The organism is Planctomycetota bacterium (assembly GCA_035574235.1).
GTDB lineage: Bacteria > Planctomycetota > MHYJ01 > MHYJ01 > JACPRB01 > DATLZA01.
This window is the reverse complement of record DATLZA010000111.1, coordinates 1-50069: the sequence shown is the minus strand read 5'-3', so window position 1 is coordinate 50069 and position 50069 is coordinate 1. Positions and strand designations below refer to the sequence as shown.

General features: G+C 69.8%; 49 protein-coding genes. 29 read left to right on the top strand and 20 right to left on the bottom strand.

The features are described from left to right. Window positions 1-372: 372 nt before the first annotated feature. From VNO22_10125 to VNO22_10110, 4 genes are all read right to left on the bottom strand, one after another. Window positions 373-942 carry a c-type cytochrome gene (locus VNO22_10125; protein HXG61724.1) on the bottom strand — a complete coding sequence of 190 codons (570 nt, stop codon included), beginning with the start codon at window positions 940-942 and terminating at the stop codon, window positions 373-375. Between the two features lie 153 nt (window positions 943-1095). Then, window positions 1096-2445 carry a sigma-54 dependent transcriptional regulator gene (locus VNO22_10120; GenBank protein ID HXG61723.1) on the bottom strand — a complete coding sequence of 450 codons (1350 nt, stop codon included), beginning with the start codon at window positions 2443-2445 and terminating at the stop codon, window positions 1096-1098. Then, complete coding sequence (locus VNO22_10115; GenBank protein HXG61722.1) at window positions 2442-4706, bottom strand: PAS domain S-box protein; 2265 nt, start codon at window positions 4704-4706, stop codon at window positions 2442-2444. The genes VNO22_10120 and VNO22_10115 overlap by 4 nt, the downstream gene beginning before the upstream one ends. 149 nt (window positions 4707-4855) lie before the next feature. Continuing rightward, the gene (locus VNO22_10110) at window positions 4856-6166 is read right to left on the bottom strand and encodes a DUF1501 domain-containing protein (GenBank protein ID HXG61721.1); all 1311 of its coding nucleotides are present in this window, start codon (window positions 6164-6166) and stop codon (window positions 4856-4858) included. A 162-nt stretch (window positions 6167-6328) separates the two neighbouring features. Between VNO22_10110 and VNO22_10105 the strand changes: the two genes are divergently transcribed. The 13 genes from VNO22_10105 to VNO22_10045 all read left to right on the top strand — a co-directional run bounded on the left by VNO22_10105 (window position 6329) and on the right by VNO22_10045 (window position 19035). Next, the gene (locus VNO22_10105; protein HXG61720.1) at window positions 6329-7087 is read left to right on the top strand and encodes a TerC family protein; all 759 of its coding nucleotides are present in this window, start codon (window positions 6329-6331) and stop codon (window positions 7085-7087) included. A gap of 154 nt (window positions 7088-7241) precedes the next feature. Further along, window positions 7242-7892 (top strand): cytochrome c3 family protein, encoded by a 651-nt coding sequence (locus VNO22_10100; protein HXG61719.1) that lies wholly within the window; start codon window positions 7242-7244, stop codon window positions 7890-7892. Beyond that, window positions 7889-10771: a 4Fe-4S dicluster domain-containing protein gene (locus VNO22_10095; protein HXG61718.1), complete on the top strand. Its 2883-nt coding sequence runs from the start codon at window positions 7889-7891 to the stop codon at window positions 10769-10771. The genes VNO22_10100 and VNO22_10095 overlap by 4 nt, the downstream gene beginning before the upstream one ends. Further along, window positions 10768-12120 carry an NrfD/PsrC family molybdoenzyme membrane anchor subunit gene (gene nrfD / locus VNO22_10090; protein ID HXG61717.1) on the top strand — a complete coding sequence of 451 codons (1353 nt, stop codon included), beginning with the start codon at window positions 10768-10770 and terminating at the stop codon, window positions 12118-12120. The genes VNO22_10095 and nrfD overlap by 4 nt, the downstream gene beginning before the upstream one ends. Then, the gene (locus tag VNO22_10085) at window positions 12117-12656 is read left to right on the top strand and encodes a DUF3341 domain-containing protein (protein ID HXG61716.1); all 540 of its coding nucleotides are present in this window, start codon (window positions 12117-12119) and stop codon (window positions 12654-12656) included. Before nrfD ends, VNO22_10085 begins: the two co-directional genes overlap by 4 nt. Next, complete coding sequence (locus VNO22_10080; GenBank protein HXG61715.1) at window positions 12657-13220, top strand: cytochrome c; 564 nt, start codon at window positions 12657-12659, stop codon at window positions 13218-13220. Further along, a complete protein-coding gene (locus VNO22_10075) occupies window positions 13217-14407 on the top strand; it encodes a hypothetical protein (GenBank protein ID HXG61714.1) in 1191 nt (396 codons plus the stop codon). Before VNO22_10080 ends, VNO22_10075 begins: the two co-directional genes overlap by 4 nt. Continuing rightward, window positions 14400-14762: a hypothetical protein gene (locus VNO22_10070; GenBank protein ID HXG61713.1), complete on the top strand. Its 363-nt coding sequence runs from the start codon at window positions 14400-14402 to the stop codon at window positions 14760-14762. Before VNO22_10075 ends, VNO22_10070 begins: the two co-directional genes overlap by 8 nt. Beyond that, window positions 14759-15502 (top strand): SCO family protein, encoded by a 744-nt coding sequence (locus tag VNO22_10065; protein HXG61712.1) that lies wholly within the window; start codon window positions 14759-14761, stop codon window positions 15500-15502. The genes VNO22_10070 and VNO22_10065 overlap by 4 nt, the downstream gene beginning before the upstream one ends. Then, window positions 15499-16437 (top strand): cytochrome c oxidase subunit II, encoded by a 939-nt coding sequence (gene coxB / locus VNO22_10060; protein ID HXG61711.1) that lies wholly within the window; start codon window positions 15499-15501, stop codon window positions 16435-16437. Before VNO22_10065 ends, coxB begins: the two co-directional genes overlap by 4 nt. 9 nt (window positions 16438-16446) lie before the next feature. Beyond that, window positions 16447-18048, top strand: coding sequence for a cytochrome c oxidase subunit I (gene ctaD, locus VNO22_10055; protein HXG61710.1), 1602 nt, complete (start codon window positions 16447-16449; stop codon window positions 18046-18048). 1 nt (window position 18049) lies between these two features. After that, window positions 18050-18700, top strand: a complete 651-nt coding sequence (locus VNO22_10050; GenBank protein HXG61709.1) for a cytochrome c oxidase subunit 3 family protein — start codon at window positions 18050-18052, stop codon at window positions 18698-18700. Next, window positions 18697-19035 (top strand): cytochrome C oxidase subunit IV family protein, encoded by a 339-nt coding sequence (locus tag VNO22_10045; protein HXG61708.1) that lies wholly within the window; start codon window positions 18697-18699, stop codon window positions 19033-19035. Before VNO22_10050 ends, VNO22_10045 begins: the two co-directional genes overlap by 4 nt. A gap of 16 nt (window positions 19036-19051) precedes the next feature. On the opposite strand, the gene VNO22_10040 is transcribed toward VNO22_10045, so the two are convergent. Further along, window positions 19052-21121 carry a hypothetical protein gene (locus VNO22_10040; protein HXG61707.1) on the bottom strand — a complete coding sequence of 690 codons (2070 nt, stop codon included), beginning with the start codon at window positions 21119-21121 and terminating at the stop codon, window positions 19052-19054. 104 nt (window positions 21122-21225) lie between these two features. On the opposite strand from VNO22_10040, the gene VNO22_10035 reads away from it, so the two are divergent. Both VNO22_10035 and VNO22_10030 read left to right on the top strand, forming a co-directional pair. Next, window positions 21226-22692: a sulfatase gene (locus VNO22_10035; protein HXG61706.1), complete on the top strand. Its 1467-nt coding sequence runs from the start codon at window positions 21226-21228 to the stop codon at window positions 22690-22692. Continuing rightward, the gene (locus VNO22_10030; GenBank protein HXG61705.1) at window positions 22689-23783 is read left to right on the top strand and encodes a cellulase family glycosylhydrolase; all 1095 of its coding nucleotides are present in this window, start codon (window positions 22689-22691) and stop codon (window positions 23781-23783) included. Before VNO22_10035 ends, VNO22_10030 begins: the two co-directional genes overlap by 4 nt. A 1-nt stretch (window position 23784) precedes the next feature. On the opposite strand, the gene VNO22_10025 is transcribed toward VNO22_10030, so the two are convergent. Then, window positions 23785-25104, bottom strand: coding sequence for an amidohydrolase (locus tag VNO22_10025; GenBank protein ID HXG61704.1), 1320 nt, complete (start codon window positions 25102-25104; stop codon window positions 23785-23787). 313 nt (window positions 25105-25417) lie between these two features. Here VNO22_10025 and VNO22_10020 point away from each other — a divergent pair, with 313 nt between their 5' ends. The 3 genes from VNO22_10020 (at window position 25418) to VNO22_10010 (ending at window position 28329) form a co-directional block, all read left to right on the top strand. Beyond that, the gene (locus VNO22_10020) at window positions 25418-27382 is read left to right on the top strand and encodes an ATP-binding protein (GenBank protein ID HXG61703.1); all 1965 of its coding nucleotides are present in this window, start codon (window positions 25418-25420) and stop codon (window positions 27380-27382) included. A 174-nt stretch (window positions 27383-27556) separates the two neighbouring features. After that, window positions 27557-27880: a hypothetical protein gene (locus VNO22_10015; protein HXG61702.1), complete on the top strand. Its 324-nt coding sequence runs from the start codon at window positions 27557-27559 to the stop codon at window positions 27878-27880. Beyond that, entirely contained in the window at window positions 27877-28329 is a 453-nt protein-coding gene (locus tag VNO22_10010) for a YetF domain-containing protein (protein ID HXG61701.1), read from the top strand. Before VNO22_10015 ends, VNO22_10010 begins: the two co-directional genes overlap by 4 nt. A 6-nt stretch (window positions 28330-28335) precedes the next feature. On the opposite strand, the gene VNO22_10005 is transcribed toward VNO22_10010, so the two are convergent. The 7 genes from VNO22_10005 to VNO22_09975 all read right to left on the bottom strand — a co-directional run bounded on the left by VNO22_10005 (window position 28336) and on the right by VNO22_09975 (window position 33541). Beyond that, window positions 28336-28983 carry a hypothetical protein gene (locus VNO22_10005; protein HXG61700.1) on the bottom strand — a complete coding sequence of 216 codons (648 nt, stop codon included), beginning with the start codon at window positions 28981-28983 and terminating at the stop codon, window positions 28336-28338. A 100-nt stretch (window positions 28984-29083) separates the two neighbouring features. Further along, window positions 29084-29395: an RNA-binding protein gene (locus VNO22_10000; GenBank protein ID HXG61699.1), complete on the bottom strand. Its 312-nt coding sequence runs from the start codon at window positions 29393-29395 to the stop codon at window positions 29084-29086. Window positions 29396-29552: 157 nt separating this feature from the next. Next, window positions 29553-30326 carry a nucleotidyltransferase gene (locus VNO22_09995; GenBank protein ID HXG61698.1) on the bottom strand — a complete coding sequence of 258 codons (774 nt, stop codon included), beginning with the start codon at window positions 30324-30326 and terminating at the stop codon, window positions 29553-29555. Continuing rightward, window positions 30316-31077, bottom strand: coding sequence for a metallophosphoesterase (locus VNO22_09990; GenBank protein ID HXG61697.1), 762 nt, complete (start codon window positions 31075-31077; stop codon window positions 30316-30318). The genes VNO22_09995 and VNO22_09990 overlap by 11 nt, the downstream gene beginning before the upstream one ends. A 57-nt stretch (window positions 31078-31134) precedes the next feature. Beyond that, entirely contained in the window at window positions 31135-31674 is a 540-nt protein-coding gene (locus VNO22_09985) for a 2'-5' RNA ligase family protein (protein ID HXG61696.1), read from the bottom strand. Further along, complete coding sequence (locus tag VNO22_09980; GenBank protein HXG61695.1) at window positions 31671-32915, bottom strand: CAP domain-containing protein; 1245 nt, start codon at window positions 32913-32915, stop codon at window positions 31671-31673. The genes VNO22_09985 and VNO22_09980 overlap by 4 nt, the downstream gene beginning before the upstream one ends. 44 nt (window positions 32916-32959) lie before the next feature. Further along, on the bottom strand, window positions 32960-33541 hold the full coding sequence (locus tag VNO22_09975) for a CAP domain-containing protein (GenBank protein HXG61694.1): 582 nt from the start codon (window positions 33539-33541) through the stop codon (window positions 32960-32962). A gap of 153 nt (window positions 33542-33694) precedes the next feature. On the opposite strand from VNO22_09975, the gene VNO22_09970 reads away from it, so the two are divergent. The 4 genes from VNO22_09970 (at window position 33695) to VNO22_09955 (ending at window position 37760) form a co-directional block, all read left to right on the top strand. Next, window positions 33695-34870 (top strand): sialidase, encoded by a 1176-nt coding sequence (locus tag VNO22_09970; GenBank protein ID HXG61693.1) that lies wholly within the window; start codon window positions 33695-33697, stop codon window positions 34868-34870. Continuing rightward, on the top strand, window positions 34867-36282 hold the full coding sequence (locus VNO22_09965; protein ID HXG61692.1) for a hypothetical protein: 1416 nt from the start codon (window positions 34867-34869) through the stop codon (window positions 36280-36282). Before VNO22_09970 ends, VNO22_09965 begins: the two co-directional genes overlap by 4 nt. Before the next feature lie 182 nt (window positions 36283-36464). Next, complete coding sequence (locus tag VNO22_09960) at window positions 36465-37331, top strand: site-2 protease family protein (protein HXG61691.1); 867 nt, start codon at window positions 36465-36467, stop codon at window positions 37329-37331. Between the two features lie 36 nt (window positions 37332-37367). Beyond that, window positions 37368-37760, top strand: coding sequence for a response regulator (locus VNO22_09955; protein ID HXG61690.1), 393 nt, complete (start codon window positions 37368-37370; stop codon window positions 37758-37760). Between the two features lie 12 nt (window positions 37761-37772). On the opposite strand, the gene VNO22_09950 is transcribed toward VNO22_09955, so the two are convergent. Continuing rightward, a complete protein-coding gene (locus tag VNO22_09950; protein ID HXG61689.1) occupies window positions 37773-38171 on the bottom strand; it encodes a hypothetical protein in 399 nt (132 codons plus the stop codon). 79 nt (window positions 38172-38250) lie between these two features. Between VNO22_09950 and VNO22_09945 the strand changes: the two genes are divergently transcribed. From VNO22_09945 to VNO22_09925, 5 genes are all read left to right on the top strand, one after another. Beyond that, window positions 38251-39246: a tetratricopeptide repeat protein gene (locus tag VNO22_09945; GenBank protein ID HXG61688.1), complete on the top strand. Its 996-nt coding sequence runs from the start codon at window positions 38251-38253 to the stop codon at window positions 39244-39246. Window positions 39247-39308: 62 nt separating this feature from the next. Next, window positions 39309-39812, top strand: a complete 504-nt coding sequence (locus tag VNO22_09940) for a MarR family transcriptional regulator (GenBank protein ID HXG61687.1) — start codon at window positions 39309-39311, stop codon at window positions 39810-39812. After that, entirely contained in the window at window positions 39760-41691 is a 1932-nt protein-coding gene (locus VNO22_09935) for a chloride channel protein (GenBank protein ID HXG61686.1), read from the top strand. The genes VNO22_09940 and VNO22_09935 overlap by 53 nt, the downstream gene beginning before the upstream one ends. A gap of 83 nt (window positions 41692-41774) precedes the next feature. Beyond that, window positions 41775-43187 carry a hypothetical protein gene (locus tag VNO22_09930; protein HXG61685.1) on the top strand — a complete coding sequence of 471 codons (1413 nt, stop codon included), beginning with the start codon at window positions 41775-41777 and terminating at the stop codon, window positions 43185-43187. 57 nt (window positions 43188-43244) lie between these two features. Further along, complete coding sequence (locus VNO22_09925) at window positions 43245-44021, top strand: hypothetical protein (GenBank protein ID HXG61684.1); 777 nt, start codon at window positions 43245-43247, stop codon at window positions 44019-44021. Here the strand turns inward: VNO22_09925 and VNO22_09920 are convergent. The 6 genes from VNO22_09920 to VNO22_09895 all read right to left on the bottom strand — a co-directional run bounded on the left by VNO22_09920 (window position 44015) and on the right by VNO22_09895 (window position 48382). Continuing rightward, window positions 44015-44635 carry a hypothetical protein gene (locus tag VNO22_09920; GenBank protein HXG61683.1) on the bottom strand — a complete coding sequence of 207 codons (621 nt, stop codon included), beginning with the start codon at window positions 44633-44635 and terminating at the stop codon, window positions 44015-44017. The two genes, VNO22_09925 and VNO22_09920, sit on opposite strands and share 7 nt — an antisense overlap. A 46-nt stretch (window positions 44636-44681) precedes the next feature. Then, on the bottom strand, window positions 44682-45089 hold the full coding sequence (locus tag VNO22_09915; protein HXG61682.1) for a hypothetical protein: 408 nt from the start codon (window positions 45087-45089) through the stop codon (window positions 44682-44684). A gap of 260 nt (window positions 45090-45349) precedes the next feature. Further along, window positions 45350-45616 (bottom strand): hypothetical protein, encoded by a 267-nt coding sequence (locus VNO22_09910; protein ID HXG61681.1) that lies wholly within the window; start codon window positions 45614-45616, stop codon window positions 45350-45352. A 152-nt stretch (window positions 45617-45768) separates the two neighbouring features. Beyond that, the gene (locus tag VNO22_09905; protein ID HXG61680.1) at window positions 45769-46578 is read right to left on the bottom strand and encodes a hypothetical protein; all 810 of its coding nucleotides are present in this window, start codon (window positions 46576-46578) and stop codon (window positions 45769-45771) included. A gap of 43 nt (window positions 46579-46621) precedes the next feature. Beyond that, window positions 46622-46777, bottom strand: a complete 156-nt coding sequence (locus tag VNO22_09900; protein HXG61679.1) for a hypothetical protein — start codon at window positions 46775-46777, stop codon at window positions 46622-46624. 21 nt (window positions 46778-46798) lie between these two features. Then, window positions 46799-48382 (bottom strand): FHA domain-containing protein, encoded by a 1584-nt coding sequence (locus VNO22_09895; GenBank protein ID HXG61678.1) that lies wholly within the window; start codon window positions 48380-48382, stop codon window positions 46799-46801. A gap of 316 nt (window positions 48383-48698) precedes the next feature. Between VNO22_09895 and VNO22_09890 the strand changes: the two genes are divergently transcribed. Further along, on the top strand, window positions 48699-49766 hold the full coding sequence (locus tag VNO22_09890) for a mannose-1-phosphate guanylyltransferase (protein HXG61677.1): 1068 nt from the start codon (window positions 48699-48701) through the stop codon (window positions 49764-49766). Beyond that, window positions 49766-50069 (top strand): Holliday junction resolvase RuvX (ruvX, locus tag VNO22_09885; GenBank protein ID HXG61676.1); only part of this gene is annotated, 304 nt, incomplete at its 3' end. The genes VNO22_09890 and ruvX, both read left to right, overlap by 1 nt.

Below are 50069 nucleotides of genomic sequence, written 5' to 3'. Positions count from 1 at the left end.
GGGTTCGGGAAGATGGGCGCCCGCCGCTTCGGCGTGGCGCTTCGCCTGCGCCTTCCAGGCGGCCAGTCCGGCCGCGACGCCGCCGACCGCCGCCAGGACAAGGAACGAACCGATTGCTCGACGAAGATGCGCGTTCATGCCCATCCCTCTTGCCCTTCGAGGGAACGGCTAGAGCAAAGCCCATGCCACATCCGACCCCATCGCGGGCGGCCGGGGCGGCGTCCCGATTCCGGAACGCTTCGAGGTCGAGGATTCGGGTTTTGGCATGCCGGCACTTCGGAGCCCAGGGCGGCGTCGGACGCCGATCAGAAGAGGGAGAAGCCCCCGGGAGGGTGTTCCCGGGGGCTCCTGCGGGGTGTAGGGTATGGGGATCTATTCGTCTTTCTTCGTCGGAGGAGGCTGATAGTCCGGCACGTGGTTGACCACCGGCGGGATGCTTCGAAGGTAGGCGAAGACGGCCTTGAGATCCTCGTCGGTCAGGTGGCGGTAGGCATCCCACGGCATCGGCGGCATGATGGGACGGGACTGTCCCCAATGTTTTCCTTCCCGGAGGGCGCGAAGGAACATGTCCTCGGTCCACAATCCAAGTCCGGTGTTGACGTCGGGAGTGAGATTGGCCGCATAGGAGACGCCCCAGGGGCCGGCGAAGGCGGTTCCCGTGGCGTCCATGACCATGAACCACGGCGGCGGGACCGCGGGCGGGGCGCTCAGACGGACCGTTTCGGGGTGGCCGGAGAGATAGCGGGAGAGATCCTTCTCGGGCCCGGCGGATCCCATCTTGAACGGCGTGTGACAATCGGAACAGCCGATGGTCTCGACCAGGTACTTTCCTCGAGCGATGCGGTCTTCGGGGCGGGCGGGAGTCGGCGCCGCCGCTTCCGACTTTCCGCACCCCGCCAGCGAGGCCGCGGCCAGCAACGCCGTCGCCGCCTTCAGGGTCATTGGGGGCTCTCCTTTCCGGAACGCGCGGGGCGTTCCGCGGAAGGAGGGAGCAACCGCCGTGCCATCGAAGCGCCGCCTGCACGCCTCCCCGGGGCGGACCGAAATCGGGACGGAATCGCGGCGCGCGTTCCGAAGGCGGGAAGGCGCCGGGTTCTACTCGGAGGCTCCCAGTTTGCGGTAAAGGGACGTGGTTCCCAGGCCCAGGAGGCGCGCGGCCTTGCGCTTGTTTCCCCCGCACTGCTCGATGACGCGCAGGATATGGGCGCGTTCGAACGCGCGGGTCGCCTGCCGGAGGTCGACGGGCAGTTCGGGGTCCCGGGGGACGGCGCCGCGGATCGGCTCGGGAAGATCCGCGGGGACGATCTCCTCGCCGGAGGCGAAGATCACGGCGCGCTCGACGACGTTGGACAGCTCGCGGATGTTTCCGGGCCAGTCGTGTCCCGCCAGCCGCCGCAGCGCCTCGCGGGAGATTCCTCGGACCGGGCGTCCCAGTTCGCGGGCGTATTTCTCGAGGAAATGGTTCGCCAGGAGGGGGATATCCTCCCGGCGTTCGCGAAGCGGCGGCACGCGGATGTCGACCACCGCGAGGCGGAAGTAGAGATCTTCGCGGAAGCGTCCCGCGCGGATTTCGGCGCGGAGGTCGCGGTTCGTGGCCACCACGAAGCGGGCCTGGACGGGGACGCGGCGGGTGGAGCCGACGGGCTGGATCTCGCGGCTTTCGAGGGCCCGCAGGAGCTTGGCCTGCAGAGGGAGCGGCATTTCTCCCAGCTCGTCGAGAAAGACCGTCCCGTCGCCGGCCGTCTTGAGGAGTCCCTCCTTGGCTTCCACGGCGCCGGTGAAGGCGCCCCGCACGTGGCCGAAAAGCTCGCTTTCCAGAAGCGCTTCGGGGATGGCGGCGCAGTTGATGGGGACGAACGGCGCGCGGGCGCGCCCGCTGCGCTCGTGAAGAGCGCGCGCGACGAGGTCCTTGCCGGTGCCGCTCTCTCCGGAGATGAGCACGCTGCTCGGAAGCGGCGCGACCCGATCCACCGTCTCGAGCACCTTCTTCATGGCGGGGCTTTCTCCGACCATCCGGATCGCGGTCGCCCCCGCCGCGGCTTCGACGAGCCGCCGGAGATTCCGGTTTTCCAGGACGAGCGCGCGGTGTTCGGCCAGGCGGCGGATCCTGGCCAGGAGCTCCTCCAGGCGGAAGGGCTTCAGGAGGTAATCCACGGCGCCGTGCCGCAGGGCGTCGATGGCCGTTCCGAGATCCGCGTGGGCGGTCATGAGGAGCACCATCGTTTCGGGGCTCACCTGCGCCAGGCGCTTGAGGAGCTCGATTCCGTCGAGGCCCGGCATGCGGATGTCGCTGACGCAGAGGTCGAACGAGGTTTCCATCGCCGCCTCGGCGGCGGCCCGCCCGTCGGCCACCGCGCGCGTCTCGAAGCCGGCCTCCTGAAGGGCTTCCTCGAGCTCCGCGCGGATGGCCGCTTCGTCGTCCGCCACGAGCACGCGCAGCTTCATCGGCCCTCCCGGGCGGGAAGTTCGAAGACGAAGCGCGCGCCGCCGGCTTCGGCCGGTTCGAAGCGAAGGCGGCCGCCGTGCTCCACGACGATCCGGTCGCTCACCGAGAGTCCCAGCCCCGTGCCGCGACCGGCGTCCTTGGTGGTGAAGAAGGGCTGAAAGAGGCGGTGTCGCAGCGCCTCGGGGATTCCCGGCCCGGTATCCTCGAAGGCCACGCGGACGCGGGGGCCGTCCGCGCCGTCCTCGCGGCGCGTCGAAACGCGCAGGCGGCGCGGCCGTTCCGGGGGATTGGCGATCATGGCGTCCAGGGCGTTGAACGCGAGGTTCAGGAATACCTGCGTCAGCTGATCCTCCACGGCGGTGACGGCGGGAGCGTCCGGAGCCAGATCGAAGACGAACTCGACCTCCCGGGACCGCCGGTCGTAGCGGACCACTTCCAGGGCGCGGCGGATCGCGGCGTTGAGATCGCAGGTCGCGGCCTGCGCGTTCTGCGGGCGGGCGAGATCGCTCATCTGGCGCACGATCCGCGAAAGGCGGTCGATGTGCTCTCCGATGAGGGCGAGTTTGCGCCGGCCGTAGTCGTCGGAGAGGCGTTTGTCGAGGCTCTGGGCGGCCATGGAGAGCGCTTGCAGGGGGTTTCCGATTTCGTGGGCCACACCCGCGGCCAGAAGACCGATGGCGGCCATCTTGTCCTGGTGACGGAGCCGCTCCTGGAGGCGCTTTTCGTCCGTGACGTCGTTGATCGTGGCGCAGACGAGGTTGCGGCCGGCGGCGGGAAGCCGGGCGAGGTGAATTCTGCAGTAGATCTCCTGGCCCGCGGCGTTCCGATGAACCCATTCGAAGACCGGGGCCTCGCCGCGGAGGGCCCGTTCCATGTAGTCCCGGGCGGCCCGGCTCGAAGGGCGGCCGTCCGGCTGGAACGGGGGGGAGCAGTCCTCCGGCCCCATCGCCAGGAGCTGATCGCGGGACATTCCGAAAAGCGCCAGCGCGCGGGGGTTCACCTCCACGAACTTCCCCGTGTCGGCGTCGCCCACGACGATGGCCTGGGGGGCGTGTTCGACGAGGGCCCGGTAACGCTCCTCGCTCTCCCGCAAGGCTTCTTCCGCCCGCCGCAGCTCCGTCACGTCCTGTCCGGTGCCGGCCATCCGGACGATCTCTCCGCGGTCGTTTCGGAAGACTTCGCCTCGGCCCCGAATGCGTCGGAGCTGTCCGTCCTTCAGGAGGATCCGATGCTCGAACTCGAAGGGCAGTCCCGTCCGGAAGGCTTCCTCCACGACGCGCGCGGCCCTCGGGCGATCGTCCGGGTGAAGGAGCGACAAGTAGCCCTCGTACGACGGGCGGAACTCGGACGGGTCGATGTCGAAGAGCCGGTACATTTCCTCCGACCAGAGAATCCGGTCGCGCGCGACGTCCCACTCCCAGCTTCCCAGGCGGCCGATGCGCTGGGCTTCCGCCAGGCGGGCCTCGCTTTCCTTCAGAAGCCGCTCGGCCTCGCGGCGCTCGGTGACGTCGTGGAACTCGACCAGGAGGTGGGGGACGCAGCACTCCTCGCTCCCCACGCGGGTGACGTTCAGCAGCGCCCAGGCGGGGCGGCCGTCCTTGCGGATCAGGCGGGTTTCCCGGGAGGCCGACGGGCGGCCCGATGTCAGCAGACCGGTGACCAGGCGGAAAATCGCTTCGCGCTCCTCGGGATGAATCAGGGCCTCGACGGGCGAGGCGAGGACCTCCTCTTCCGAAAGCCCGACCATGCGGCACAGGGAGGGATTCACGCGGAGAAAGCGTCCGTCCGATCCGATGAGGGCCTTTCCGGCGGCCGCATGTTCGAAGGCGCTCCGGAAGAGCTCCTCGTTTCGGCGAAGCTCGTCCTCCATGCGGCGCCGCTCGGTGACGTCCTGGCCGGTCACGAGCGTGGTGATCTTCCCGTCCAGCGTGAGGAGGTCCACGGAGTAATCGATCCAGACGTCGCGGCCGTCGGCATGGCGGAGGCGCTCAACGAACCGGCGGGGCTGGGGAACTCCCGCCTGCCGCGCGCGCCCGCGCTCCCGGGCCGCTTCCTGATCGGCCGGCGAGACGGCCTCCCAGAAGTTCCGTCCCACGAAGTATCCGGGCGGATACCCCAGCATGGCGCACCCGGCGGGATTGACGTAGACGAGCTTGTCGCCCTGGATGAGGGCGATCAGAACCGGAAGCGTTTCCGCCAGCGCGAGAAAGGCTTCCTGCTGACGGAGCGTCGGGGACAGGGCGTCGGTTTCGTAGGGCATCGGCCGATTCCTGGGCCGCAAAAGCCGGACCAATCATATCAGAGGGGTTGTCCTCAGGCGAGGAGGGCGCACGACGAGGCGCAGGCGTTCCGTTTCCGGCACGTTGGGTCCGCCATGGGTTTCGTCCGTGGAACGGTGGAGGCGGCCGATCAGAGCAGTTCCCGGATGAAGCGGCAGCGCTCCAGGAGGGGAATCGGCCGGCCGAGGGCGTCCTCCACCGTGGCGCCCGGATCGATGCCCATGTGGCGATAGATCATCGCCAGGACATCCTGGGGCCCGTAGGCGTCGGAGGCGGGAGACGCTCCGTCGCGCGTAGTGGCCCCGACGATCTGGCCGACCTTGAGGCCCCCTCCGGAGAAGACGACGCTGTAGGCCCCGGGCCAATGGTCCCGGCCGCCATCGGCGTTCATGCGCGGGGTGCGTCCGAATTCCCCGGTCACCACGATCAAGATGTCGCGATCGAGCCCGCGTTCGTAGACGTCGGCGACGAGCGCCGCGAGGGCGCGATCCACGGGGGGCATGCGGTCGCGCATGCCGCGGACAAGGTCGGCGTGGTGGTCCCACCCGGGGTCGCGGACCGTGACGAACGGGACTCCGGCCTCCGCGAGGCGGCGGGCCAGAAGAAGGCACTGGCCGAAGTGAGTCCGTCCGTAGCGTTCGCGCACGGCGCGGTCTTCCGCATGGATGTTGAAGGCCTGTTCGGCGCGTCCGGTGGCCAGGATCTCGAAGGCCTGCTCGGCGAACCGGTCCATGCCTTCGGCCACCCCTCGAGGATCGTCGAGGAGGCGGCCCTCCTCCAGGCGGCGCCGCAGCGCCAGGCGTTCTTCGAGCCGACGGCGATCGAGCGACTTGGACAGGACCAGGGCGGGGACACGGAACCCGTCGCTTTCCGGATATCCGCCGGTCTCGAAGGGAGCGTACGCCGCGCCCAGGAAATGCGGGCCGGCGAACCGGTCGGCGCGCGGGACGGCGACATACGCCGGGAGTCCGCGGACGCCGGATCCGCGGAACCGGGCCACGAAGGATCCGACCGCGGGGGCCTCGGGCGCGGCCTCGTCGTCCCCCGCGGCCCGGCGCAGCGGGACGCCGGTCTGGATGATGTGGTCGCCGCCGGCGTGCTGCGTCTGGTCGTGGGCGACGGAGCGCACGACGGCGAGGCGGTGGGCGACGCGCGCCTGCTCGGGAAGGAGCTCCCCGAAGCGGACGCCGGGCAGGCTCGTGCGCACGGTGCCCAGGGGGCCGCGGATTTCGATCGGAGCGTCGGGCTTGGGGTCGTACGTCTCCAGATGCGAAGGCCCTCCGGCCAGGTGGACGAAGAGGACCGACGCCCGGGGATTGGCCCCCCGCGCGCGCGCCCGGAGAAGTTTCGGCGCCGCGAGACTTCCCAGGCCCCAGGCGCTCACCGTCAGAAACGTGCGCCGGGAAGGACGCCCCTTGCAAGGGGAAACGAAATCGGTCATCGGCGTTCTCATAGGCTTCAGTTCCCGCAGGATAAAGCCCGGGAGGCGCATTTTGTGGCCGGGAAATCGACGGGATCGCCCGCGGGGGAAGGGAGACCGAGCCGATGTTCAGGAAGCCGGACAGGGGGATGAGCTATACTCGGCGCGCAGGAGGGACACAGCATGGATGAACTTTTGACGGCCGACGCGCTGGTGGCGCTTCTCACGCTCTCCGTGATGGAAATCGTGCTCGGAATCGACAACGTCGTTTTCATCTCGATACTTGCAGGACGGCTGCCGGCCGATCAGCAGGCGAAGGTCCGCCGGTTCGGCCTGGGGCTGGCGCTCGTGGCGAGACTGGCGCTCCTCTTCGCGATTTCCTGGGTGATGAAACTGGACAAAACGGTGCTTTTCACGATTCCGCTGCCGGCCCATGCCGTCACGGGAAAGGATCTCGTCCTTCTGCTCGGGGGTCTCTTTCTCATCGCCAAGTCCACGCATGAGATTTACGAGAAACTCGAGGGGGCGCACGGGGGAAGGGAGGGCGACGGAAGGCGCGCCTCCATCGGGGCCCTCCTGGCCCAGATCGTGGCGCTCGACATCGTGTTCTCGCTCGACTCGGTCATTACCGCGGTCGGGATGGCGCGCCAGATCCCGGTCATGGTGGCCGCGATGCTCATCGCCGTGGTCGTGATGCTCGTTTTCGCCGGAACGATCAGCGGTTTCGTCAACCGCCATCCCAGCGTCAAGATCCTGGCGCTCAGCTTTCTTCTTCTCATCGGGGTGATGCTGACGGCCGACGGCCTGGGGCAGCACGTTCCCAAGGGGTACATCTACTTCGCGATGGCCTTCTCGCTCATGGTCGAGCTGCTCAACATGCGGTTTCGGAAGAGGCAGCAGCCCGTCCACCTGCACCCCGCGTACGAGGAAGGGAAGGCCTGAGCGGACGTCCGCGATTCGCCGGTTCGCCGCCGCGCCGCCCGCGTCGAGCCTCCGGCTCGATTCCGCAAGGGGGCCGGCGGCGCTCATAACGTTTCCCTCCGCCGGGGCTCAGCCGTTTCGACGGCGACCGGATCGGCCCGCCGGAGGGAACCTCATGGCCCAGGTTTTTCACCCCGCCCTGAACCCGGTCGCCAAGGCGAGCGTGTTCGGAGCGCTCCTGATGGTGGCCGCGGCGTTCGGGGCGGGCGCGTTTCTGTACAACGCGCCGTATTCCACGGGCGTCTACGTCGCGCGCGAGCAACCCGTCCAGTTCAGCCATGCTCACCACGTGGGCGGCCTGGGGATCGACTGCCGGTATTGCCACCCGGGCGTCGAGGAAGGCCCTTTCGCCGGCATGCCTTCGACCCGCACGTGCATGAACTGCCACGCGCAGGTCTGGGCCGAAAGCCCCTTCCTGGCTCCCGTGCGGGAGAGCTTCGCGACGGGGCGGCCCATCGCCTGGAACCGCGTGCACGATCTTCCGGACTTCGCCTACTTCGACCACTCGATTCACGTCCGCCAGGGAATCGGCTGTTCGACCTGCCACGGACGGGTGGACGAGATGCCGCTGATCTGGAAGACCGAGTCTCTGTTCATGAAATGGTGCCTCGACTGCCACGAACGTCCCGAACGGTACGTGCGCCCGCGGGAAGCCGTGTTCGACATGGACTGGGAGCCGCCCGAGGATCAGGAGGCCCGCGGCCGGGCGCTGGTTCGTGAGTACGGAATCCGCAAGCCCCGGGATTGCTCGGTCTGTCACCGATGAGCGACGATCCGCGCGGTCCGGTGTTCTGGAGGACGTTCGACGAGCGGGCCGGGCGGCCCGAGGGGCGGGAGTTCATTCCGGACCCCGAGGGCGGCCCGCGCCGGCGGGAGTTCCTCGCCTTCCTGGGGGCGTCGTTCGCCCTGGCCGGGACGGCGGGGTGCGGGAAGCCCCCTTCGGAACCGATCCTTCCGTACGTCCACCCGCCCGAGGCGTTCCTTCCGGGGAAGCCTCTCTTTTTCGCCACGGCGCTGACGCTTCACGGGCGCGCCCTCGGCGTTCTGGTGGAAAGCCACCTGGGGCGTCCCACCAAAGTCGAAGGCAATCCGGACCATCCGGCCAGCCTCGGCGCCACGGACGCGTTCGCCCAGGCGTCGCTTCTGTCCCTGTACGACCCGGAGCGCTCCCAGGCGGCGCTCCGGCGGGGCCAGATCGGCACCTGGTCGGCGTTTCTGGAGGAGGCGGGGGCGGCCCTGGAGGCCCAGCGCGCCCGCGGGGGGCGGGGGCTGCGCCTTCTGAGCGAGCAGACGACGTCTCCCACGCTGGCGGCCGAAATCGAGGAGCTGCGGCGCGAATTTCCCGAAGCCCGCTGGTATGCCTACGAACCCGCGGAGGATGAAGCGGCCCGGCAGGGCCTGCGGCTCGCCTTCGGCCAGGAGGTCGCGCCGGTCTATGACTTTCTTCGGGCGGACGTGGTCGTCTCGCTCGACGCGGACTTCCTGACGGGGGGCGCCCATCCCGTCCGGTACGCCCGCGACTTCATGGCCCGCCGGCACGCTCCCGAAAGATTCAACCGGCTGTACGTCCTCGAAAGCACCCCGACCGGCACGGGGGCGGCGGCCGATCACCGCTTTCCGCTGCGGGCGCGCGACATCGCCGGCTTCGCCGCGGCGCTGGCGGCGCAGCTGGGCCCGGCCGAGGGGGACGGCGACGCCGCCTCGAACGAGGTGCGCGCGATCGCCCGGGACCTGCGCCGCCGGGCGGGGGCGTGCGTTCTCCTGGCCGGTCCTTCGCAGCCGCCGGAGGTACACGCGCTCGTTCACCTCCTCAACGTCCGGCTGGGGAATCGGGGACGCACGGTGAACTACATCGAGGCGCCCGAGCGGCCTTTCGACCGGGGTCCCGAAGCGCTGGGGAGGCTCGTCGAGGAAATGCGCGCGGGACGCGTGGAGGTGCTCGTCCTTCTCGGAGGAAATCCCGTCTACAACGCTCCCGCGGACCTCGACTTCGCCGAAGCCCTGAGGCGCGTTCCGTTCAGCGTCCGTCTGGGAGTTTACGAGGACGAGACCTCGGCTCATTGTCTCTGGCACCTTCCGGAGGCGCATCCGCTGGAGACGTGGGGCGACGCGCGGGCGTTCGACGGCACCGCGACGATCCAGCAGCCGCTGATTTCGCCTCTCACCGGCGGCCGTTCGGCGCTCGAGGTGGTGGCGGCCCTTCGGGCGCGGCCGGCTCCGTCCGGTTACGACCGGGTCCGGGCCGCATGGCGCGCGCGGTGGGGGCCGGACGCGTTCGAGGAACGCTGGCGCGCCGCGCTCGAGAAGGGCGTGGTGCCGGGAACGGCGGCCGCGCCGCGCGACGTCCGTCCGAGGGAGGATTTCGTCCCCGGCGTCGCGGCGCGGAGCGGCTCCGGGCTCGAGGTCGTCTTCCGTCCCGATCCGTCGGTGTGGGACGGGCGGTTCGCCGCGAACGCCTGGCTTCAGGAGCTTCCGAAGCCGATTTCCAAGCTTACCTGGGAGAACCCCGCCGTCGTCGGGCCGGCCACGGCGTGGCGGTTCGGGCTTTCTTCGGGGGACGTCGTGGAGCTTCGCCGGGGAGGGCGCGCCGTGACGGGTCCGGTGTGGGTCCAGCCGGGCCATCCCGAGGGGACGGTGACGCTTCATCTGGGATTCGGGCGGCGCCGGGCGGGACGCGTCGGCACGGGCCGGGGGTTCAGCGCCTATGTCCTCCGGACGTCCGAGGCCCCGTGGGTGGGGGCGGACCTCGAGCTCCGCAGGACGGGCGCCCGCGTTGCCCCGGCGACGACGCAGGGCCACCACCTTCTTCACGGGCGGCCGATCGTGCGGCGCGCGACCCTCGAGGAGTTCCGGCGGAATCCGGACTTCGCGCGGGAAGCCGCGCCGGCTCCGGGACCGGAGGAATCCCTGTATCCGGAGTTCCAAAGCGAGCCCTACGCGTGGGGGATGGCGATCAATCTCAGCGCCTGCACGGGCTGCAACGCCTGCGTGGTCGCCTGCCAGGCGGAAAACAACGTTCCCGCGGTGGGGCCGGAGGAGGTCCGGCGCAGCCGGGAGATGCACTGGCTCCGCATCGACCTCTACTACGAAGGGTCGCCCGAGAACCCGCGGATGCACTTCCAGCCGATGCTCTGCCAGCACTGCGAGAAGGCCCCCTGCGAGGTCGTCTGCCCCGTGGCGGCCACGAGCCACAGCGGGGAAGGGCTCAACGAGATGACCTACAACCGGTGCATCGGGACGCGCTACTGCTCCAACAACTGCCCCTACAAGGTGCGCCGCTTCAACTTCTTTCAGTACGCGGACACGCGCACGCCGGTCCTCCAGCTCCTCTGGAATCCCGACGTCACCGTCCGGAGCCGCGGGGTTATGGAGAAGTGCACCTATTGCGTCCAGCGGATCAACCGGGCGCGAATCGAGGCCCGCAAGGAGGGCCGCCGGATCCGCGACGGCGAGGTGGTCACGGCCTGCCAGGCCGCCTGTCCCACGCGGGCGATCGTCTTCGGCGACGCGGGCGATCCGGAGACGGAAGTGTCCCGGCGGAAGCGGTCGCCGCTGAACTACGGGGTCCTGGCGGAACTCAACACCCGGCCGCGCACGACGTACCTGGCGCGGCTCGTGAATCCCAATCCGGAGCTTTCGCCGTGACCCCGCGACCGCCCGTCGTCCGGCCCGGCCACACGTACGCGTCCGTCACGGAGAAGATCAGCGCCGTCGTCCTTTCGGGCCGGATGCCGCGGAGCTGGACGGCGGGGGCGGCGGCGGGGCTGGCGCTTGTGCTGCTGTTCTTCTACGCGGTGGGCCTGCTCTTTTCGGCGGGGATCGGCATCTGGGGCGTGAACGTCCCGGTCTCCTGGGGCTTCGCGATCGTCAATTTCGTCTGGTGGATCGGAATCGGCCACGCGGGAACGCTGATCTCGGCGATTCTGCTTCTGATGCGCCAGTCCTGGAGGACGTCGATCAACCGGTTTGCGGAGGCCATGACGCTCTTCGCGGTCGCCTGCGCGGCGGTGTATCCCCTGCTGCATCTGGGGCGGCCGAAGTTCTGGTACTGGCTGTTCCCGTATCCCAACACGATGGGCCTGTGGCCGCAGTTTCGGAGTCCCCTCGTCTGGGACGTCTTCGCGGTTTTCACCTACGGGCTGACGTCGCTCCTTTTCTGGTACATGGGCCTGATCCCGGACCTGGCGACGATGCGCGACCGGGCGCGGGGGCGGTTCGCGCGCGCGGTCTACGGCTTCCTGGCCATGGGCTGGCGCGGCGCGGCCCGGCACTGGCTGCGGTACGAAACGGCGTACGTCCTCCTGGCCGGGCTGGCGACGCCTCTGGTGGTCTCGGTCCATACGGTCGTGAGCTTCGATTTCGCGATTTCGATCCTCCCGGGCTGGCACAGCACGGTCTTCCCGCCCTATTTCGTGGCCGGCGCGATCTTCTCGGGCTTCGCGATGGTCGTGACGCTCGCCGTGCCGCTGCGGAAGGCGTACGGGCTGGAGGATTTCATCACGGAATGTCACCTCGACAACATGGGCAAGGTGATGCTGGCGACGGGACTCGTCGTGGCCTACGGCTATCTCATGGAAACCTTCTTCAGCTGGTACGGCGGGAGCCGGTACGAGGCGGCCATGATGGCCGACCGGCTCGGGGGCGCGTACGCCCCCGCGTACTGGGGGACGCTCGCGTGCAACGTGCTGGCGACTCAGGCGCTCTGGTTTCGGGCCGTGCGGCGCCGGCCGCTGCCTCTCTTCGGTGCGGCCCTCGTCATCAACGTGGGAATGTGGCTGGAGCGCTATGTCATCGTGGTCCAGAGCCTCCACCGCGATTACCTCCCCTCGGCGTGGCACATGTATTACCCCACCGTGTGGGACTGGGCCACGTTCGCGGGAACGATCGGCCTCTTCCTGACGCTCTTTCACCTCTTCGTGCGGCTGCTGCCGTCCATTTCCATGTTCGAGCTGCGGGCGCTCGTGCCGCCCGCGCCCGGGGAGGCGCGCGGATGACGGGGCGGGGAGGGCTCTTCGGCGTGCTCGCCGAGTTCGAGCGGAAGGAGGACCTTCTCGCGGCGGCGCGGAAGGTCCACGCGGAGGGCTACCGGAAGGTGGAGGCGTACGCGCCGTTCCCCGTGGAGGGGCTCGCGGAAGCGCTGGGCATGGATCGGACGCGGCTTCCGTGGGTCGTTCTGGCCGGGGGGCTCACGGGCGCCGCGGGGGGCTTCTTCATGCAGGTGTTCGCCTCCGCCGTCGATGACCCGCTCAACATCGGCGGGCGTCCGACGGCGAGCTGGCCGGCCTTCGTCGTCATCGCTTTTGAGCTTGCGATTCTCTTCGGGGGCCTGTCCGCCCTCCTGGGCATGCTGGCCCTCAACGGCCTGCCCCAGCCGTATCACCCCGTCTTCAACGTCCCCCGCTTTGCGCTGGCCAGCCAGGACCGGTTCTTTCTGTCCGTGGAAGCGGACGATCCCCGCTTCGATCCCGACCGGACCCGGACGCTCCTGGCGGAGCTGCGCCCGGTCGGGATCTACGACGTGGAGCGATAAATGGTCGCGCGCCGCCTTGGCGTCGTCGCCTTCGCCTTTCTGGTCGCCTGCGAGCAGGCGATGACGGACGAGGGCCGGCTCAAGCCGCTCGGGCGGAACGCCTTCTTCGAATACGGTCAGTCGGCTCGACCGCGGCCGGCCGGGACGGTGGCCCGGGGCGAGCGTTCGGGAGACGCCCTCCTGGAGACCGGGCGGCTCGGCGGGGAGCTTTCGCCGGTCTTCCCGTTTCCGGTGGACCGCGCGGCGCTTGAGCGCGGCCGCGCGCGGTACGGCGTCTTCTGCGCGCCGTGTCACGACGCGGTGGGAACGGGGGCGGGGATGATCGTCCAGCGGGGCTTCCGGGCGCCTCCTTCCTTTCATACCGACCGCCTCCGGCGGGCGCCGCCCGGACATTTCTTCGAGGTGATCACGCGCGGCGTGGGGGCGATGCCCGCGTACGACGACCTGATCGCGCCGCGGCGGCGGTGGGAAATCGTGGCGTATGTGCGGGCGCTCCAGCTCAGCCAGGGCGCCCGGCGGGAGGACGTGCCGCCGGATGTTCTAAGGAGGCTCGAGGCGCCGTGACCGAGACGCGCCGGGATCCCGGAAACGCGATGGACCGCCTGATCCGCGGGGCGGCGGCGGCCGGCCTGGCCGGCGCGGCGGCTTGCGGGGCCGCGGCCGTGACGGTTCCGGAGGCGTTCTTTCCGGCGTACCTCGTGGCGCTTCTTTTCTGGACGGGGATCTCGGCGGGGTCGCTGGCGGTCCTGATGCTGCACCTTCTTGTGGGCGGGACGTGGGGTCTGCTCGTGCGGCGCCCCCAGGAAGCGGCCGCGGGGGCGCTGCCGATCCTGGCGCTTTTTTTCCTTCCGCTCCTCGGGGGCCTGGAGACGCTCTATCCCTGGAGCCGGCCGGAGGTGGTCGGCGGGGACGAACTGGTCCGCCATCGGACCCCGTATCTCAACGCGCCTTTCTTCGTCGCCCGCGCGGGGACGTACTTCGGGGTCTGGGCCGTCCTGGCGATCGCCCTCCGCCGGGGATCCCTGGCCCTGGACCGGACGCCCGATCCCGCGGCGGCGCGCCGCCTGCGGTTCCTGAGCGGGCCCGGCCTGATCGCCTATGGGTTGGCGGTCACGTTCATGGCGGTCGATTGGGTCATGTCCCTCGAGGCGCACTGGTTCTCGACGATTTTCGGAATGATCTTCATGGCGGGGCAGGGACTGTCGGGCCTCTGCGCGGGCGTCCTGGCGGCGGCGCTCCTGGCCCGCCGCGAACCGATGGCCGGGGCGCTGACGCCGGGGCGCCTGAACGACCTGGGGAATCTGGTCCTGACGTTCGTCCTGCTCTGGGCGTACACGTCGTTCGCGCAATACCTCATCATCTGGTCGGGCAACCTGCCGGAGGAAATCGACTGGTACCTCCACCGCTCCGCCCCGGGCTGGCGGGCGTTCGCGGCGGTCCTGGCGACGGTGCACTTTGCGGCGCCCTTTTTCCTGCTCCTCTCGAAGCGGGTGAAGCGGAGCCGCCGGGCGATGATGATTCTGGCCGGGGGGCTTCTGGGGGCGCGCCTCGGCGACCTTTTCTGGCAGGTGATTCCGAGCGCCGGAGCGGCCGGCCCGCACCTGGCATGGACGCTTCCGGCGGCTCTCGTCGGGATCGGCGGATTCTGGCTGGCGGCGGCGACGGCGCTGCTTCGCCGGGCGCCGCTCCTGCCCGTTCACGCGCCGGGAACCGAACGGCTTTTCGCTTCCGAGGAGGGCGCCCATGGATGAGCGCCGGGGTCACGAACGGCGCGATTTTCCCGTCCGCGGGGTTGTCCTCTTTGCGGCGTTTCTGGTCCTGAGCGCGGCCGTGATCCACGTCGCTCTCGGGGGGCTTTACGCCGGTCTCCTGGAACGCCGCGGGCCCCGGCCGCCGTCGCGGGGGGAACGGCCCGCGCCTCCGCCGCCCCGCCTGCAGGCCGATCCGGCCGGCGATCTCCGCCGGCATCGGGCGTCCGAACGGGCCGTCCTTGAGAGTTACGGCATCGTGGATCCCGGGGCCGGCGTGTTTCGGATTCCGATCGAGCGGGCGATGGATCTTCTGGCCGAACGCGGGTTGCCCGTGCGCCGGAAGGAGGAGCGATGATCGCCGTTCTCGCGCTGGCGTGGGCTCAGGCCGGGCCGTCCGACGTGGGCTTCGATCCCCGCCTCGGGGAGAGCGTTCCGCTCGATGTGGAGCTGACCGAGGGGGAGGCGCAGGTTTCGCTGCGGAAGGTTCTGGGCGGAAAGCCCGGCCTCCTGGCGCTGGTCTATTACCGATGCCCCCTGGTGTGCGGGGAGGTGCTCGGAGGACTGGCCCGGGCGTTCGGGGTTCTGGGGCTGGTCCCGGGGCGGGAGTTCGAGGCGGTGGTCGTCAGCATCGATCCGCGGGAACCGCCGGGGCTGGCGGCGGAGAAGAAGGCGCGTTACCAGCGGCGGCCGGGGGAGGCGTGGCGGTTTCTGACCGGTTCGGAGGAGGCGATCCGTCGAATCGCCGGGGCGGTGGGGTTTCGGTACGCCTATGACGCGCGTTCGGACCAGTACGCGCATGCGGCCGGCGTGGTGATCCTGACGCCGGACGGCCGCGTGTCTTCGTTTTTCCCGGGGATCGATTATCCGCCCCGGGACCTGCGGCTGGCGCTCGTGGAAGCCGGCGGGGGGCGTCTGGGGAACCTGCGGGACCGCGTGCTGCTGGTGTGTTTCCGATACGATCCCTCGCGGGGGCGGTACAGCCTGAGCGTCCTGGCGGCGGTGCGCGGGCTCGGGGTCCTGACGGCGCTGGCCCTGGGATTCGGTGTGGGGCTGATGGCGTTCCGGGAGCGCCGCCGGCGTACGGGGGAGCCGTGAAGTTCTATCCGGAACGGGCCTCGACGATGGCGGGACAGGTGGACGCGCTCTACGGCTGTCTCGTCGGGGTGTGCGCGCTTTTCGCGGCCGTGATCGTGGCGTGCCTCGTGGCCTTCTCGGTCAAGTACCGGCGGCGGTCGCCCGGCGAGCGCGCCGTGCAGACGGCGACGAACAACGCGCTCGAGGTGATCTGGATCGCGATTCCCGGGGTGATCCTGCTCGGCATGTTCGCGTGGGGGGCGAGCCTGTTCGTGGATCTCCAGACGCCGCCCGCCGGGGCGATGGAGGTTTACGTGATCGGCCGCCGATGGATGTGGAAGGTTCAGCATCCGAGCGGCGCGCGGGAGATCAACGAGCTTCACGTGCCGACGGGGCGTCCGGTCCGGCTCCACCTGACTTCGCAGGACGTGATTCACAGCTTCTACGTGCCCGCCTTCCGGATCAAGCAGGATGCGCTGCCGGGACGGTACACGACGGCCTGGTTCGAGGCGACGCGGCCGGGGGAGTACCGTCTCTTCTGCGCGGAGTACTGCGGGACGCTGCACTCGGGGATGGTGGGGCGGGTGGCGGTGCTGGAGCCGCGGCGCTACGAGGAGTGGCTGGAACGGGGGGCGGAGGGGTCGCCCGCCGCGGAGGGGCGGCGGCTTTTCCTGAGCCTCGGATGCGCGACCTGTCACACGGGGGGGCCGGAGGCGCGGGCGCCGCGCCTCGAGGGCCTTTTCGGGAGCCGGGTGCCGCTGCGGGGCGGAGGCACGGCGACGGCGGACGCGGCGTACGTGCGCGAATCGATCCTGGATCCGGCCGCCCGGGTCGTGGAAGGGTTCGAGCCGATCATGCCGTCGTTCCGGGGGAGGGTGGGCGAGGAGGAGATCCTTGCGCTGATCGAATACATCCGATCCCTGGGCGCGGCTCCGGAAGGCCCGCCCGCCGATTGAGGGGCGAGCATGGACGCGCGTCCGGCGGAGAACTATCTGAACGCGGATTACTCGGTGCGTTCGTGGCTTTTGACCACGGACCACAAGCGGATCGGGATTCTCTATCTTCTCTCCATCACCTTCTTTTTCTTCGTGGGCGGGGCGTTCGCCACGCTCGTGCGGCTGGAGCTGATGACGCCGGCGGGAGATCTCGTTCAGCCGGAGACGTACAACAAGCTGTTCTCCATGCACGGCATCGTGATGGTCTTTTTCTTCCTGATTCCTTCGATTCCCGCGGTGCTCGGGAACTTCATGCTGCCGCTCATGCTGGGGGCGCGCGATCTGGCGTTCCCGCGGGTGAACCTGGCGAGCTGGTATCTCTTCAACGCGGGAGGGCTCCTGGCGCTCGGGGCGATTCTGAGCGGCGGAGTGGACACGGGATGGACCTTCTACACGCCGTACAGCTCGGTCTTTTCCAACACCCACGTGGTTCTGACGGTCCTGGGGATTTTCGTGGCGGGGTTCTCGTCGATCCTGACGGGGCTCAACTTCATCGTGACGACGCACCGGCTGCGGGCGCCGGGGCTGACGTGGATGAGGCTGCCGCTTTTCGTGTGGTCCTTGTACGCCACGAGCCTCATTCAGGTGCTGGCGACGCCGGTTCTGGCGGTGACGCTGGCGCTCGTGGGGATCGAGCGGCTGGCGGGAGTGGGGATTTTCGATCCGGCGCTGGGCGGAGACCCCGTGCTTTTCCAGCATCTCTTCTGGTTCTATTCCCATCCGGCGGTCTACATCATGATCCTGCCCGGGATGGGGGTGGTCAGCGAGATCGTGCCGGTCTTCTCGCGCAAGCGGTTCTTCGGGTACGCCTTCGTGGCGTTCGCGAGCCTGGCGATCGCGGTGCTGGGGTTTCTCGTCTGGGGGCATCACATGTTCGTGGCCGGCCAGTCCCTGTACGGGGGGATGGTCTTTTCGCTGCTGAGTTTTCTCGTGGCCCTTCCGTCGGCGGTGAAGGTCTTCAACTGGACGGCGACGCTTTACAAGGGGTCGATTTCGTTCGAGACGCCGATGCTTTATGCGCTCGGGTTCATCGGCCTCTTCACGATCGGGGGGCTCACGGGGCTTTTCCTGGCGACCCTGGCGGTGGACGTGCACGTCCACGACACGTACTTCGTGATCGCGCACTTTCACTACATCATGGTGGGCGGAATGGTGATGGCGTACCTCGGGGGCATGCACTACTGGTGGCCCAAGATGACGGGGCGCCGGTACCCGGAGGGATGGGGGCGGTTCGCGGCGATCGTGATCTTCATCGGGTTCAACCTGACGTTTTTTCCGCAGTTCATCCTGGGGTACGCGGGGATGCCGCGGCGGTATCACGCCTATCCGGAAGAGTACCAGGTGCTCAACGTCATGTCCTCGGCGGGCGCCTCCATTCTCGCGGCGGGTTATGGGCTGCCGATGCTCTATCTCCTGTGGTCCCTGCGGTACGGTCCGGCGGCGGGGCGCAATCCCTGGAACGCCACGGGGCTGGAGTGGCGGACCGCCTCGCCGCCGCCGGCGCACAACTTCGCGGAGACGCCCGTGGTGACCGAGCCTCCGTACTTCTACCCGTCGCGGGAGGAAACCTGAGATGGCGGCTTCTCCGGCCGCCCCGGCCGCGGCCTTCGACACGCCGGAGGAACAGCGCGAGGCGTCCGTCCTCGGGGTGTGGGTCTTTCTGGCCACGGAGGTGCTTTTCTTCGGGGCGATGCTGGCGGGCTACGCCGTCTACCGGGCGCACTTTCCGGGGCCCTTCGCGGCCGCAAGCCTTCGGACGGATCTCGCGCTCGGGACGGTCAATACGGTCGTGCTCATCGCCTCGAGCCTGACGATGGCCCTGTCCGTCCGCGAGGTGAGCCGGGGAGGGCGGCGGCGCGGGGCGCTGTTCCTGGCGGCGACGGCGCTCCTGGGCGCGGCGTTCCTGGGCATCAAGTTCACCGAATACGCGCACAAGGCTCATGAGCGTCTGATTCCCTGGGGGGACTTCCGGTACGAGGGGCCGGACGCGCCCCGGGCGAGGCTCTTTTTCATCTTTTATTTCGTCCTGACGGGCTTTCACGCGCTGCATCTGGGGATCGGGATCGGGCTTGTGGGATGGATCGCCGGGCGCGTGGGGCGGGGGCGTTACGGGCCGGCGTATTTCACCCCGGTCGAGGGGGTAGGGCTGTACTGGCACTTCGTGGACCTGGTCTGGATCTTTCTCTTCCCGCTTCTTTACCTGCCGGGGAGGCATGGGGCATGAGTCCGGGGGAATCTTCCGCGCGCACCTACCTGGCGGTATTTGGGGCGCTCGTGGCGCTGACCGCGCTGACGACGGGGGTGTCCTTCGTGGACCTGGGACCGCTGAACGCGGCGCTGGCCCTGGCGATCGCGGGAGCGAAGGGGGGGCTGGTGGCCGTGTACTTCATGCATCTGCGGGGCGGTTCGCGGGTAGTGTGGGTCTTCGCGGCGACGGGCTTTTTCTGGCTGGGGATCCTGATGGCGCTGACGTTCAGCGACTACCTCACGCGGGGCTGGCTGGGGACGCCGGCGGACGGGCCGTTCGACCTCGGAGGACGGTGGGGAGGAGGGAAGTAAAGGCCGGCGGCGGGCTTTATCGCCGGTCCGGGGCGTACTGGCCGTCGATCCGCGGCGCCGTCGGGAGGGGCTGGCCGTCGAGCGTGCCGCCGACGGGTCCGTCGGCGTGGAAGCGCACGCGGCGGCCGTTCTCGAGATCCACGCCCGCCGGCGGCACGAACTCGACGCGCGAGGGCGTCCGGATCTCCTCGTCGACCACCTCCAGGACGTGGAGGAAGAGCGTGCGCGTCCCGGTTCCGGGATCGCCCACTTCGATCCGCCAGGGGCAGATCGGAGGCTTGAGGCGGCCGGGCGATTCGTGGTTGTACTGGGCCGTGGGTTCGAGCGGATGTCCCCAGGCTTCCCGGCCGCGTCCGCCGCGCCGGACGACGGCCGCGTTTTCCGGCAGCAGCGTGTGCAGAAACGCCCGGGAACGCCCCCGCGAAAGGACGGTCCGATCCCCGTCGGCTTCCGGAAGGCTCAGCCAGGAGGACCGGCGGCCTTCGACCGACGGCTCCGTGGGGACGTGCAGAAACAGGTGGCGGGCGAATTCCGCCCGCGCGGCCTCGATCCGGTCGAAGAGGACGAAGAATTCGCGCGGGCCGCGCAGGTAGAGGAACTGGCGCGTCACTTCGCGGACCTTGTGGGCGCTGTAGGCCGGGGTGAGGTCCGCGGCGGCATAGGTGTGCGACCGCGGGTCATGCCCGTAGGCCGTGATCCGCCCGCGCTCGCGGGGCCAGGGACCTTCGCGGTACACATGCCGCAGGAGGCCGCCGTCGTTTTCGTTGCCCCGGTCGCGGCGGAACTTTTCGGCCGGGTCGAAGATCGTGACGATGTTGAAGACGAGCGACCCGCCCACGTAGAAATCGTCGTCGTTTCCCCCCTGTCCGCCGCCGCGGGACACGACGGCCCCTTTGCGGCAGATCAGGAAGTGGCCTTCGTCGTCGCGGGAATGGCCGGCGAACTGGGGCCCCGCGCCGAAGAAGGCCCAGGTGGCGTTCGGATCGTTCCAGGCGCTGCGCGCGTAAACGTGGCCGGCTCCCGGGAAGAGATAGCCGAGCGGGAGCGTCCCGGGTCCTTCCGGCCGCAGGGAAGGATCGTAACAGGCCACCCGCGGCCAGCGCTCCCGAAGCCAGGCCCGACCGAGATCGGCGAAGTATTGCGAGAGAGGATCGCGCATCATGGGGGCCGCGCGCGCGAAGGCCGAAGGGGGCGATCCATCGCCGTCGTCGATCCAGGCCGTGCGGTCGTTGTGGGGCATCATCGTGTAAGCCACCCAGCGGGGCATTTCGTTCGGGAAACTCCAGGGCTTGCCGGCGCGGAAGAGATCGATCCCGGTCGCCGTCCGCCAGGCGTGGAAGGCGTAGGGAATCACCGTGACCGGGCCGTATCCGCCGTGGCCCATCGATTCGGACCACACCCCGCCCATCCGCTCGAAGGCGGGAAGACACTCAGCCGGGATCCGGCGGTGCCACGAACTCAGGAACGCGCGGGCGTCGGCCTCGTGCCGGGAGCCCGAGCCCAGGATCGCCAGGGCGATCAGAAGTTTCTGAGTGATCGCATCCCGGCTGTGCATGACGTTGAGGTGAACCGGGCCCCAGGTCTGGTTGTACTCCCAATGTCCGTTCCGGAGGACGATTTCGGGCGTTCCCGTGTACCAGCGCAGCCAGGTTCCGAGGGCGTCGGCGTACCGGATCCGCTCCTCGCGGGTGAGGGCGTCGTAAATCCAGTCGTAGGCGATCGCGTGGTAGCCGAAGGCGGTCCCTTCGCGGTTTTGGAGGGAGGATCCGTCGCCCCATTCGCGAAGAAGCGCCTCCACATACGGCCGGCACGGGGCGCCCCGTTCGCGCTCCACGAGGTAGGCCAGGCCCAGATTGAGGAGGTCTTCCGGAATCGCCCATTTGTTGCCGATGAATTCGACCCCGCGGCGGACGGCCCGGTCGGCCCGTTCTTTGACGATCCGGTAGTCTTCGGCCAGGGGCCCCGCGCACCGGCGGGCGACGGCCCGGACGTCCTCGATGAAGATCCGGGGACGCCCCTCGCGGACGGCGTAGGAATCCTGCGCGGCCGCGCCGGAAAGAAGGACATGAAGGAGGGCGGCGATCATCCTCTACAATAATAAGGCGTTTCGACGGATCTCGTGGCGCCGGCGCGGAACCCGAGGGGAGGCTCGGGGGTTGATTCCTGGGGATTGACGCGAAGGAGATTTCCATGTCCCGGATGCGATGGCTGGCGCTCTGGGCGCTGGCGGGAACGGCGGCGCCGGCGGTTACCCAGGATGGAGGGGACCGCCCGAACATCCTCTGGATCGTCGTGGACGATATGTCCGCGAACTTTTCCTGCTACGGGGAGACGCGGATCCGCACGCCGCACGTGGATCGGCTCGCCCGCGAAGGGACGCTCTTCCGGCGCGCCTTCGTCACGGCTCCGGTCTGTTCCCCCTGCCGCTCGGCGCTGATCACGGGCATGTATCAGACGTCCATCGGGGCGCACCATCATCGGAGCGGCCGCGGCGTCGAGAAGATTCATCTTCCGGAGGGCGTAGTTCCTCTCCCCGTGCTCTTCAAAAAGGCGGGATATTACACCTGCATCGGCAACGCTCCGGGCCGCGGCAAGGGCATGGGAAAGACCGACTACAACTTCGAATGGGACCGGGCGATGTACGACGGGACCGACTGGTCCGGCCGGGCTCCGGGCCAGCCTTTCTTCATGCAGGTTCAGCTTCACGGGGGCAAGCACCGGCACGCCCGGGGCTGGAGCCAGACCGTCCAGCGGGAGTGGGGCTCGGGGACGAGCCCCGAGAGCGTGGAGCTGCCGCCGTACTACCCGCGCGACCCCGTGCTGCTCCAGGACTGGGCCGAGTATCTCGATACGGTCCGCACGACGGACCGGGAGGTGGGGGATGTCCTGGCGCGTCTGGAGGCGGAAGGGCTCCTCGAGCGGACCGTGATCTTCTTCCTGACGGACCACGGGATCAGCCACGCCCGCGGCAAACAGTTCCTCTACGACGAGGGGATTCACGTTCCGCTCGTCGTCCGGGGCCCCGGCATCGAGCGGGGCCGGGTGCGCGAGGACCTGGTGGAGCACATCGACGTGGCCGCCTCGTCGCTCGGACGGGCGGGGATCCGGATTCCCCCCGGCCTGCAGGGACGCGATCTCTTCGGCGACGGATACCGTCCGCGCGACGCAGTCTTTTCCGCCCGGGATCGCTGCGATGAAACCGTCGATCGCATCCGCGCCGTGCGCACCGAGCGCTACAAGTACATCCGGAATTTCCACCCGGCCCGGCCGCACCTTCAGCCGAACCGGTACAAGGACCACAAGGAAATCGTCCGGCGGCTCCGGGAGCTTCATGCCGAGGGAAAGCTGGACGCGCTTGCGGAGAAGCTGCTGTTCTCGCCGACCCGCCCCGAGGAGGAGCTGTACGACCTCCGGGAAGATCCGCACGAGACGCGGAATCTCGCCGGCGACCCGGCTCATCGGAAAACGCTCGAAGCGCTTCGGGCGCGTCTGGAGCGCTGGATGGAGGAGACGGGCGACCGGGGCTGCGTCCCGGAGTCCGAAGCGATGTACGACAGCGACATGGCGGTGTACCTGGCCGAATCCCGCGGGCCGGCGGCGGAGGAGCTGCGGCGCAACATCGAGCTCATGAAGAGGTGGGCGAAAGAGGGGAAATGAGGCGTTCCGTCGCCCTCGGGCTGCTTTTCGCGGCGGCGTGCGCGGAGCCTTCCGCGCGGGCGCCGCGCCTGGAGCGCATCGGGATCGCCCCGGACGGCCGAGGATTCCGCCTGGAGGAATCCGGGCGTCCCTTCCGGCCGTGGGGGTTCAACTACGACCGCGATCACGACAAGCGCCTTCTCGAAGACTATTGGGAATCCGAATGGTCCCGCGTCGAGGAGGACTTCCGCGAGATGAAGGCTCTGGGGGCCAACGTGGTGCGGGTGCATCTTCAGTTCGGGCGGTTCATGAAGGGGCCCGCCGAGCCGGACGGGGCGGCGCTGGAACGTCTGGGGCGTCTCCTGGGGCTGGCCGAGGAGCTGGGGATCTACCTCGACCTGACGGGGCTGGGGAATTACCGCAAGAGCGCGTCTCCGGCCTGGTACGACGCGGCCTCCGAAAAGGAGCGTTGGGCCCTGCAGGCCCGCTTCTGGGAGGCCGTTGCCGTCCGGTGCGCCGCCAGCCCCGCGGTTTTCTGCTACAACCTCATGAACGAGCCGGTCAGCCCGTCCGGGCCCGGTTCGGAATGGCTGCCCGGGCCGGGGCTGGCGGGATTCCATTACGTGGAGGCCCTGTCCAAGGACCCGGCGGGGCGCTCGCGCGACGAGATCAGCCGCGCCTGGATCGCGACGCTTCTTCCGGCCGTTCGGCGGCACGATCCCCGGCGGCCGGTGACGGCGGGGATGTTTTTCCTTTTCGAGCGGCCCGGTGCGCTCACGCTGGGGACCGACCCGGAGAAATTCGGGGCCGCGCTCGATTTCTGGAGTCTGCACCTCTACCCGAAGGAGGGAGAGGTCCCGCGGACGCTCGCGCTGATCGACTCGATTCCCCGGGGCAAGCCGCTTCTCGTCGAGGAATACTTTCCCCTGAACTGTTCGATCGACACGCTCCGGGCCCTGGTGCGGGAGGGTCGCGAACGGGTCGCCGGCTGGATCGGATTCTACTGGGGCCGGACGCCGCGGGAGATGGCCGGATCGGCCGATCCCGTGGAGGCCTTGACGGCGCGGTGGCTGGAGTTCTTCCGCGAGGAAGCCCGCCGGGAACGGCCCTGATCTACGGGCGCTCCAGCAGATCGAGAACCGCCCGCGCGAAGGCGGCCGTGCCGGTGCGGAGCGTCGGTTCCGGATCCGGGGCCCATCGGCTGGAGTGCAGTCCCGGCCGCGGTCCGGGGCCGGCCGCGGCGGGGGCGGCGCCCACGTTGAACTGGAGTCCCGGCACGCCGTAGAAGGTGGAGAACCGGCCGAAGTCCTCCGCGCCCATGGCCGGCGAGGCCTCGTGGACGCGGTCCTTCCCGAGGAGTCCGGCGAACACGCGGCGCAGGCGCTCCGTCAGCGCCGGGTCGTGGTAGACGGCGGGGAAGCCGTCGGGGGCGACGCGGACGTCGGGCGGGCGGGGCGCGCGGTGCGCTTCGGCGATCTTTCCGGCCAGGTGCCGCACCTCCTCGAGAAGCTTGAGGCGCGTCGCGTCCTGATACGAGCGCAAGGTGAGCTGGAGCCGGACCTCGTCGGGAATGATGTTGTGTTTCGAGCCCCCCTGGAGGGCGCCCACCGTGACGACCCCCCGCTCGAGGGCCGGGTCGAGCTTCCGGCTGACGATCGTCTGAAGCGCCAGGACGAGCTCGGCCGCGATGACGACGGGGTCCACCGTCTGATGCGGCCAGGCGCCGTGGCCGCCGCGGCCGAAGATCGTGATGTCCACGCTGTCGGCATGGGCCGCGGCGTAGCCCGCGCAGAGGGCGACCGTGCCGGCCGGGAAGGCGGGGGAGTTATGGACCGAGAGGCAGGCGACGGGGCGCGCCGGGACGGCCGCGTGGAACCGGGGGTCTTCGAGCATCCTCTTGGCCCCCTGTCCGATCTCTTCGGCGGGCTGTCCCACGAGGATCGCCGTTCCCCGCCAGCGGTCCTTGAGCCGGGCGAGCACGCGCGCCAGTCCGATTCCCATGGCCAGATGCGTGTCGTGGCCGCAGGCGTGCATCGCGCCCGTGGTGCTCGCGTACGGCAGACCCGTTTCCTCGCGCACGGGCAGGGCGTCCATGTCGATCCGCGCCAGGACGGCGGGGCCCTCTCCGTTTCGGAGGACGGCGGCGACCCCGTACCCGCCGAGGCGCTCGGTCACGGTCCAGCCGGCGGCGCGCACCTCGGCCGCGAAGCGGGCGGAGGTTTTCTCCTCCCGGAGGGAAAGCTCGGGGTTCGCATGGAACCATTTGTAGAGTTCGAGGAGCGACCCGAGCTCTTCGTCCACCGCCCGAAAGACGGGGCCGTTGAGATCGTCCGCGCGTCCTTCGGGAGGCGGGGAGGGCGGCGCGGCGGGACGGGAGTCGGGGGCGGCGCAACCGGCCAGGAGCGCGGCGGCGAGAACGGTTCGGATGCGCATGGAAAGATCCTCCTCCTGGACGCGTCCGATCTTCACGGTCGCAGGCGTTCAGGGACAGGGTGCGAAAGGCGGCCCACGAAGGACGGGAGATCCCCCCTCGGGAGGGAGGGGACGTCCCGCGATCCGTCTTTCGCTCCCCGGAACGGTTACCCAAGGTCTACCCGCATTGCCGGGCTCTCGTCAATCCTTTCGAGTTGCCGAGGGGGCTCCTTGCCAGGGGCCCGACCAGGGAGTATTGTTTTGCAGATCGCGGAGGGGAGGGGCCGAACGGCTGCCGTTTACCGGGATCGGCAAGCAACGTGAGGAAGGCACCATGGGTGGGGGCGCGATCTCCCGCGGCTTTGAGGATTTCGTCCTGCTGGCCCGTCTCGCGTGCCGCGCTCCGGCGGCGCTGCTGTGCGCCGCCTCCGACAGGGCATTCCGGGTTCTTTCCGCGGCCGGCTGGCCGGGTCCCACGCGTCTGGAGCGCTGCGGAATCGCGGACGAATGCCTTTCGGCCGGTCGCCTGCTCGTGGCGGACGGCGGGAACGGCGCAGGGCCGTGTCCGCCCCTGCGGTTCCTGGCGGCCGCGCCGCTTCTCCTGACGGACGGAACGCGCTTCGGATTCCTTGCCGTGCTCGACACGGCGGCGCGGGACCTGGAAGGCGAGGAACGGGAGGCTTTGGCCGCGCTGGCCCGGCTGGCCGTGGCCCGTCTGGAGGCACGGCGCCTTCTGGATCGAGAGAGCCGGGCGGAATCCGATCTGCGCAAGAGCCGCGAATGGCTCCGGGCGATTCTCGATCACGAACCCGAATGCGTGAAAGTGGTCTCTCCGGACGGCCTGCTTCTGGACATCAATCCCGCGGGTCTGTCGATCCTCGAAGCGGAGCGTGTGGAGGACGTGACCGGGCAGCCGGTCCTTCCCCTGGTTCACCCGGAGGACCGTGAAGTGTTCCTCAATCTTCACCGCGCCTCCTGCGAGGGGCGGGCTGGAACGCTCCAGTTCCGGATGCGGGGGCTGAAGGGCACAGAGCGGTGGATGGAGACGCATTCGGTTCCCCTGCGGGACGCCGCGGGACGGATCGAGGCGGTGCTGAGCGTCAGCCGGGACGTCACGGAGCGGCGGCGCGCCGACGACCAGCTGCGGAAGGCCCAGGCTCAGCTTGCCCAGGCGCAGAAGATGGAGGCCATCGGACGCATGGCCGGAGGCATCGCGCACGATTTCAACAACATCCTGACCGTGATCAACGGCTACAGCGAGATGGTCCTCCGGCAGCTCGGCGAGATCGATCCGTTGCACGAGCCGGTCTGGGAAATCCTCAAGGCGGGCCGGCGCGCGGCCGCCCTGACGTCGCAGCTTCTGGCCTTCAGCCGCCGGCAGGTCCTCAGCCTGCGCGTGGTCTGCCTCAACGACGTCGTGGCGGAGACGGAGCGCATGCTCCGGCGCCTGATCGGGGAACACATTGAGCTTGTGACGGCGCCGGCGCCCGACCTGGGGCCCGTGCGGGTGGACGCCAACCAGATGGTGCAGGTCATCATGAATCTCTCGTTGAACGCCCGGGACGCCATGCCCGACGGGGGAACGCTCCGGATCGCCACGGCCAATGTGGATCTCGACGAGCGCGACGCGGCGCGGCCGGCGGACGCGCCTTCCGGGCCGTACGTGATGCTTTCGGTGTCCGACACCGGGACCGGCATGAGTCCCGAGGTGCTGGCGCAGGCCTTCGAACCGTTCTTTACGACGAAAGCGTCGGGGCAGGGCACGGGGCTCGGATTGGCCACGGTGTACGGGATCGTCAAGCAGAGCGGAGGGTACATTTCCGTTTCCAGCGAAGTGGGGCGAGGGACGGTTTTCCGGATTTTCCTGCCCAGAGTGGACGGTCCCGTGGAGGCTCCGGCGCCGGCGGGCGCTCCGGGGCCTCCCGACGGGGAAAAGGGAATCGTGCTGGTTGTCGAGGACGACCCGAGTCTCCGGAAACTCGTCCGGCACATTCTGACGTTGCAGGGCTACGAAGTCCTTGAGGCCGGTCGGGCGGAGGATGCCGAACGGATCGGCCGGGAATGGAGGGGACGGATCGATCTTCTCCTGACGGACATGGTTCTTCCCGGGCAGGGCGGGTGCGCCGTGGCGCGGGCGTTGAGGCGGGACCGGCCGGAGCTCAAAATCGTCTACATGTCGGGGTATTCGGAGGAGATGGCAATGCGCCAGGGGCTGGAGCCGGACGCGCGGCTCCTCCAGAAGCCGTTCGCGCCGGAGGCCCTGCTCGGAGCGGTCCGGGGCGCGCTTCGAGGAGGATGACGGCCGCGAGGCGCCCGGGCGCGGATAACGCCCCTGCGCCCCGGGGATCCCAGGAAATGGGCGGAGCCGACGCCGGGGTCGCCCGCCCAAGGCGCGTCCCGGAAGCGACTCCGGGGGAGCGAGCCGCAGGCGGGTCGAACTCCGGGCGAGACCTTCGGCTCCAGCCGCCTGCGGATGAGGTTTCCGGCGGCCTCACCCATGGCGGGCGTCCATCGCGTCGGGCGGATCGACGTCTCCGATGACCCGCGGTTTACCCGCCGGTTGTGGACCTTCGAACGGGCGGGCTGGGGGATACGGGCGGCCCTCGTGCCGGCCGCCTGCCTCGGATTCCTCGGACCGGGCCTTTTTTCCGCCGTCATGCGGGGCGGAGGGCTCGAACCCGTCCAGGTCCGGTTCGAGCGATTTATTCATCTCGAGGCGGAAGGAAGGCTCAAGGTTCGCGTGCGGGTCCCGGCGACCGAGATTCGCCCGTTCGTCTGCCCACAGGGGGTGCCATGAAACCCGCCCTGCGCGCTCTGACGGTGTATGCGTTTCTCCTGCTGTGCTTTCGGGTCTCCGGGAAACGGAGCCTGAGCGACATGACCGCTTTCGACTTCGTGTTCGTGCTGACGATCGCCGAGGGAACGCAGCAGGCGCTCATGGGGCGGAACGGCTCCGTGACGGCGGCCGTCATCGCAGGGGGCACGTTCGTCCTTGCGGACATCGCGGCGTTCTTTCTCAAAGGCCGCTTCGAGAAGATCGAGAAGCTCATCGACAACGTCCCGGTGCTCCTCATCGAGGCGGGCCGTCTTCGCCGGGACCGCATGGTGAAAGAGCGCGTGGACGAGGCGGATATTCTGGACTCCGCCCGCCAATCCCTGGGGATCGGCCGGCTCGACGAGATTGATTATGCGATCCTGGAGACGAACGGGCGGATCGCGGTGATTCCGAGAAGGAGTGGGGCCTGACGGCGCCTACTCCGGCGCCCCCTCCTCGCTCTCCTCGTCGGCCGCCAGAAAGAGCGCCAGCCACGATTCCGACGCCCCCGCGATCGCCCAGGCGGCCGCCCGCCCCGCGCGGGGAAACCAGCAGGAAAAGCCCGGGTCGAGCTGGAACGCGTGGACCTGGGACGCGGGCGCGTCCCCCGCCAGTCCGCGCAGGTAGACCTTCGTGAGATCCTCCGCCCGCTCCGCGCCCACGCCCCGTCCGCGCCGCCCTCCGTCGCGGAGAATCTCGAAGACGGCGTCGCCGAAATCCCGAACGGGACGTTTCCAGACGCGGCCTTCCTCCAGGTAGCGCAGCGAGCACCCGGCGATCTCGGGCGGCATTTCGTCGCGCCGGGCCAGGCTCCAGAGGGCTTCCAGCACGGTCCCGGCTTCCCACGCGGGGAACCGCTCCGGCCCGCACGTCCACAGGCGGAAGAGAAGACGCGACCAGAGCTCCTCGATGAGGTCGTGCACGTCGTGGACCGCCTCCCGGCGGGCCAGGGGGAGGATGAAGGGGCCCTCCGGCTCGGGGCCTCCGGCGGCGGCGCCGGGAGGGGGGCCGATCCACGCGCGCTCGCCGGGGACCTCGAACCCGCGGACGCCGTCCGGGTCGGTGGGGCTCCACGGGATCGTCACGGGTTCCATTGTAGCAGGGCGGCGCAGGGCCGGCGCAGGGGGAAAAAAAGAAGGGGCGCTTCCGGACGGAAGCGCCCCTTCGGGATGGTCGTGCGCGTGCTTACCAGGAACGACGGCCGCGGCCGCCGCCGAAGCCGTGGCCTCCGCCGCCGCGCGGCGAGCCTTCGCTCTTCGGACGGGCCTCGTTGACCGTCATGGCGCGGCCCCTCACTTCCTGAAGGTTCAGCGCCTGGATGGCGGCCTGAGCCTGCCCCTTGTCGGGCATCTCCACGAAACCGAATCCCCGCGACCGGCCCGTCATCTTGTCCTTGATGATGGCCACGGACGAAACCTCGCCGTAAGCCTCGAAGGCCTGGCGAAGGTCGTCCTCGGTCGCCTCGTACGACAGGTTGCCCACGTAGATGTTCACCATCTACATCCTTAAAAGGACGTTAAAGAAACTGCCACGGGAAGGGGATCGGATCGTCGAGACGTGCGTCGCGAGCAGTCGAACCGGACTTCCCAACGCTTCTCACTATAGCCCGCCGGGGACCGCGAATGCAAGGACATTTCTTCCGTATCCCGGGGGCCTACCCCGCGTGGGGCGCGGATCCCCGCTCTTCCTCCTCCACCTGCTCGGCGGCGAGCTTCCCGAAGGGCCGCAGGCGCGCGTCGAGATATCCGCGGCGCAGGTCGGGGAGATATTGAATCTGTGAAAGGAGCGTCCCTCGGCACAGGGGAGCCTCCGGGGCCGCGGCCCGGCGCCAGCGCGAAAGGAGCGTCCGGAACACGTCCGCGGGGATGCGCCCGCGTTCGGAGGGATAGATGAAGGTGAAGAGAATCAGGTGGCTCAGGAGCACGGCCTCGTGTCCCCGGAAACGGGCGATCAGGCGCGCCCAGCGGATCTCCTCCGCCCGCCGCACGAAAAGGTGCGCCACGTCCGCCCCGTCGTAGCGGTCCCGCTCCATAACGAACGCCTTCGACCAGATCATTTCCTCCAGAGGCACCATCCGCACGGGCGCGTCGAACAGGACCGTCTCGACCGCGTGCTCGAACCAGTCGTCGTCCACGACGCAGATGCCGTTGCGGGATCCGAAAATGAGGTCGATGACCCACTCGCCCTCGGCGACCTTGGCCAGCCAGAAACGGGAGACCAGCCGGGTCCGGTATCCCAGGCCCTCGAAGAGGTCGCGCACGACCGGCCAGTCCGCCTCCCGGATGAAGACGTCCAGGTCCTTGGTTTCGCGCCGCACGTCGGCGAAAAAGCGCATGGCGTACGCCCCGCCGATCAGGAACGGGATTCCCGCCCGGCGAAAGGCCTCCAGCGCCCGCCCGTAGAACGCGCGCCGCGCCTCAGCGTCCATGGTGATTGGCCTTCCCCGCGACCTCGATCAGCCGGTAGGGCGGGCGTTCGGGATGGATCCTCCGCAGCAGCGGGAGGGCCACGTTGTAGACCGGCACGCGGAGCGCCGTGTGACCCTCCGGACTGCCGTAGTGGGCGTGCCCGTGGAGGACCGCGCTCACGGGATGCCGGTGGAGCGGCTCCTCCAGGCGGCTCGATCCCAGAAAGGGATAGATCTCCCGCGGCTCGCCCTCCACCGTGCCGGCCACGGGCGCATAATGCAGGAGCACCACGCGCCGCGCCGTCTTCAGACGCGCCAGCGCCGACTCGAGCTTGAGCGCCTCCTCCATGGCCTCGTGGACGATCCGCTTGGTGGTTTCCTCCCCCCACGCCTGAAGCATCCGCTCCCCGAAGCCGCCGAAGAACCCCTTGACGCCCGCGAACCCGACGTCGTCGATCTCCCAGGAATCTCCGTCCAGGACCCGCACTCCGGCCTCCGTCAGGATCGCGCGGACGTCCTCCTCCTTGCCGGACTGGTAATCGTGGTTGCCCAGCACGGCCACGACCGGCGCTTTGCCGGCCGCCCCCAGCTCCTGGGCCAGGACGCGCGCCTCGTCGGGCAGCCCGAAGTCGGTCAGGTCGCCGCAGAGGCACAGCACGTCCGCTTCCTGCGCCATCGCCGAAAACAGGCGCTGGAAGGCGCCGTGGGAGGTCTTTCGGCAGTGCGTGTCGCCGACGGCGGCGATCCGGAGGGGGCCCGGGCGGCGCGGCATGGCGTTCCCTGAAAGAACGGATCCTCGGCTCGGCGCCGTGCAACGCGGATTCGGGGCTCAGCCCAACGGCAGCCGGTGTCGCACGGCGAACGGACCGTCCGCCGGGCGCGCGATGAGGGCCACCTCGAGGACGGGGAACTCGAGGGGCGTCCACTCGGCGCGCAGCCGGGCCAGGAGCGCGTCCCGGGCCGCCCGGCCCCGGACCTGACCCACGCTCAGGTGGGGCGTGAATCCCTGCGGGAAGCGCGCGACGTCGTTGCAGTCCGGGAACCGTTCGCGGAGCGCCGCCTGGAGGCGGCGGACCGGCTCGGACGGCTCCGGAGCCAGCCAGATCGTCGAGCGCTCGTCCCCGTGATCGAAGAAACGGAACTCCGCCAGCGTGACGGTGAAGCGCCGCACCGAGGCGGCCGCTTCGGCCGCCCGGGGCAGAAGGTCCGGAAACGTTTCCTCCGGGCGGAAGGGGAAAAGGAGCGTGATGTGCGGCATCCAGCGTCCCACCTGGCGGTCGTGGATCCGCCGGAGTCGCTGAATGGGCTCCCATTGCGTCTCGGGCGGGATGAGGACCGCCGCGGTTCGGGGCGTGCGGACGGGCGTCACGATCTCCTCCGGCGCCCCCGCGCCGCCCCGAGGAGAATCAGGAGAGCCTCGGGACCCAGGAGGCCGCAGCGGCCCGAAGTCCCGCCGTCTTCCGGGGGCGGGGATCCGGTCGGCGGGAGGGGCGGCGGCGCCCCGGGGAACGAAGCCGAGTCTCGCGGCAGAGTTCCAAACTGGAATTCCTCGAGGTTGGCGAAGCCGTCGCCGTCGGCGTCCCGCGGGGCGTCCTCCGCGGCGGCGGGGTCCAGCCCGTGGCGGCGTTCCCAGGCGTCGGGCATGCCGTCGGCGTCCGTGTCCACGGCGTCGCTCCTCAGGAAGTCGAGCTTCACGTTCTCGCCGGTCAGGAGCGCCTTGCGGACCACGGAGGGGGCCCAGGCGGCTCCCTCCGCGAGGGGGCGTGCGGTGACGACGCCGTCGGCCGGCACGGGGCAGGCGTAGCCGCCCGAGGCGGACGTGACGGCGAAGGCGGCGCCGCGATCGGTCGCGATGCGGACGCCCGGCATGCCCTCGCCGGGATCGTAGAAACCGTCCCCGTCGAGGTCGTCGTAGACGACCCCCACGAGCAGGGGCGGAGCGCCGGCCCGGTGTCCGAAATCCTGCGTGAGAAACGCGCGGAATCCCTGGAGATTGGGCTCCGGAGAAGCGAAGTAGGCGACGCCGATTTCCCGGAAGACGGGCGGAGGGGGCGTGGAGGCGGAAAGATCCAGGAGGTTTCTCCGGTGGCCGCGCCCGTCGACGCCGGCGTCGATCATGAGGAGGTCCTGGAGGTAGGCCGGGGTGTGGAGGGCGGGGCTGGAGCCGGCGGCGATGTTTTCCCCCACGCGGGTCCACGCGTAGCCGGCGCGGCGGGCGCGTTCGCCGGGACCGAGTCCGTCCGGATTGACGTGATCGAAGAAATGGCGCGCGTGCATGTCGCGCGCGTGGGCGCGGGCGGCGGCGAGCAGGGCCGCGTGGAAGGCCAGCGGAGGGCGCGGGCCCAGACCGGCGGCCTCCCCGGGAGGCAAGCCCTCGCGGAGGTCCAGACCCAGGCGGGCGCCCTCGGCGTCCGGGTTGGCGCGGGCGCGGTTGATCCGCTCCAGGACGAGCTGTTCGTCCGGCGTGGGGTCCCCGTGGTCGTATTGCTGCGCGGGAAGCCGGGGGGGCGCGCCGGCGAACAGCACTCCCGCGGCCAGCCAGGGCGTGAGGCGGTTCGTGCCCATGCCGAAGGCGTGCCGGGCCGTCCGGGGACGGCCCTCCATCCTCATGGATCCCCTCCGGCGGCGGACGTTCCGCGGCAACGCCCGCGAGGTCAGCGGACGAAGACCTGCGTCCAGTAATCCGTGTAGTCGCCGGGACCGGCGCCGGGCTGGTAGCCGACGCCCGTGAGCGTCCAGGCGGCGTTCTCGATGTTGGCGCGGTGGCCGGGGGAGTTCATCCATCCGGCGAAGACGGACGCCGGGTCCGGATATCCGGAGGCGATGTTTTCGCCCATGCGTTCCCAGACGATTCCGTTGCGGGTGAGGCGCGTTCCGGGCGAATCCCCCTCGGGGTTGGTGTGGGCGAAGAAATTGTGACTGTCCGCGCGCATGTGGCGGCTGTGTCCGCGGGCGGCGCGCCGCAGCGAGACGTCCATGACGAGCGCCGGCGCCCCCGACGCCACGCGGTGCCGGTTGACGAGCGTCAGGACCTCGTCCTCGAAGGCGAGCGCGACGGGATCGTCCGTGAGCCAGTTGAGCGGATGGCCGTTGGAGTAGGAGAGCGTGGCGCCCTCCATCCCGTCGCCGGAGCTTCCGGAGTCGTACGATCCGACGGCGCGGCGGAGGTCCGGCTCGTCCTCCGACGTGCAGCCCGCGGCGGCCAGGAGGGCCAGGGCGAGAACCCCGAAGCGCATCCCGTACAATTTATACCGGCCGGGCGCGCCGCGTCGACAGGAAAATGGAATCCCCGGCCGCCCGCCTGCCGTATGGAATAGGGGCGGGCGATCGCCCGGGGGAGTCGGACCGGCACGCGCGGAACGGCGAAAGGACATTCTCGGATGAGGCGAATGTGGGCGGCGGTTACGCTCGGGATCCTCGCCGCGGCGGGCGGGGCGGCTCAGGAGTCCCGCGACGGGACGGCGCGGCGCGAGACATGGGCGCGTCTGGCGCCCTGCTTTACGCCGCCGCCCGAGTTCAAGGACGACTTCGGAACCTACCGCCCGCTTCTGAAGTTCAAGGACGGGCGCCCGGTGCGGACGCCCGAGGAGTGGCGCGAGCGCCGCGCGGAGATCCTGAGGGAGTGGACGGAGCTTCTGGGCCCCTGGCCGCCGCTTCTGGAGAACCCCGCCGTCGACGTCGAGTACACGGAGGAACTTCCGGAGTTCACGCGGCACCGCATCGAATTCGAGACGGCGCCGGGACGCAAGTCGAGCGCGTATCTCCTGGTCCCGAAGGGGAAAGGGCCGTTTCCGGGGATCGTGGACGTCTTTTATTATCCCGACGACGGGGCGGGCCTGCGGGAATCGCGGCGCGGCCAGAACGATTTCGGCTATCAGCTGGCCCGGCGCGGCTTCGTGGCGCTGTGCGTGGGACAGAACCCGACTCCTCCCCGGCCGAACGCGGATCTCTACTATCCGACGGCCGAGCGGGCGCAGCATCAGCCGCTGTCCCACCTCGCGTACGTCGCGGCCAACGCGTACACCGTTCTGGCCCGGCGGCCGGACGTGGACCCCGCGCGCATCGGGGTCGTGGGGCACTCGTACGGAGGGAAATGGGCCCTCTTCGCGGGAGCGCTCTGGGACAAGTTCGCGGCCGTGGCCGTGTCCGATCCCGGCATCGTCTTCGACGAGGCGCGTCCGAACGTGAACTACTGGGAGCCCTGGTACCTGGGGTACGAGGCGGGCCGGGAGCCGCGCCCGCGCGGCGTGATCCGTCCGGAGAGTCCCCGCACGGGGGCGTACAAGACGATGATCGAGCGCGGCATGGATCTGCACGAGGTGCACGCGCTCATCGCCCCGCGTCCGTTCTTCGTGGCGGCCGGGTCCGAGGATCCGCCCTCGCGGTGGAAGGCCCTCAACCATACCGTGGCCGTCCACCGGCTGCTCGGCTTCGAGAACCGGGTGGGGATGGCCAACCGTCCGACGCACAAGATCACTCCGGAAGCGAACGAACTCGTGAGTCTCTTTTTCGAGCACTTTCTCAAGGAGAGGGCGCCCGGCGGCGCCCGGGAGCGGGAACGATGACGTGGATCGCGGCGTTCGGGGCGGCGGCGCTTCTGGCGGTGCAGGCTCCGCCGCGGGGGCAGGGCCCCGGCGGGCCGGGGCGGTACGAAGGGGAGCTTCGGGACCGGCAGGGGCCGCTTCTGCGGGTCTCGATGCAGGCGCCGGAGCGGTGGGACCCGAGGGCGCGCGTCCTGGGACTCCTGCTCGTCTTCCACGGCATGAACGGCAACGAACGCAACTACATCGGCGGCACCCTCGAAGCTCTGGAGCGCCTGAAGCTGTCGGACCAGTACGTCGTCATCAGCGGCAAGTCGAAGGGACCGGGATGGACGCTCGAAGACGACGGCCCGGTGATCCTGCGGCTCATCGACTGGGCCCGGGAGACCTATCCGATCGATCCGCGCCGCGTGTTCCTCTGGGGCAGCTCCAACGGCGCCGGCTTCGTGGGCCGGTTCGGATGGCAGCACCAGGACAAGATCGCCGGCATCGTCGGATACTGCGGGTACTACAACTTCACCGCCCCGGCCCGCCCGGAGGAGGCGTCCGAGACGCGGCCGGAGTGGTACTTCGTTCACGGCGGCAACGACAACCCGCAGAATTCGGGCAACGCCTGCCGGCAGCTGCGCGAGATGGGGTATCGGTACGTCTTCCGGAAGCTCGACGGCTACGGCCACACGGACATCTGGGACGGGGCGGGGCATCCGGACAAGAGCGTGGTGGACGCCGTGCGGGACGACTACATGCTGTGGATTCACGGACTGCGCCACAAGCAGGTGGAGCCGGCCCCGCGGGACCGCGAGATGCTGTCCTGGTTCGAAAACAAATCCAAGGCCGAGAGCCTCTTCGGGAGCCGCTCGACCTTTCTGGCGCTGCAGCGCATCGGCGGACCTCAGGCCGGCGCCGTGATCGTCCAGGCGCTGCGCTCGCGCAGCGCCGGGGTGCGCGCGGCCGCGGCCGAGGCGTGCGAGACGGTCTCCTTCGGGCGCGCGGCGTGCGAGGAGCTGGCGCGCGTGGCCGCGTCCGACGAGTCCGACCGGGCGGCCCAGGCGGCGCTGCGCGCCCTGGGCGCGTACGCGACGTGGAATTATCCGGAGGCGCAGGCGGCTCTGGCGCGGATCGCCCTGGGCGGATCGGAGGGGCGATCGGGGAAGCTCGCCGACCGGCTTCTGGCGGCGGAGGGGCTGGCCCGGGCGACGCGGCTGGCGGGGCTGGGGAACTTCGAGGACGCGCGGGTCGCGTTCCGGGCGCTCGTGAGGCTCCTGGACGACGAGGAGGCGCGGCTCCGGCAGGCGGCGTTCGCGGCGCTGGCGCGGTTCGTCAAGGACGGATTCGGCTACTCGCCGGGGGCGTCCGCGGCGGCGCGGCGGGACGCGCGCGCGCGGTGGGAGGCCTGGTGCGTCGAGCGATGCGGTCCGGAGGAGGCGCCGAAGTGAGGGCTTGACGTCGCGCGCCGCGCGGTTTAAGTAAAAGGCCAGGAGGTGCCGCCATCGAAGTCCTCAACCTGACCTTTCCCTTCATCCGGATCTTCGGCATTCCCGTTCGGATCCACTGGTTCTACCCGATCCTGATCGCCTGGCAGATCCTCCAGGGCCAGCTTCAGGGGGGGACGTCGTTCATGCTCTGGAGCGCGCTTCTGATGGCGGCGCTCGTGGCGACGACCCTGGCGCACGAGCTGGCCCATTGCTTCGCCGCGCGGGCCGCCGGCGGGCATGCCGACGAGATCCTGCTCTGGCCGCTCGGGGGCCTCTCCTACGTGGGCCACCGGGGCACGCCGCGGGCGGACATCCGCGTGGCGGCGGCCGGGCCGCTCGTCCACGTGCCGCTGGCGGGGATCGCGGCGGGGGCGCTCGTGCCGGCCGGATTCTGGGACTGGGAGCTTCTGAATCCGCTGGGGTCCTGGGCTCCCTTCCATCCCTTCGAGGAGCATTTCGGGGTCAACCTCGCCGTCGGGGTCCTCAAGCTCCAGGTCGTGCTCTTTCTCTTCAACCTTCTGGTGCCCGCCTATCCGCTGGACGGAGGGCGCATCCTGGCCAACCTCCTCGTGATGCGTCACGGCCGCGAGCGCGCGGCGGCGATCCTGAGCTACGTGTCCACGCCGGTGGGCGTGGCGCTGCTTCTGTGGGGATTGCTCCAGCAGAACTTCCTTCTGGCGTTCACGGGCGTGTGGGTGATTTTCGAGTCGCTCCAGATCCGGCGCCTGGCGCGGCTGGGCGAGGTTCACGCCCATCCTATGTTCGCCGAGGTATCCGAGTTCGATTACCTTCCCGGGGAACCCTCGCGCCGCCGCAGGGGATGGTGGGCGCGGTGGCGCGAGCGCCGGGCGCAGGTCCGGGCCCTGCGCCGGCGCGAGCGGGAGGAACGCGAACGGGCCGAGGTGGACGCCATCCTCGAGAAGGTCAGCCGCCAGGGGATCGGCGCCCTCACGGCGCGCGAACGGCGGATTCTCGAGGACGCCTCCCGCCGCCGGCGCGGCGAGGCGTGAGCCCCCGGGGCCTTTCTTGCCGATACACCTTATCGAGTGAGCGGGCGGAGGGGATCGGCGGGACGCGTCCTGGTCGGCGACGACGAGGCGGGCGTGCGCGATTTCCTCTGCCGCGGCCTCGGGCGGGCGGGATACGCCGTCGAAGCCTGCACGGACGGCCGCGAGGTGCTGCGGCGCTACCGGCCGGGCGTTCATGCGCTTCTCATCCTCGATGTCTCGCTTCCCCGGGAGACGGGCCTGGAGGTGGTCGCGAAGCTGAGGGACGGCGGGGACGCCGTGCCGATCATTCTCCTGGCGGCCGCGCCCGAAGGCGCGCGCCGGGCGGCGGCGTTCGCCTTCGCGTATCGCCTGGGGCTCCTCCAGAAACCCTTCGGATGGGCGGAACTTCGCCGGGCGGTCGAGCGGGCGACCGGGCGCGGAGCCCCGTAGGGGGACCGGGTTTCACTCCTTCCGCGGCGCCTTGAGAATCACCGGTTCCAGGAGGAGCTTCAGGAACCGGGGGTCGGGCGTCTGGGTGAACGTCCCCACGACGGAAAGAAGCTCCTTCTTCGCGGAGACGACGTCCACCTGCTCCACCTGGATTTTCAGTTCACCGCGGGTTTTCGGGGAGCTGGCCTCCACGGCGAGTTTTTTCCCCACCAGGGACTTGCGGACGGCGGGGAGGAACTTCGCGGGATCGGGCACGGTGCCGTCGGCGGGGCGCTTCATCTTGACGTGCATGAGGATTCCGTTTTCGGCGATCGCGCGGCACTCGCCCAGGTATTCCTGGCCGCCGTCCCAGAACCAGACGCGGATGTCCCGGCGGGAGAGGAACTGGCTGTTGATGAGGTGCGTGTCCATAGGGCGCGGTCCCCGTCGTCGGCAACCATGCAAATTATACCCGGCGCGGGCGGGCGGCGAGGATATAATCGCGGTTCCAATGAACTCGTCGGAGATCGAGGCGGAAGCCCGGCGGATCCGCCACGAGGCGGTCTCTCGAGGATACGTGGACCGGGCGCGGGCGGATGCCTGTCTGGGAGAGTTCATCGAACGGCTCAGGAAGGGGGATCCGGCGCTTCCGGCGTTCGCGGATCTCCTGCTTCTTCGCGGGATGCTGACGGCGGAGCGTCACGCGGAGATCGTGCGGGCGTTGCCCTCGGTCCGCAGGGAGGGGGGGCGCGGAGGGGCGATCGCGGCCGCTGCAGGGATCCTGGGGGTGGCGGCCTTCTTCGTGTGGAATTCGGCCCGGCAGCCCTCCGGAAGCAACGTTCCGGCCGCCGAGTGGGTGGCGCGGGCGGAGCGGGCCGCCCGCGAGGGACGCCCGGAGGAGGGAATCGCCCTTCTGACGCGGGCGCTGGCGGCGGGGGTGCGCGAGCCGGAGGTGTGGCGCGCGCGTGCGGCGCTTCGGGAGCGGCGGGAAGACCTCGACGGCGCGGCGGCCGACTGTTCGGAGGCTCTGGCGCGCGACCCGGAGGACGCCGAGGCCCTGGCCTTGCGCGGCTGGGTTCTCGCCCGCAAGAAGGATGTGGTCGGGGCTCTTTCGGACCTGGACCGGCTGGTCGCGCGGCGGGCGTCGGAGGGACGCGCGTACCGTCTGAGGGGCCGGGCACGTCTGGAGCTGGGCGACGCGGCGGGGGCGGTCCTGGATTTCACGCGGGCGCTGGAGCTGGACGCGGGGGACGTGGAGGCGTACCTGGGGCGGGCGCGGGCGCGGCGGGAGCGCCGGGATCTGGCGGCGGCCGCGGCGGACGCGTCTCATGCGATCGAACGGGACCCGCGGCGGGCGGACGCGTGGCTTCTGCGGGGGCGCCTTCGCCACGAGGCGGGGGACGCGGCCGGAGCCGCCGCGGATCTCGAGGAGGCGCTTCGCGCGGGCGGCGAGGGGTGGCCGGAGAGATCGGAGGCCGAGGAGCTTCTGCGCCGGGCTCGTCCGTGAGCGGTGGGGCCTCCGGGATCGCGCCTCCTTGACTTTACATCGCAATACGATATTATTCCGGGATGCCGTCCCGGCCGAGAAGACGCTTTCCCCTCGATTATCGCGCCCTGGCGGAATTCCGGCGGCTCATCCGCGGTTTTCTCGCGTTCAGCGAACGCGCGGCGCGAAGGGTGGGGTTGCGGCCGCAGCAACACCAGATGCTTCTGGCGATCAAGGGGCTTCCGCCGGGGGTGGAGCCGACGGTGGGGGCGCTGGCCGCGCAGCTTCAGATCCGTCATCACAGCGCCGTCGAGCTCTTGAACCGACTGGTTCGGCGCGGATTGGCTCGCCGTCGGCGGAGCCGCCGGGACCGCCGCCGGGTTCTGGGCGAGGTGACTGCCGCCGGAGAGAGGCTCCTCCGCAGGCTCTCCCTGCGCCACCGGGAGGAGCTCCGGCAAATGGGGCCGCGCCTTCTGAAGGCGCTGGAGGCGGTTCTCGAGGGGGCCGTGCCGCGGAACGAAAGGATGAAAGCCCATGCTCGACATTCTGTCCGCTCCTCCTCCGATCCGCGCGGAATCGGGATCTGATCCCCGGCCGCCGGGGGATTTCACGCTGACGGCGCGGGTTCTGCCGCTGGCGGTCCTGGCGGTCGGAATCGGAGCCGTCGCCACGTTCGTGGCGGACGCTCTTTTGCGGCTGATCGCGCTGTTCACGAACCTTTTTTATTTTCACCGCCTGTCGCTGGACGCGGTTCGCCCCGCCGACGCCGTCCTGGGGTGGATGTCCCTGGGAGTCCCGGTCGCCGGCGCTCTGATCATCGGCGTCCTGGCGCGGTTCGGTTCCGAGAGGATCCGCGGTCACGGGATCCCGGAGGCGCTCGAGGCGATTCTGATCCGCGGCAGCCGGGTGGAGCCGCGCGTGGCGCTGCTCAAGCCGCTCTCGGCCGCGATCTCGATCGGTTCCGGGGGACCTTTCGGATCCGAGGGGCCGATCATCATGACCGGCGGCGCCTTCGGATCTCTCATCGCTCAGTTCTTCCGGCTCACGAGCGCCGAGCGCAAGACCCTCCTCGTGGCGGGCGCGGCGGCCGGCATGTCGGCGACGTTCGGCACGCCGATGGCCGCCGTGCTTCTGGCGGTGGAGCTTCTGCTTTTCGAGTGGAAGCCCAGGAGCTTCATTCCCGTCGCTCTGGCGAGCGCGACGGCCATGGCGTTGCGGCGCCCGCTTCTGGGGCCGGGTCCCCTTTTTCCGGTTCCCGAGCATGCGCCCTTCCTGAGCGTGTCCGGCCTGGCGGCCTGCGCGGGTTCGGGTCTGCTGGCCGGAGGGCTGTCGGCGCTGCTGACCCACTCGGTGTACCGCGCGGAGGATGTTTTCAAGAAGCTGCCGATCCACTGGATGTGGTGGCCGGTTCTGGGGGGCATCGTCATCGGGGCGGGGGGGCTGGTCGCTCCGCGGGCGCTGGGGGTCGGTTACGACGTCATCGAGTCGTTGCTCGCGGGGCGGATGCAGCCCGGCGAGATTCTGGAAGTGGCGGCGGTCAAGTGGATCATCTGGGCTGTGGCGCTGGGTTCGGGAACCTCCGGAGGGGTGCTTGCGCCGCTGCTCATCCTGGGAGCGTCGTTGGGGGGGCTGGAGCAACTTATTTTTCCCCAAGCCGGACCCGGCTTCTGGTCGTTGATCAGCATGGGGGCCATTCTGGGAGGGACGATGCGGTCCCCTCTGACGGGGGTGCTCTTTACGCTGGAGCTGACGCACGATTACGGTGCGCTTCTTCCCCTCCTCATCGCCGTCACCTGCGCTCATGCGTTCACGGCTCTGTGGCTTCGACGTTCCATTCTGACCGAGAAGGTGGAGCGGCGGGGTTTCCATGTGACGCGGGAGTACTCCATCGATCCGCTGGAGGTGCTTCGTGTGGAGGAAGTCCTGCGACCCGACATCGTGACGTTCCCCGCGGACCTGCCGTTGTCGGAGGCGATGCGGCGGATCGAGACGGAGGACCATGTTCGGGCGCAGCGCGTGTATCCCGTGATCGGGAAGGAAGGCGGCCTGGCCGGCGTGGTGACCCGGGAGGCGGCCCGGCGCCGCCTGCGCGAATGCGTGCCGCACGAGCCGGCGCCGCCGGTGGCTCGCCTCATGCGGACGGACCCCGTGACGGCGCTTCCGCACGAACCGCTCCGGAACGTCGTCTACCGGATGGCACGGACGGGATTTACGCGGCTTCCCGTGGTCACGGCCGGATTCCCGCGCCGTGTCGTGGGGATGGTTACGCTCAACGATCTGCTCAAGGCCCGCGCTCAGCATCTGGAAGAAGAGGAGCGGCGGGAGCGGGTTTTTCCGCTTCCGTTCGCGCCGGCGGACGTTCCGGCGGCCGCGGAGCGGCGGTTCTCCAGGGAGGCCGGATCGGAGGGGCCCTGGCACACGGGTTCGAAGGGCCGTGAAGGATCCGGTTGCGGCCGACCGGAGTGACGCGGAGGACGCGGGACCGGCGTATAAGTAAGGGGCGCGGCCGTTTCGAAGCAGGGAGGCGCGTCCGGTTGGAGGGGATCGCCATGAAGGTTCACGCCGTCGTTTCGCTGTTGCTCTGGGGGGCGGGGGCGTTGGGGGCTCAGGAAGCCCGGACCCCGCCGCGCACCGGGGAATTCACCGACGAGTACAAGGACCCCAAAACGAAGGCGCTCATCATGCGCTACAGGATGCGCGCGCCGGCCGCGCTGCCGGAGGAGCGCCGCCTGGGACTCATCGTCTACTTCCACGGGATGAACGGGAACGAGAACAGCCTGTACGGGTTCGTCACGGAGGCCGCCCGGCGCGTGGGCATCGCCGACGAATATGTCATTACGGGCGGAAAATCCAAAGGCGCCGGCTGGTCCACCAGCGACGACAAGGACGTCCTGGCGTGGATCGCCTGGATCAAGGAGACGTATCCGATCGATTTCCGGAGGGTGCACATCCTGGGGGCTTCGAACGGCGGCTGGATGGTGAAGCGGTTCGGGTGGGAGCACCAGGACCTTTTCGCGACGGTTTCGCCGTACTGCGGGGGCGGCGTGGATTTCTCCAACGGCCCCAGGACGGGCAAGCCGGGAACTCCGCTGGGTCCGGCGGAGACGAAGACGGAGTGGTACTTCGTGCACGGCACGGACGATCGGGACGTGGCGGTGGATGCCTCGCGCCGGGCGGTGCGGCAGCTGCGCGAGCTGGGCTACCGGTACGTGTACCGGGAGCTCGAGGGGCACGATCACGGCAGCATCTTCCGCGTCCCGGAGGTGGCCGACGACAACCTGCGTTTCATTCACGCGCTCCGGCACAAGGAGATTCCGCTTTCGAAGGAGGAGCGCACGAAGGCGGCCGCTCTGGCGGGGAAGGCCCGGACGGAGAAAGGGGAGGCCCTGGGACCGATTCTGGCGGAAGCGGCGCGGATCGGGGGGATTCCCGGCGCGAAGATCGTGGCCCACGTCTTCGACGCGTCCGACCCCGAGGCGAAGCGGGCCGCGGCGGCGACGGCGGAATCCACGCTCTACGGGCGGGAGGCGGTGCTGGACCTGATCCGGCTGACGCGGGACCGTTCGGAGGAGGTGCGTCAGGCGGCCTGGCGGGCGCTCGGCGCGGCGGCCAACTGGCGTTATCCGGAAGCGCAGGAAGCGCTCGCGCGGGCGGCGCGGAGCAGGAGCACGGCCCCCGCGGACCGGGTCCGGGCGATCGAGGCGCTGGGGCACGCCGTGCGGCTGATGCTTCTGGGGAATTACGAAGACCGGCTGGTCCTGTGGACGCTCGTTCTGCTCCTGGACGACGAGGAACTGGACGTCCGGCGGGCGGCGTTTGCGGCGCTCGAGAAGGGGGTCAAGGACACCTTCGAATACAGGCCCGACCTTCCGGCCTCCGAGCGCAAGACGGCGGTGGCCAAGTGGAAGTCGTGGTGCGAGCAGAAGGCGGGGCCGCTTTCGGGCGGTCCGGCCGGCCGGTAGCCGCCCCGGCGCGCGCCGCATAGTGCAATTTTTCACGCCCCGGGGTATCCTTGGGGCGTGGGGCGACCGGCGGGGGCGCGCGAGGCGGCGTGGGCGGGGGCGATCCTCGCCCTCGCCGCGGGAATCCTGGGGCTCGAGCGGATCTCGGGCCGCCGCGCCGTTCCGGAGCGCCCGGCGCCTGCCGCGCCTTCGACCCTTCCCGCGCCCCCCGCGCGGATCCCGGCCGAGCGGCTCCTGGCGGACTGGCGGCGCGGGCGCGAGATCGGCGTTCCTTCGGCGGACCTCGAACGCCTCGAGCGCGAGATCGAAGCGGCGCTCGCGGAACTGTCCCCCGGCGCCGTCGTGGATCTCCTTGTGCGGCACGGAACCGCCGACGCCCTTCCCCTGTTTCTTCGGGCCCTCGAGGGAGCGTTGGCCCGCGACCGCGCCGCGGCGGAGGAAGCCCTGACCGCCGCCCTGGAGAATCTCTCGGAGGATTCCGCAAGGCTGGAAGGGCTCGCCGAGGTGGCCCTGGAACGCCTTCGCGACCCCGGCCGGCGCGACCGCGCGGCCCATGCGCTGGCGCGGGCGGCCGTCGCTCCGAGGCTCCTCGTGAGGATCCTGCCGGGACTCTCCCCCCGGACGGCCCTGGAGGTGCGCGAGCGGCTCTGGGAGCGCGCCGCCGGCGAGGAGGAAGCGGCCGAGGCGCTCGGTCACCTCGTGGAACCGGAGGAGATCTCCCGCCTGGAATCGCTGGGGCCGCGCCCCGGCGTCCTCCGGGCCCTCGAAATCGCCGCGGAGCGCACCGGCCGGGCCGCCTTCCGGGCGGCCGCGGAACGCCTGCGCCGTCAATGAACCGCCAGCGAAAGCCCCCCGAGCGCGGCCAGGACCAGCCCCAGAATGAGCTTCTCGTAGCGGTCGAAGAAGGAGAACTGGAGCTTTTCGATCCCGAGGGTCGTCAGCCCGATGAGAAGCATCATCACCCCCAGCGTCGTCGCCAGAAGGACGGCCGAGAGGAGCATCACCGCCCCCGTCCCCAGGGTGTGCGAGGCGGCCACGAGGAACGGAATGGCCGCCGAGCAGGGCGAAAAGACGAGCGACAGGACGAGCGCCGCGAACGCGGTCTTTTCGGTCACGGACTGGTCGTGCGCGTGGCGGTGGCCCGCGTGCAGAACGTGCGAGGCCAGGTAGAGAAGCCCGAGCGCGATCAGGATCGCCGCGCCGCCTTTTTCGAGGACCGGGCTTTCAGGGTCGAGAAACGCCTTCCCGAAAGCCACGACCGCCACCCCGAGCCCCACCGTGGAGGCCACGTGGAGCGTCCCCGCGGCCGCCGCGACCGCGAGCGTCTTTCGCGTCCGCCAGCCCTGCGCCCGCCCCACAACCACGAAGCACAGCCAGTGGCTCGGGATCAGCGTGTGCAGAAGCGCGACCGTGAAGGTGGACAGCAGGCTGACGGCCAGTTTGTCCATGGGCGCGCGATTATAGCGCCTCGCCCGCGCGCACCAAGGAATTCGTTCACGCGGCGTGCCCGCAGCGCTTCTTGACCTTGCGGTCCGCGCAGCCGTCGGCGTGCTTGAGGGCGCCCAGGGTCCTCGACTTGACCCCGCATCCTTCGCAGACGTAAAGAATCTCCGATTCGTCCAGGGTCGGCTTGGTGTACTCCACGCCGCAGCAGCGCACGGGTTTGTCCCCCACCTTGTCCGGATGGCAGGCGGCCACGTAGCGCTCCCGCACGCACACCTCCGCCTGCTCCAGGGACGCCTTGTCCTCGGGGCAGGTTCGCGCCTTCACGGCGTTCGGAGGGTAGAGCTTTTCGCACTTGGGGCAATGCCACCGCTTCACTTTGTTCTTCATCTCGCAGGGCGGTCGCGCCGGGACCGCCGCCGCGACGGCCAGGACGGCCGCGGCGAGAACGGCTTTCATGGCGTCACCTCCTCCGAGAGATTATACGGCCCGCCGGGCGGGAAAGGGAAAGGCGCCCGGTCCCCGAGGGGAGACCGGGCGCCTTCCGGAATCCTTGCGGCAGCGGCCTAGAGGACGTGCTTGCACCCCCGGGCCAGCGCCTTCTTCTTGCAGTCGTCCGCGTGCTTGAGGTCTTTCGGGCTGAGCGCCTCCGCGTTGCACCCCGTGCACTTCGAGACCACACGGGCCTCATCCACCTGTTCGGTGACGGGATTCCCTCATCAGGTTCCGCCGACCTTGAGCCCCTCCTTGTTCGGGTGGCACTTGACGTACGGCGTCTTCTTCACGCAGACGTCGACCAGCGTCGTTTCCGTGTCGTCCTTGGCGCACTTCCGGCCCTTCATCTCCGTCTTGGGATCGAGCAACTTGTCGCACGTCTTGCAGTACGGCTTCTTGGACGGAGTCCCCGTACACCGCGGGGGCGCCTGCGCCGCCGCCACGAGCGCGATCGCCGCGGCGAGCGCCCCCACCCACCACGCTTTTCGCATAAGCCACCTCCCTGAAAAAAGACTGGGAAAACGAAAACCGAGGACGGTCCGTAAAGGGGAGCGCCCCGGCCCCTCGGGCGGGCGCCTCGAAGAGCCCCCGGATCCGGGGGCGCGGAGCGTCGCGTCGCGTCAGCCGTCGTGGCGGAGGGGATTCATTTCTCATCCCCCACGTGAGGCGGCTTGCCGGACTTCGAGCAGATCTTCTTGTAGGAGGCTCCAAGCACCGGCTTGCAGTCCGGTTTATGCTTGACCTCGGCCTCCACGTCCGCGCGGGCGCCGCAGGTCGAGCATTCGTAGATGATCCGTGCGCGGTCTTCGGCGATCTCCGGCGGCTGCGGCTTCCCGTTCTTGGGCGGAACGGGCTTGGGGACGAGCTTGACGCAATACTCGATCTCGGTGGGTTTGTTCTCGCACCGCTTGCAGAGCCCGCCGCGCACGTCGTCCGGCCCCAGCTCGCGCTTGCAGGTGGTGCAGTAGTATCCCTTGGCCGTCCGGTTCACCTCGCAGGGACCGGTCTTTTCCGAGGACGATCCGTTGCGCACCCGCAGCTCCGGAATCGAAGCGAGGTACGCTTCCGGACTCTTGGAGAACTTGGCCAGGCAGGACTTGCAGCAGAACCCGATGACCTTGCCCTGGATCGTGACCGTGACGGCGGCCTTGGCCGGCTGGTCCGGGCGGACCGGGCACTTGGCGTTGATGGGTTTGTTGTCCGGCCTGGCCGGGGCCTTGGAGAGCTCGGGGATCTGTTCGGCGTAGGCGTCCGGATCCCCGGCGAACCGCTGTTTGCAGCCGCCGCAGCAGAAGCCGATCGTGTGCCCCTTGTAGGCCGCCGTGATGTCCGGCTTGGCGGCGTTCTGGGGCTTGACGGGGCACTTGGCGTTGACCGGCTTGGCCTGGGCCAGGGCGAAGGCGGCGCCCGCCGCCAGAACGAGGGCGCAGACCGCCCCCGCGGCCTTCCTCATGCTCATCATCCCGCTCCTTTCCGCTCCCCGCCCGGGGAGGTCCCTATTTTCCCGAATGGGGCTCGTGCCCCGACTTCGTGCACACCTTCGTCACGCCGAATCGATTCTTGCATTCGGGGGTATGGGGCACGTCGCCCTGAGTGTCCCCCACCTGTTCGCAGGACTCGCAGTAGTAAACGATCCGGGCCCGATCCTCCAACGGAGTATCGTGGAGCTTCCCTCAGCAGAAGACGGGCTTGTCGCTCACCTTCTCGGGGTGGCAGGCCGCCTGGAAGTAGCGCCGCACGCACATGTCGATCTTCATGGGCTTTTCTTCGCAGCGCTTGCAGACTCCGCGGCGCGTGTCATTCTCGGGGTCCAGCACGCGGTCGCACGTCGTGCAGAACATTCCCTTGACCGTGCGCTTGATGTCGCAAAGCACCGGCGGCTTCTTGAACGCGGGCCGGGCCTTCTCGGCCTTGGCGGGTTCCGGCTTGGCCGGCTCCGGCTTCGGAGGTTCCGGCTTGGGCGCCGGAGGCTTCATCGGTTCCGGCTTCATGGGCTCCGGCTTGGGAGCCTCGGGTTTCATGGCCGGCTCCGGCTTCATGGGCTCCGGTTTCATCGCCGGCTTGGCGGGCTCCGGAGCGGGCATCGCCTTGGCCAGAGGCTCTTCCGCGGGCTTGGGAGGCGCGGCGGGCGCCGGCGCCGGCGCGGGACGCTCCGCCTTCGCCTTGGAGGCGGCCAGATCCGCTTCCGCCAGGAGCATGAGGCGCTCCGGCTTGCCGGCCAGATAGCTGTAGTGCTCCGTCCCCCGGAAGCGCGGAGCGTTTTTCCGGTAATGCTCCGCCGCTTCCGAATACCGTTTGGCCTCGACGAGCTTCTTGCCGGCTTCGTCCACCGCCTCGCGGTCGGCGCGGACCTGCGCGGTGATCCGCTCGAGGAGCGACGACGCGGCCCCTTCCTCCGGAGTGCCCGACAGGGCCTTGAGCGCGTGGATCGCCTCTCCGTACCGGTGATTCTGGAGGTGCTCCTGGACCAGACGCTCCACGTCCGCGAAGGTCATCTTCGCGATGTCTTCGGAGCGACGGCGCTTGAGGTCGTCCCGGAGGGCGGCGAACCCGGGCGCCACGGCCTCGAAGCGCTCCGCCTGCTCCTCCGCTTCGCGGACCAGGGCGTCGGTGACCGGGCCGGCGGCGGCCCGGGCGCGCAGCTCCTCGAGCGCCTTTTCCGCCTCCGCGCGGGAAGGTTCGGCCTTGGGGGCGGCCGCCGGCCGGTGCGCATGGACGGCCGGTTTGGGCAGAATCTCGTGGTGATGAAAGACGAAGGCGTACGCCACGGCGCCCAGAATGATGAAGATCGCGGCCACGGCGACGGCGCGGCCCGGCGCGGCCGACCGCGACGAGAACGCCCGGCGCGTGATCCGGCGCTTGAACTCCGGAACGGCGGGCTTTTGCGGGGCGGGAGCGGCCGGCGCAGGGGCCGGGGACGCGGCGGGAGCCGGCGCAGGGACGGGCGCCGCCGCCGTCACCGGCGCCGGGCCGTCCAGCTCGAGCACGAAGAGACTCGTCAGCCCGATCTGGATTTCGTCCCCTTTGGCCAGGACGTACGTCTTGACGTCCTTGCCGTTGACGCGCGTGCCGTTGCCGGAATCGAGATCCGTCAGGACGTAACCCGAGTCGGTCTTCTCGATCTTGGCGTGCTTGCGGGAAGCCTTCTTGTCGGCCAGCGCGACGAGGTTCTCCGCCGAACGGCCGAGCGTGACCACCGAATCGGCCAGCTCCACCTCGCGCGACTCGCCCTCCGATTTTACCAGCAATCTGATCATCCGCTCCTCCGGCCCCAAGGGCTTCCGGTTTTCCGTGAACGTCCGCGGAACGGATCGCCGGGCGCGATTCGTGCCGTCGACGTTCAGGCGGCCTGAACCCTCCTATAGTGATACGTTCCGGGGGGGGCCGGGGTTGTCACCGGCCCGCTACTTCACGGCGGGCCCGCCGTGGGGAGGGGCGCCCGATCCCCCCATTTCCGGACGGCCGCGGGGTCATGTTCCTTGCCCTCATGGGCGATTCCGGCGGGCGAGCGCGCCTCCCGGCGGCATGTCCGGCAGGCCCAGAGGACGAGGGGGTGCTATAATAGCCCCCCGCATGCGCCATTTCTACGCCGTCGTCCTGGCCGGGGGCAGCGGGACGCGCTTCTGGCCGCTTTCCCGCCGGTCCCGGCCCAAGCAGCTTCTTCCGATTCTGGGCGGCCGCTCGATGGTGCGCCGGACGGTCGAGCGTCTCTTCCCGCTTCTGGAGCCCGCGCAGGTGTTCGTGGTGACCGCGCGGGAGCACGCCGAGGCGGTGCGGGAGGACCTGGATCTGCTCCCGCCCGAGAACGTCATCGACGAGCCCGCGGGGCGGGACACCGCCGCGGCGGTGGGGCTGGCGGCCGCGTTTCTCGAGTGGCGGGATCCCGAAGCGGTGTTCGCGACGCTCCCGGCCGACCATGACATCCATCCGCCGGACGAATTCCACCGCAGCCTCCGGGAGGCGCGCGAGGCGGCGCGGGCGGGGGCGCTGGTGACCCTGGGCGTGCGGCCGCGCCATCCCGCGACCGGTTACGGCTACCTGCACCGCGGAGCGCGCGAAGGCAACGGCTTCCGCGTGCGCCGGTTTTGCGAGAAGCCCGATCCGGAGACCGCGCGCGGGTTCGTGGCCGCGGGGGACTACTACTGGAACAGCGGAATGTTCGTCTGGTCCGCGCGGGCGATCCTCGCCGAGATCGACCGCCACCTGCCGGCGCTCTCCGCGGGGCTGCGGGAGGTCCGCGCGGCGTTCGGGACGAGCCGCCTGCCGGAGGTCCTGGAGCGCGTCTACGCGGGACTCCCCCGGATTTCGATCGACTACGGGGTGATGGAAAAGGCCGAGCGGGTCGTGATGCTCGAGGCCGGCTTCGAGTGGGACGACGTGGGGTCCTGGGCGGCCGCGCTGGGGCGGCGTCCGAAGGACGCGGCGGGCAACGCGCTGGAGGGCGCGTGCGTGGCGGCGGAGACGAAGGGCTCCCTGGTTCTTTCTTCCGATCCGCGCCACCTGGTCGCCGTTCTGGGCCTGGAGGGCTTCGTCGTGGTGCACACGCCGGACGCGACGCTCGTCTGTCCGAAGGACCGCGCCGACGAGCTCAAGACGCTCATCGAGGAGATCCGGCGGCGGGGGCTGGAGACGTACCTCTGATGAAGGTTCTGGCGGTGGACCTGGGCGGGCGGCGCACGGGGCTGGCGATCAGCGATCCGGAGGGGCGCCTGGCGATGGCGCTTCCGACGCTCGAGGACGCCACCGCCGAGGACGTCGCCCGCGTGGCCGAGGAGCATCAGGCGGAGGAGGTCCTCGTGGGGCTGCCGCTCAACATGGACGGCACGGTGGGGCCGAGCGCCCGGCGGGCGATGGACTTCGCCGAGGAGCTCCGGACGCGCGTGAGGGTGCCGGTCGTTCTCTGGGACGAGCGCCTCTCGAGCGCCGAGGGGCACGCGCGCCTGC

Bases quoted from the DNA above. Each gene is read 5' to 3' on its own strand.
- VNO22_09935 (HXG61686.1), top strand. From the start codon at position 39,760: ATGCTCGACATTCTGTCCGCTCCTCCTCCGATCCGCGCGGAATCGGGA.
- VNO22_10100 (HXG61719.1), top strand. From the start codon at position 7,242: ATGGCCCAGGTTTTTCACCCCGCCCTGAACCCGGTCGCCAAGGCGAGC.
- VNO22_09970 (HXG61693.1), top strand. From the start codon at position 33,695: ATGTGGGCGGCGGTTACGCTCGGGATCCTCGCCGCGGCGGGCGGGGCG.
- VNO22_09905 (HXG61680.1), bottom strand. From the start codon at position 46,578: ATGAGGAAGGCCGCGGGGGCGGTCTGCGCCCTCGTTCTGGCGGCGGGC.
- VNO22_09895 (HXG61678.1), bottom strand. From the start codon at position 48,382: ATGATCAGATTGCTGGTAAAATCGGAGGGCGAGTCGCGCGAGGTGGAG.
- VNO22_09915 (HXG61682.1), bottom strand. From the start codon at position 45,089: ATGAAAGCCGTTCTCGCCGCGGCCGTCCTGGCCGTCGCGGCGGCGGTC.
- VNO22_10015 (HXG61702.1), top strand. From the start codon at position 27,557: ATGAGGTTTCCGGCGGCCTCACCCATGGCGGGCGTCCATCGCGTCGGG.
- VNO22_09930 (HXG61685.1), top strand. From the start codon at position 41,775: ATGAAGGTTCACGCCGTCGTTTCGCTGTTGCTCTGGGGGGCGGGGGCG.
- VNO22_10040 (HXG61707.1), bottom strand. From the start codon at position 21,121: ATGATCGCCGCCCTCCTTCATGTCCTTCTTTCCGGCGCGGCCGCGCAG.
- VNO22_10070 (HXG61713.1), top strand. From the start codon at position 14,400: ATGGATGAGCGCCGGGGTCACGAACGGCGCGATTTTCCCGTCCGCGGG.
- VNO22_09995 (HXG61698.1), bottom strand. From the start codon at position 30,326: ATGGACGCTGAGGCGCGGCGCGCGTTCTACGGGCGGGCGCTGGAGGCC.
- VNO22_10045 (HXG61708.1), top strand. From the start codon at position 18,697: ATGAGTCCGGGGGAATCTTCCGCGCGCACCTACCTGGCGGTATTTGGG.
- VNO22_10010 (HXG61701.1), top strand. From the start codon at position 27,877: ATGAAACCCGCCCTGCGCGCTCTGACGGTGTATGCGTTTCTCCTGCTG.
- VNO22_10080 (HXG61715.1), top strand. From the start codon at position 12,657: ATGGTCGCGCGCCGCCTTGGCGTCGTCGCCTTCGCCTTTCTGGTCGCC.
- VNO22_10065 (HXG61712.1), top strand. From the start codon at position 14,759: ATGATCGCCGTTCTCGCGCTGGCGTGGGCTCAGGCCGGGCCGTCCGAC.
- VNO22_09940 (HXG61687.1), top strand. From the start codon at position 39,309: ATGCCGTCCCGGCCGAGAAGACGCTTTCCCCTCGATTATCGCGCCCTG.
- VNO22_09965 (HXG61692.1), top strand. From the start codon at position 34,867: ATGACGTGGATCGCGGCGTTCGGGGCGGCGGCGCTTCTGGCGGTGCAG.
- VNO22_10110 (HXG61721.1), bottom strand. From the start codon at position 6,166: ATGACCGATTTCGTTTCCCCTTGCAAGGGGCGTCCTTCCCGGCGCACG.
- VNO22_09920 (HXG61683.1), bottom strand. From the start codon at position 44,635: ATGGACAAACTGGCCGTCAGCCTGCTGTCCACCTTCACGGTCGCGCTT.
- VNO22_10105 (HXG61720.1), top strand. From the start codon at position 6,329: ATGGATGAACTTTTGACGGCCGACGCGCTGGTGGCGCTTCTCACGCTC.
- VNO22_10085 (HXG61716.1), top strand. From the start codon at position 12,117: ATGACGGGGCGGGGAGGGCTCTTCGGCGTGCTCGCCGAGTTCGAGCGG.
- VNO22_10050 (HXG61709.1), top strand. From the start codon at position 18,050: ATGGCGGCTTCTCCGGCCGCCCCGGCCGCGGCCTTCGACACGCCGGAG.
- VNO22_10095 (HXG61718.1), top strand. From the start codon at position 7,889: ATGAGCGACGATCCGCGCGGTCCGGTGTTCTGGAGGACGTTCGACGAG.
- VNO22_09990 (HXG61697.1), bottom strand. From the start codon at position 31,077: ATGCCGCGCCGCCCGGGCCCCCTCCGGATCGCCGCCGTCGGCGACACG.
- VNO22_09960 (HXG61691.1), top strand. From the start codon at position 36,465: ATGCTCTGGAGCGCGCTTCTGATGGCGGCGCTCGTGGCGACGACCCTG.
- VNO22_09950 (HXG61689.1), bottom strand. From the start codon at position 38,171: ATGGACACGCACCTCATCAACAGCCAGTTCCTCTCCCGCCGGGACATC.
- VNO22_09890 (HXG61677.1), top strand. From the start codon at position 48,699: ATGCGCCATTTCTACGCCGTCGTCCTGGCCGGGGGCAGCGGGACGCGC.
- VNO22_10120 (HXG61723.1), bottom strand. From the start codon at position 2,445: ATGAAGCTGCGCGTGCTCGTGGCGGACGACGAAGCGGCCATCCGCGCG.
- VNO22_10115 (HXG61722.1), bottom strand. From the start codon at position 4,706: ATGCCCTACGAAACCGACGCCCTGTCCCCGACGCTCCGTCAGCAGGAA.
- VNO22_09910 (HXG61681.1), bottom strand. From the start codon at position 45,616: ATGCGAAAAGCGTGGTGGGTGGGGGCGCTCGCCGCGGCGATCGCGCTC.
- VNO22_10035 (HXG61706.1), top strand. From the start codon at position 21,226: ATGTCCCGGATGCGATGGCTGGCGCTCTGGGCGCTGGCGGGAACGGCG.
- VNO22_09975 (HXG61694.1), bottom strand. From the start codon at position 33,541: ATGCGCTTCGGGGTTCTCGCCCTGGCCCTCCTGGCCGCCGCGGGCTGC.
- VNO22_09945 (HXG61688.1), top strand. From the start codon at position 38,251: ATGAACTCGTCGGAGATCGAGGCGGAAGCCCGGCGGATCCGCCACGAG.
- ctaD (HXG61710.1), top strand. From the start codon at position 16,447: ATGGACGCGCGTCCGGCGGAGAACTATCTGAACGCGGATTACTCGGTG.
- VNO22_10000 (HXG61699.1), bottom strand. From the start codon at position 29,395: ATGGTGAACATCTACGTGGGCAACCTGTCGTACGAGGCGACCGAGGAC.
- VNO22_09980 (HXG61695.1), bottom strand. From the start codon at position 32,915: ATGAGGATGGAGGGCCGTCCCCGGACGGCCCGGCACGCCTTCGGCATG.
- VNO22_10025 (HXG61704.1), bottom strand. From the start codon at position 25,104: ATGCGCATCCGAACCGTTCTCGCCGCCGCGCTCCTGGCCGGTTGCGCC.
- VNO22_10125 (HXG61724.1), bottom strand. From the start codon at position 942: ATGACCCTGAAGGCGGCGACGGCGTTGCTGGCCGCGGCCTCGCTGGCG.
- VNO22_10030 (HXG61705.1), top strand. From the start codon at position 22,689: ATGAGGCGTTCCGTCGCCCTCGGGCTGCTTTTCGCGGCGGCGTGCGCG.
- VNO22_10020 (HXG61703.1), top strand. From the start codon at position 25,418: ATGGGTGGGGGCGCGATCTCCCGCGGCTTTGAGGATTTCGTCCTGCTG.